Below are 56416 nucleotides of genomic sequence, written 5' to 3'. Positions count from 1 at the left end.
CACGCGGAGATTACATTTCGAAGATCACATGTGCGCGGCGAGTGGGCGATCCGGTGTGGATCGCCCGGTTCGCTCACGCCATCACAGCGACTGGGTCGCGCTGACCAGCCAGCGGCCGTCGGACTGCTCCTGCAGCGTCACCAGGGTGGGTGCGGTGAAGACGTGCGGGTCGGGGACGTCGACGACGGTCGTCGACTGCTTCACGACCACCAGGACTTTCGCGGTCTGCGCCTCCATGGACTGCAGCGCGCAGTTCGTTTCCAGCGGGTTGCTGCGAGACTGGGCGAAGGTCATGGCCTCGCGCATGGGGCCGCTGTTGTTGGCGAAGTCCTGATTCCAGGTCCCGGTGGAACCGTTCAGGACGGCGCTGACGTACGCGTCCAGGTTGCCGGGATCGTAGGTCGTCAGGGTCGTGATGAAATCACAGGCGGCGCGCATAGCGGTGGCTTCGCGGGTCTCGGTCTTCTTGGCGTCCGAGAGCTGCTGGCGCAGTTGGGTGATGGTGGTCTGCTGATCCGCCACCGTGTCCTGTTCGCCGGAATACTTGCTGTAGTAGACGAGCGAACCGGCAATGCCCGCGACCGCCAGCACGGCGGCGGCGGTGGTGGTGAGCGCGGAGGGCCGCGCGGACCCGGTGGGCCGCCGCGACGGTTCCGGGAACGGGACCGAATAGGGCTGGAGCGGTGGAATGGGCGCCCGCGAAGGCTCTTGCAACGACTGTGATTCGCCGCCTGGCGTGGACATGTGACTCCTGTCGGAATTGTTGCGCCCCGGAATGTTAGCCGTTGTTTCGCGACATTCCGACCGTGCGAGGTGAGCGAGAATGGGTGGGACCGATCCGGGAGTGAGGACGCCATGCCGTTCGCCGCCGTACCGCCGACCGCCGCCTGGTCGCATCTGGGCGCACGCACGGGATTCGAGGTCGCCTATTTCCGGCGGACCGAGCACGGGTATCACATCCACGGTTGCACGACCGCCGTCGACGACGATCGCACCTGGTTCGTGGAATACGAGCTGACTTTGGACGCGCACTGGGTCACGCGGGCGGCGATGGTGCGCGGGCGCTCCGGATTCGGGCGGCGCACCGCACTGCTGGAAGCCGACGGCGAGGGGCATTGGCTGGTCAATGGTGAGAAGACGCCCCGGCTCGACGGATGCCTCGATGTGGACCTCGAATCCTCGGCCCTCACCCATGCTTTCCCGGTGCACCGGCTGGAGCTGGCGGTCGGCGCCGACTCCGAGGCGCCCGCCGCCTACATCCGCGCCGCGGATCTCTCGGTCGGACGCCTCGAACAGCGGTACACCCGCGTCGAGGACCACCACGGCCAGCAGCAGTACGACTACGTCTCCCCCGTCTTCGATTTCCGGGCGCGGCTGGTCTACGACCGCTCCGGACTCGTCGTCAGCTACCCCGAGATCGCGGTCCGCACGGCCTGACCTCACGCCGCGATCAGCAGCACCCCGCCGACGAGAACATCGACCACACCGCAGAATTCGGCGAACGACCGCGCCACCGTGCGATCGGCCCGATGGTGCGCGAAATCCCAGACGCCGTGCGCAATCCAGCCCCCGGCCACTAGATAGTGCGCAATGTTCAATTCGACGTACTGGGCAGCGATCGCGATCGCTCCGAACACCACCATCCCGGCCACGGGAACAAGGAACGCCCGATCGAATCGCCCCGTGGCAACGGCCCATCCGCACACCAGGACCGCCAGCATCACTGGAATCACGAACCCGGGCGCGGCGTCCTGGAGGCCGCTGAGCACGAAAACCACTCCCAATGCACCGAATACAGGCCACGTGGCAGCTTGCCGTCCAGTAGCAGCCGTGAGCAGGTAGATCAGCGGCATGATCAGCAGAATCCCGGCCAGCACCCGCACGGTCGACTCCGCACCGGTCGGCCAGATGAGCAGCGCCAACCCCAGAGCCAGCACGCTCGGCCAGTGACGCAGCACAACCGAAAACAGCTCTCGCCCAGCCCGTGACGTGGTCCCCGGCCGCAGCTTCCGCTCCATCTCGCGATCCCTCATGTCAATGCCGTCGACCCGCATGAGCCCAGCGTGCAGCATCCGCGCGAGCAGCTCACCCCTCGCGCCTATCGATGTCCGTTTTCTTGGGAGATCCTTCCGAACAGACATCGCGCACCGATCGCCGTACAGTGACCACATGCAGGAACGCACCGTCGCCGTCATCGGCTACGACGGCACCGAACTACTCGACATCGCCTGCATCACTTCGACTCTCAACGGCGCGAATCGCCTCGGCGGTAACCCGCCCTATCGCGTCCACCTGGTCACCCCCGGAGGCCGCCCGATCACCTGCGACTCGGGCCTGCACCTCAACGGCGAACTCCCCCTCGAACGCCTCACCGGCCCTCTCGACACCCTCGTCGTCGCGGGCGGCCTGGGACACCGAGCGGCAGCGGACAATCCGCGCCTCATCGCCCATATCCGCCGCCTGGCCGCCGTCACCCGCCGCATCTCCTCGGTCTGTACGGGAGCCAGTCTGCTCGCCGCCGCGGGCCTATTGGACGGCAAACGGGCCACCACACATTGGATCGCCGCCGACGACCTGGCGGCGCGCCACCCGGACATCACGGTCGACCCCGATCCGATCTACATTCGCGACGGCGATATCGCCACCGCCGCGGGCATGACCAGCGCCCTGGATCTCATGCTCGATTTCATCGACGAAGACCACGGCCCGGAGTTGCCCCGTGCCGTCGCGCGCGGGCTCGTCACCTACCTCCAACGCCCGGGAAATCAGGCCCAGATGAGCATCTACACCGCCGCCCCGCACCCCGATCACGCCGTGGTCCGCAATATCACCACCCACATCACGGCCCACCTGTCCGGCGATCTGTCGACCGCCGCGCTGGCTCGCCGCGAAGGCGTCAGCGAACGCCATCTGACCCGACTCTTCGTGCGGCACATGAACTCCACTCCCGGCCGCTATGTCCGCCGCGCCCGCGTCGAAGCCGCCGCCCACCTCCTCGCCACCACTGAAACGCCAATAGCGTTGGTAGCCACCAGATCCGGCTTCCACTCCGCCGAAGCCCTCCGCCAAGCCTTCCTCCGCCACTACGACGTCTCCCCCACTCCCTACCGCGCGACGGCGGCCGCCCGGCCGCGCGGTAGGGTCTGAGCGCATGAGGTTGCGTTCCCAACTCCTCGGTAGCCTGGCGATAGTTCTCGTTGTGGCCGTGGCGATTCCGTTGCTCGCGACCCTGGCCTTCGCGTCCACACGCCACCCCGAATGCGCGATCATCCCGGGGGATGTCGGCCCGTGCGGCTATTGGGCCCGCGTAGCGGAATACGGGCCGTTCATCATGCTCCGGGGAACGGTCGTCACCGCGGGCTGCGGCGCGGCGTTGTGGCTGTTCTTCGCCGCCGTACTCGTTGTCAGCGTGCGGGGGTGGCGAGCCACCCCGCGACCAGGACCAGTCCGGTGGGGCGGTGCACCGCGAGGAAGCCGAAGGGGCGGTCCAGGGTGACCTCGAGGCGGCGGGAGGTCGAGGCGGGTGGGCGCATGAAGGCGGCGCGCGCCATGGCGAAGGCGGTGACGGCGGCGGCTTCGAAACCCTCGGCGGAGAATTCGGCAATGACGTCCTGCGCGCCCGAGCTGACGTACAGGCTCTTGTCGAGGGCCGGGAATTGACCGGCGCTCGGATCGGATGCGGCGTTCAGGCCGAACAGGCTCGACGTGGCCAAGAGATCGTGGGCGGCGCGAATCTTGAAGGGCGGCAAGGTGAGCCGCAGCGTATCGGTAGCGCCGTCGATGGCGCTGACCAGGAAACCATGGCCCGACGCCCCCACGGGGAGATCGGCGGCGGTGCTGCGCGCGACGTCTCCGACGAGGGCCGCCGTTCCGTGTGCGAGGACCGCGCCGGGTGGAGATTCCGGCGCGCCCAGCAGTAGGTGCACGTCGATATCGTCGCGGCCGGTGACGATCACACGGGTGACGGCTTGCGCCCCGTCGCCGAGGACGGACACCGCTCCGAGGTCGGTGGTGACGCGGGTCAGCCAATCGCGATGGCCCGCCCAGCGGCCGGTGACGGCATGACGGGCCGGTTCGAAGAACGTGGTCCAACGCGTCTTCACCGCAAGCGCGGTGGCCAGCACCAGCATGTCCGCAGGACTCAGCTGTAAGGGCAGGCGCTCGATGAGGCCTCGCGTGTGCTCGGCCGCCCAGGCGTCGACCCGGGCTTGTCCGGTCAGGGTTTCCACGGTGCCAGCGGGCAGACCCGCAGCCCAGGTGGGGTCGGCAAGGGTCAGGCCCGGCCGCAGCCAGAGGGCCAGGGCGGCCGAGGCGGCGTCGGCCTTGTCGATGATGTCCAGGAGTTCGACGGCCTCGGCCTGAGCGCTTTCAGCGGGTCGGCCGATCGCGGCGGTCAATTCGGATTTCGCGGCATCGTCGGCGGCCGAGGCCAGGAGCGCGAGCAGAGGCCATAGACCCGCACCGGACAGCACCGCGTTGCCGTCCGCCCGCAGGGTTTCGCACCAGCGGGCCGTCAGCTCGTTCGATGCGCGGACCGCCGCGCTGATCGTCGTCGCGTCCATGCCAATCAACGATAGACCGGCAATCTCCGATGGACCGGCGCGCCGCGGCGCTGCGGGTCGGCCACCGGACATGGGTGATCGGCCCTGCTTGCACAGGGCCGATCACCGAATAACTTTGGGAGACAAGGCGTGCGGCTGCTACCTCGCGGACTTCTTATTGTGCCTGCCTGCCATACCGGACCCGGCCGCGACCAGTTGCTCGTCGCGTTCCATGGGCTGCTGGCCTTGCATCGACTGTTGGCCCTGCATGGATTGACCGGCCTGGTCGCGTCGGCCCGCGGCGTGTTTGCCGCCCTTCGCCTTCGCCTTGCTGCGCTGTGACATCGAAACCTCCGTACGATTCGATTCGGCCCGGCCTGAGCGGGCACATGAACCACCAACGGAACTCTCGCAGCAACCGTTCAGACAACGGTGCACAGAAGATCGTGGTCCGGTACCACGAACCTGTCAACACTTTGCGTACAAACGCCAGGTCAGGATGGTCGGAACGGTCAGGACCGCGCGGGCCGGGCGGGCAGTTCGCAGCAGCCGACCACACAAGGGGCGCCGTTCACGGTGCAGCCCAGGCTCGTGGTCGCGCTCAGGCGCAGCCGTGTTGCGCCCTTGCGGTATTCGTCGACGAGATCGGCGACCATGCGGGCGAAACGCGGGTCCGGGCCGGGGGTGGCGGCGCGGGCGAAGGCCATACCCAGCTCAGCGGCCCGGGCCTTCGCCTCGTTGTCCAGGTCCCAGATGACCTCGAGGTGGTCCGAGACGAATCCGACCGGGCAGACCACGACCGCGTCGACACCCTGCTCATGGAGAGCATCGAGGTGGTCGACGATATCGGGGGCCAGCCACGGGATCTGCGGCGGGCCGGAGCGCGACTGCCAGACCACGTCGTAGTCATCGAAACCGGTTGCGGTGGCGCACAATCGGGCAGCCTCCGCGACCTGGGCGCTGTAGAGACCGGTGACTTCCGGTGGGCCGGAGGCATTGTCGGCCGAGATCGGGATGGAGTGGGCGGTGAAAACCAGCCGCACCCGGTCCCGGCGGTCCGCGGGAATCTCGGCGACCGCCGCGCGAATGGCGTCGGCGAAGGCGTCGATGAACAGCGGGTGATCGAAATACTGGCGCAGCTTCACCAGATCCGGGGCGTCGGCGACCGCGGCGCGGGCGCGGACGATGTCCTCGTGGTACTGCTTGCAGCCCGAGTAGCCGCCCCACGCGGAGGTGGGAAAGACCAGGGCGGAACGGATTCCGTCGGCGCGCATGCGCTCGACGGTGGCCTCGACCATGGGATGCCAGTTGCGATTGCCGAAATAGACCGGCACATCGATACCGCGCGCGGCGAATTCGGCCTCGATCGCCTTGATGATGTCGAGGTTCAACGCATTGATGGGCGAGACCCCGCCGAAGTGCAGATAGTGTTCGGCGACTTCGGCGAGGCGCTCCGGAGGTATGCCCCGGCCGCGAGTGACGTTCTCCAGGAACGGCATCACGTCCTCGGGGCGTTCGGGGCCGCCGAAAGACAGCAGTAGCAGCGCTTCCACCTGCTCAGCGGCGGCCACGACAGAACTCCTTCGAAATCAGTGGGCGGCGGATCCGTTGGCGGCGAAGCCGTCCGCGGGGAACCAGGTGTTGTGGCTGGCGCCGCCGTCCACGTAGATGATCGAGCCGGTGGTGCCGGGCAGCCAGTCCGACAGCAGCGCGCACACGGACTTGGCGACCACGGTCGGGTCGTCGACATCCCAGCCGATGGGAGATGCGCCGTCCCAGTAGGTGTTCAGCATGTTCAGCTGCTTGGCGTCATCGGTGGCGGTGCCCGCGATGGCCTTGGCGGCGAGGGTCTTGATGGGACCGGCGGCGATCAGGTTGGAGCGAATCTTCTTGGCCTCGCCCACTTCCCGCGCCACATAGCGGTTCACGGCCTCGAGGGCGGCCTTGGCCACGCCCATCCAGTTGTAGTACGGCATGGCGGTGCGCGGATCGAAGTCCATGCCCACGATGGAGCCGCCCTCGTTCATGACGGGCAGCACGGCGCGGGCGAGGGAGGCGTAGCTCCAGGCCGAGATCTCGAAAGCCTTGGCGGCGTCGGGACCCGGGCCGTCCAGGAACGGCTTGGCCTCCGGTCCCATGAGGGTGCGCGGGGCGAAGGCGATGGAGTGCAGGACGCCGTCCACGCCCTCGGGGGCGAGCTCACGCAGCTTCTCCGGCAGGGCCGCCAGATCCTCTTCGCTGGTGACGTCGAGGCCGATGGCGGGGGGCACTTCCTGCGGCAGGCGCTTGGCGATCCGGTCGATCAGCCGCAGCCGCTCCGGAATCCCGGTGATCAGGACCTTGGCGCCCTGCTCCTGCGCCTTGGCGGCGGCATGGAAGGCGATGGACGAGTCGGTGATGATGCCGGTGATGAGTACGGTCTTGCCTTCGAGCAATCCACCCATGGGTTGGTCGCTTCTCCTCGTTCGAAGTAGTGGCGGGGGCCCAACTCTCGGGGCTCTCAGGGGCTTCGCCCCCGAACCCCCGAGGGCCGGATCTGTCTCTCGGGACTCTCACGGGCTCCACCCCGAACCCCCGAGAGCGGGCCGGATCTGTGTCGCGGAACCTCTCCAGGGGCTTCGCGCCCGAGGACCCCGGAGATGGGTCGAATTCGGTAAAGCCTAGTGGCCCATGCCCATTCCGCCGTCGACCGGGATGATCGCGCCGGAGATGTAGGAGGCGTCGTCGGAGGCGAGGAAGCTGATCGCGGCGGCGACCTCGTCGGCCTGGCCCATGCGACCGGCCGGGATGACCTTGAGCGCGAATTCGCGCATCTCGTCGGTCATCTCGTCGCGGGTCATATCCGTATCGATCAGGCCGGGCGCCACCACGTTAGCGGTGATGTTGCGCGAACCGATCTCGCGGGTGATGGCGCGGGCCATGCCCACCAGGCCCGCCTTGGAGGCCGCGTAGTTGACCTGGCCGGGAGCGCCGCCCTGGCCCACGACCGAGCCGAGGAAGATGATGCGGCCCCACTTCGCGCGCAGCATGGCGCGATTGGCGCGCTTGGCGACTCGCCAGGCGCCGGTCAGGTTGGCGTCGATGACATCGGTGAACTGGTCCTCGCTCATGCGCATGAGCAGCGTGTTGGCCACGATGCCCGCATTCGCGACGACGACCTCGACCGGGCCCTGCTTCGCCTCGACCTCGGAGAATGCCTGCTCGACCGATTCGGTATCGGTCACATCGCATTTAACCGCGAGCAGGCCCTCGGGCGCACCCGAACCGCGGTGCGTGACGGCAACCTTGTGGCCGTCGGCGAGCAGGCGCTGGGCAACCGCGAGGCCGATGCCGCGGTTTCCGCCGGTCACCAGTACCGACCGGGGTGTGATGTTCGACATAGAAGCAAACCTATCTGTTCGTGTTCGGGACTCGGCGCGCGGTACCGATTTACGGGCAGTTACGGCGTTTACGGCAAACGCTGACGATAGAGCAGGGCGGTCACCGCGCCGGAGGCGGTCAGCAGCAGACCGAGCAGCAGCCACGGCCGGCTCGCATCACCCATCGTCATCTCATAGCCGATTTGTTGCTCGAGTGTGTCGTAGACCGCGGTGAGCTCTTCCAGGCTGGAGGCAGTGTAGAAGTCTCCACCGGAGAGTCGCGCGATCTCGCGCAGCGCGTCGTCGTCGACGGGTACGCGCACCCGCTGCGAGCCCTTGCCGTCCTGGTCCGGGATCTCGACGGTGCCCCAGGTGGTGCCGAACGAAATCGTCGAGACCGGAATGCCTTTCTCCTTCGCCAGACGCGCGGCGGTGAAGCCGTGGCGGGGATTGTCGACATCCTTGTCGTCCGGAACGGTCTGCTTACCGTCGGACATGAGCACGATGCGCGCGGGCGGCGGGGTCTCCGCACCGCCCAGCACCGAGGCGAGCGTATCGATGGACTGCAATCCGGCGAGGATGCCCTCACCGGTGGCGGTGCGCTCGGACAGCTTGATGTTGTCGATAGCCGCCTTGACGGCTTCCCGGTTGGTCGTCGGCGACATCTGCACCGAGGCGGTGCCCGCGAAGGTCACCAGGCCCAGATTGATTCCGGGCGTGAGCCCGTCGGCGAATTCCTTGGCCGCCTTCTGCGCGACCTGGAGGCGGCTGGGCGGCACATCCGTGGCTTCCATGGACAGTGATACGTCCATGACCAGCACCACGGTTGCACGGTTGCGTGGAACCTTCTTGGCCGCGGTCGGACCCGCCGCCGCCACGGTCAGGAAAACCAGGCCGACCAGCATGAGCGCGATCGGCACATGCCGGAATCGGCCGGGCTGGCTGGGCGCGACCTTCTCCAGCATCTCCATATTGGAGAAGCGCAGCACATGCTTGCGCCGCCGCTGCTGGACCAGCACGTAGATCAGCGCGATGAGCGCGACCACGATCAGGAAGGCCAGCCAATACTGCGAGGTGAAATGCGAAATGCTCACTGGCGCGGCACCCTCCCGGCATTCGGGGCGCCGAAGGTATGGCGCCGGGTGGACACGAACCGGACCACATCGGCGATCCAGTCCCGATCGGTTTGCAGTTCCATGACCGGCGCACCGCAGCTGCGCAGCGCCAGTTCGACCTGATCGCGGTGCTTCTGCGCGGCCTTGGCGTAATCGGCGCGCAGCGCGGGGGTCGTGCTGAACTCGCGGGTGCGCCCGGTTTCCGGATCGTGCAGCACCACATCGCCGATATCGGGCAGCGAGATATCGCGGGGGTCGAGCACCTCGACCGCGAGCAGATCGTGGCGCCCGGAAATGGCGCGCAGACTGCGCTGCCAGTCGATGGCGCCCAGGAAATCGGAGATGACCACGGCCAGACCGCGTTTGCGCTGCGGGCGGCGCAGGGCCTCGATGGCGCCCTGCAGATCGCCGCGCACGCCGTCACGGGCGTGCGGGGTGGTGGCGATCTTCTTCAGCATGGTCTGCGCGTGCACGCGGCCGCTGCGGGCCGGAATGCGAATCAGCTGTTCGCCATTGGCGACGACCGCGCCGATCCGGTTACCGCCGCCGCTGGTCAGATGCGTGACCGCCGCGGCGGCCGCCACGACGAGATCACGCTTCTGGCAGGCGGCGGTGCCGAAGTCGAGGCTGGCGGACAGGTCCACCACCAGCCAGGTCTCCAGTTCACGGTCGGCGATAATCTGCCGCACGTGCGGATGGGTGGTACGGGCGGTGACCGACCAATCCATCTGCCGCACATCGTCACCCGGCTGATACATGCGGGCATCGCCGGGTTCGGAACCCGGGCCCGGAATCAGGCCGAGGTGATCGCCGTACAGCACGCCGTCGAGGCGGCGGCGCACGGTGAGTTCGAGGGTCTTCAACGCAGCCGACAACCGCGGGTCGGTCAGCTCCCCCGCCCGGAAGGAGGGCGGGGCGTGTGAGGAACCGCTGGGGGATGACATCGTCACGGGCGCAACCTATTCCGAGGCTCGCGCCTCACTTGGGCTGCGGCTGGCCGGGCACCCCGGGCATCTGTCCGTTGGGCGGCTGCGGGACGGCCGGGGCGCTCTGCGGCGGCTGCGGAATGCCGCCGTGCGGGCCCATGGCCGGGGCGGCGGGCGCGGCAGCCGGAGCGGGCATGGGGGCGGGCGCGGCGGAACCGCCGGGCGCGACGGCCTGCGCGGCCACCTGCGGCAGGCCCACGGTCTGCAGCACGCGGCGGATCACATCATCGGGGCTGACCTCGTCGGCGAGGGCGTCGTAGGACAGCACCAGGCGATGCCGGAGCACATCCGGAATCACCTCGACGACGTCCTGCGGGACCACATAGTCACGGCCGCGGATCAGCGCCACCGCGCGGGCGGCGGCGATGATGCCGAGGCTGGCGCGCGGGGACGCGCCGTAGGCGATCCACCCGGCCACATCGTTCATGCCGAATTCGGCGGGCTTGCGGGTGGCGGCGATGACGCGCACGACGTAGTCGACCAGCGCGTGGTGCACGAAGGTGCTGGCGGCCAGCTGCTGCAGCCGCACCAGCTCCTCCGGATCGAGAATGCGCTTGGGCTCCGGCGGTGTGACGCCCATCCGGTAGATGATCTCGCGCTCCTCCTCGACGGAGGGGTAGTCCACGACCACCTTGAACAGGAAGCGGTCGCGCTGCGCCTCGGGCAGCGGGTACACGCCTTCGCTCTCGATGGGGTTCTGGGTCGCCATGACCAGGAACGGATTCGGCATCGGATAGGTCTTGCCGCCGATGGACACGTGCCGCTCGGCCATCACCTCGAGCAGCGCCGACTGCACCTTGGCGGGCGCGCGGTTGATCTCGTCGGCGAGGACGAAGTTCGCGACGACCGGGCCGAGTTCGGTATCGAACTCCTCGCGCCCCTGGCGGTAGATGCGCGTACCCACGAGGTCGGTGGGCACCAGGTCCGGGGTGAACTGGACGCGGGAGAAGCTGCCGCCCACCACCTTTGCGAAGGTCTCCACAGCGAGGGTCTTGGCAATGCCCGGAACACCTTCGAGCAGTACGTGACCCCGCGCGAGCACGCCGACCAGCAACCGTTCGACCAGCCGATCCTGACCGACGATCACCCGTTTGACTTCGTAGATCGCCTTCTCCAGGGTCTGGACATCGCGCTCGAGGGTGCTGGGTGCCGGCTCCTTCGCCGTGCTGACCGTGCTCACACCATCTGTCGAAGCCACCAATTTCCCCGCTTTCGCCTCAGTCTCTGTGCGTTCCGCCCCAACTATTCCAGGTATCCGCGACTATTGCCGCACCCGGTTGGGATCAAACGCCCGTGTGCGCCTGTCGGGAGGTCCCGCGGGCGGGGTCGCGGACTGCTGCGGCGTGTCTCAGGTCGAGGGCCGGGGCTCCGAATTCGCTCGGTCTCCTTCTTTGACCAGGTCTCTGATCAGTGGTAATCGCGACATGACGAAGTCGACGGCGGGATTCACCACGCCGCGCAGCAGGGACAGCGCTTCCCATTGCCGGGGTGCGACAACCTGGGCGGCGCGCTGCTCGATACCGCGCACCAGCGCCTCGGCGCCTTGTTCCGGGGTCAGGCGCTGATTCAGCGGCCACGGCACCAGGCTGGTGCCGCGCACGCCCAGCGGATCGGTGGACTCGTCGAAGCGGACCATATCGGTGTCGACGAAGCCGAAATACACGACCGAGGCGCTCGCCCCGTGCGGCGCCAATTCCACCCGCAGCGCCCGCCCGAACTGTTCGACTCCGGCCTTGCTGGCGGCATAGGGCGCGACGAACGCGCCCTGGGTGAAGGCGTAGATCGAGGCGACCAGCGAAATATGCCCGCGCCCTTCGAGAATGTGCGGCAGCGCGGCATGGGCGGTGTTGTAGGCGCCGAGCAGATTCACCCGCACGACATTCTCGAACTCCTCGGGGCGTATACCGCGCACCGTCGCCAATTTGGCGGTGACGCCCGCATTCGCGACCGCCACATCCAATCGCCCGAATTTCGCGACGGTCTCCTCGACCGCCTGCCGCATTGCCTCCCGATTCGCGACATCCGCACCGAGGCCGAGCACACCGTCGCCCACATTCGCGGCGACCGCCGCCGCATTGTCCGGATCGCGGCCGACAATGGTCACGTCCGCGCCGCGCGCCCGCAGCGCCCGCGCCGTCGCCAATCCGATCCCGCGCGTTCCGCCGGTCACCAGCGCGACCCGGCCGTCCAGATCGAAGCTGCCCACGAGCACTGCTCCCTCCCGGTCCACGACCGGTATCGATGGGTGGGCGAACAGCTCCGGGCGCCCGGACTATGGCTCTCTCGGGGGCGAATTATAGAGCGCCACAATTACTTTCGCAGGGCTTCGGGAATCGCCGGGCGCTCCCCCCGCCGCGATTCGGCTCAGGCCTTGCCCAGCGCCTTCGCCAGCTGGGCCTTCGTCATTTTCGAGCGCCCTTCGATGTTCTTCTTCCTGGCCTCGTTGTAGAGCTGATCGCGCGTCGGCCCCTTCGGGCCCTGACGCCCCGAGCGCTGCCCGCCGCGCTGTTGCGGGGATTTGTCCTCGATCGAGGTGCGGCTGGCCGTCGTGGTCTGCCCGGCCTGGGCGCGGTTCTTGTTCACCGTGCGCGCCGCGATCTCCTTGGCGCGCTTCTTGCTCGCGCCGCGGTCCTCGGCCGAATCCTTGATGTGCTCGTACTGGCGTTCTTGCTTATCGGTCCATTCCTCGGGCATTTCGCACCTCCCGGGTCGTATTCGCCGCCCGCCCAGCCGGAATCAGGCGGCGCTCTCCTCGATCGAGATCACCATGCCCGTCATGGCATCGACCTCGACTTCGTATTCGGTCCCGGTGCGGGTCCGCACGTCGATCTCCCACGCCGGGCTGCCGTCGAGGATTGCACCGCATGCGAGTCGGCGCAGGCCGTCGGTACCGCGATGATTGCTTACCGTCATGATGTCCTCCTCGTTCCCTGATCCTTTCGACGGAACTACCACCATTTCGGGATTTCATGCGGTGCTGGCCTCGACGAAGTCTCGAGGCGGGCCTACCCGATGCGCTCCGCGAGCCCGACGAGGATGCCCTCGGGGCCGCGCAGATAGCACATCAGCCAGCTGTCCTCGATGCGGGTGAGCTCGCCGACCAATGCCGCGCCCCGGGCCTGCAACCGGGCCAGTACATCGTCGATCCCTTCGACAGCGAACATGAGGCGGCGGATACCGAGTGTGTTCACCGGCGCGTCGGGCTGACCGGCGACCGCCGCCGGTTTCAGATAGCTCGCCAACTCGAGCTTGTTGTGTCCATCCGGAGTCCGCAGCATCGCGATCTCGACCCGTTGGCCGTCGAGCCCGACAATGCGATCGGCCCAATCGGCCTCGAGCACCATCCGCGCCTCCACTTCCAATCCGAGTTCGACGAAGAACGCGATGGTCGCGTCCATGTCTTCGATGACAATGCTCACGTTGTCCATGCGCAGCAGCGTCATTGCGGGTTCCCTTCCGTCCGTGCGACCCCGTCGGCCGCCATCCACCACAGGGACGGAGCTAGCGAGCCGTTCTCGACATACCCTGCCCGGCGGTGGCCACGGCCGCCACGAAATCGCGTGGGCTACTCGGGTGGCGGTTTCGCGGCGCCCCGTTGTTGGCCGGCCGTTTCCAGGTAGGCGCCCAGTTCGCGCTGCAAGGTCTTGTCCAGGGCTTGGGCGAGGCTGTGCTGGACGGCGGTGACGCTGAGTTCACGGAGGTGGTTGAGCATCTTGGTGGTGGCGGCTACCTTGACGTCGGAGTCGGGCAGCCAGCCGGGGCCGTGGTCGGCGACGATCTGATTCTTGGCCGCGGTCACCATGGCGCGGGCGATGTCCTCCACACGGGCGGCCACCGCGGCGTAGACGTCGATGAGGCCGTTGAGGCCGTAGCCGTACTCGTGCAGGGTGGCGAAGGTTTCCAGCATTTCGGGCTGAGTGAATTCGACGGTCTCGTCGTGCAGCCGGGCCAGACCGAGTTCGGCGAGGCGCTCGAGTTCGCTGCCGGTGACCGGCGCTCCGTCCGGGCCGCCCAGGAAGGTGTCGACCAGTTCGCGGGGAACCTCCAGGGGCTCTTCGGTTTTGCCCCAGGTGGCGGTGACGGCCTGTTGCAGGCCGAGGACTTCGCTGAGATCCTTGCCGGTCTCCCAGCTGGTGATGAAGTCGGCGATATGGGAGGTGGTGAAGCCGCGTTGCAGCAGGGAGTCGATGATGCGCAGGCGGGCTAGGTGGGAATCGTCGTAGATGAGGGCGCGGCCGCTGCGGCGGGTGGGCGTGGGTAGTAGGCCGCGTTCCTGATAGGCCCGCACATTGCGGGTGGTGGTGCCGGCGGCACGGGCGAGATCGTCGATGCGGTACTCCGCCATCCTGGTCTCGCCCTCCCTGCCTCGCGGTTGCCGGTCGATGATGCGCAGCGCCCACGCCCCGGTGCGGGTGAGCACCGAGGGCATGGGCGGCACACCTCGTGTCGACATTAGCCGAGAGCGGGGATTGTTCCGTGCGTGGCGCTCGGGGCGGCGGCCGAGTCCCGGGGTGTGAGGACGTAGTCCTCGAGCCGGACCCGAGCCAGCTGCCGCACGAACTGGGTGCCGAAGCCCGGGTACATGGTGGCGTTGAAGCCGTCCTCGGTGAGATACCAGCTGCGGCAGCCGGAATTCCAGGTGGTGGCGTGCAGCCGCTGCTGGATGCGCGCGTTGTAGCGGTCCTGCCGGTCGCGGCGCACCTCCAGCATGCGCAGATCCCGCGCCAGCAGTACGCCGATGGCGTCGGTGAGGTATTCGATCTGCGCCTCCATGTAGACCAGCGCCGAATTGTGCCCCGGTCCGGAGTTCGGCCCGAAGGTGAGGAACAGATTCGGATAGCCTGCCACCGCGACGCTCTTGAAGGCGTAAGCGCCCCTGCGCCATTCGTCGCCGAGTACGCGCCCGTCGCGCCCGGTGATCGGAATCGGCGCACCGGTCTTGGAGATGTCGAAGCCGGTGGCGAACACGATGCAGTCGAAGCGGTGCTCGATGCCCTCGGCCGTGCGAATGCCCCGCGGGCACAGCCGCGCGATGGGCCAGGTGACCAGCTTGCAGTTCTCGCGTTGCAGCGCCGGATAGTAGTCGTTGCTGATCAGCAGGCGCTTGCATCCGGCCCGGAAATCCGGTGTCAGCTGGCGGCGCAACCACGGATCACCGACCTGGGATCGCAAGTGCAGCAGGGCAACCGATTCGACCACCCGGGTCAGCGGGGTATTCCACACCACGCCCAGCGCCACCGACTCGTGCCCCCAGAACCAGGCGTCGCGCGCCAGCTTCTGCGTGACCGGCGCCTGCCGGTACAGCTGTTTGGTCAGCGGAGTGGTGCGCCGGTTCACCCGCGGCAGCACCCAGCCGGGGGTGCGCTGGAAGACCTTCACCGACGCCGCCCGCTCGACCAGTTCCGGAATGATCTGCACCGCACTGGCTCCGGTGCCGACCACGGCCACCTTCTTGCCGGTGAAGTCGTAGTCGTGATCCCAGCGCGCGCTGTGAATCTTGTGACCCTCATAGGTCTCGATGCCCGGAATATCGGGCAGGCTCGCATTCGACAGCGGCCCGGAGGCGACGACGACACTGCGCGCCTTCACCTTTCGCCGCGCCTCCGCGAAGCGGATCTCCCACAGCCCGCTCGCCTCGTCGAATTCCAGCCCCGACACGGTGTGGCCGAATCGAATGCTGGGCCCGATGCCGAACTCCGCCACCATGGCCTCGATATAGCCGAGGATCTCCCCGCTGCCGGAGTAGGTGTGCGACCACTCCGGATTGGGCGCGAACGCATACGAGTACAGCCGCGACGGAATATCGCACGCCGCACCGGGATAGGTGTTGTCGCTCCAGGTGCCGCCCACCCGGCTGTCCCGCTCGAAGATCGCGAATTCGGTAATGCCCTTCTGCCGCAGCCGGATCGCGGCGCCGATGCCCGCGAATCCGGCGCCGATGATCGCCACGTCCAGTGGCTTCGCCGCGGGGCTCATGCGACCGGCTCGTAGGTGAGTTCCTTCGACCACGTGGGCTGTGCTTTCAGGAAGCGCTCCGGAATGCGGGCGGTCAGCCCGACCATGGCGTCGGCGAACAGATGATAGGGATGGTCGCGGTCGATCACCCAGCTGGCGTGCATCTTCACGATCCGGTACATGGGCACCCGATTGGCGATCGGCGTGCGCTCCCCCACCGCCCGGAACCGGCGCATGGCGGCGTACAGCTTCTCCTCGTCGACGCCCATCTCGACAATGTTGTCGCGCATCTTGTTCAGCAGCGGCACATAGCTGAGCACGCCAACGATGAACGACGGTTTGGCCCAGCCGCCGACCAGGTCGATGGCGAGCTTGCGCACGGTGGCGTGCCCGAGCAGCTCCATGACCGCGTAATCGGTGGCCAGATGCCGGGATTCGTCGGCATTGATCTTCTTGAACACCTCCTGCGCGACCGGATCGGAGATCTCGTCGGTGATGAACTTGATGAGCGCGCCGTCCAGGGCCACCTCGAGCATGGGAATCACGGTGCCCAGGAACGACAGCGACATATCGTCGGCGTGCTTGTCCAGGAAGTCGATGACGAGCTTCACATTGATATTCGGCTCCGGGATCTCGTCGCCGTCGAGCATGCCCCACCGCCGCATGAGGGCCAGTTCGGCATTGGCGTGCCGCTGTTCCTCGGCATGGAAGTACTTGTAGATCTGCTTGAGCGTCTCCGTGGGCGCTTTCTGCGCCATGGCCGCGAAGCCGCGCGCGCCGACATTCTCGATCCACATGAGATCGGCCATGAACGGCTTCAGCTTGGCGTGCAATTCGGGCTCGATGAGCTCGGCGCCCGGTGCGTCCCAGTCGATATCGGCCAGCGCCCACTGCCGGGACGCGATCTTGGCCAGCATAGTGTCGAAGTCGAAGGACATCTCAGGCTCCTGTCTTCTCGAAACGTGCCCCTGTTTCGGCCGAGTCCTGTTGCGGTAATGGGCGATTCAGTACGCCGAGGGCTTGGGTGTAGAGGGCCGGGAACTGCCGCTTGAGCAGCCAGACGGCGTGGGCGTCCAGCTGCGGCAGCACATAGAGGCGGCCGTGATCGTGGGCGTCGAGGGTGGTGCGGGCGACCCGCTCGGGCGTAAACCCGGTCCGGCGCATGAGCTCGTCCGCCAGGCGCGAGGAGGCCGCGCCGATCCGACCGTCGCGCACCACATTGGTCTTGACGAAGGTCGGGCACAGCACGGTGACCGCGACGCCGGTGCCGGACAGTTCGGCCGCCAGGGTCTCCGACAGCGACATCACCCCGGCCTTGGACACGTTGTAGACGGCCATCCCGGGCGCGGCGGCGAATCCGGCGGCGGAGGCGACATTGATGATGCCGCCGCCACCGGCCGCGCGCAGTTGCGGCGCGAAGATCTCACAGCCGTGCACCACGCCCCACAGGTTGATGCCGAGAGCCCACTGCCAATCGTCGAACCCGATGTCGCCCAACGGTTTTCCGCTGATGCCGACACCGGCGTTATTGACGACCAGCGTCGGCGGGCCGTCGAAGGCCAGTTCGGCATGCGCGGCCATGCTCTCCACATCCTCGCGGCGCGCCACATCGCAGAACACCGCGTAGGCGCGGCGGCCGTGGGTGCGTTCGATGAGCCGCACCGTGTCGTCGGCGCGGTCCTTGTCGATATCGGCGCACAGAACTTCACCGCCGCGCGCGGCGATTTCGAGGGCGAAGGCGCGGCCGATTCCGCTGCCCGCACCGGTCACGACCGCTTTGGCGCCCACCGATCGCCGGTCGACGAAGACCGGCAGGACACTGTCGAGAATTCCCATATCAACCCACCTCCGCCCGGATCGGCGCATCCGCTTCGGCCAGCGCGGCCGCGACGAAGTCCCGGGTGCGCCGAAGCGCCTGTGCCGCTTCGGGAACCAGCAGCGGCAGGGCCTGGAAGACGTGAATGCGCCCCGGCCACAGCTCCAGATCGCAGCGCACACCGGCGGCGACCGCCATCTCGTGCAACTGCCGGGCGTCATCGGCGAGCATCTCCCCCGCGCTCGCCTGCACCAGCAGCGGCGGCAGCGCCGCCTCCGGCGGTATGCGCAGCCGCAAGCGCGGCGAATCCACCGGTTGCCCTTCGGTATAGAGCTCGATGAGCCGCCGTCCCACCGGCGCCGGAGCCATGGGGTCGGGTAGCTCGCGGTCGCGGCGCTCGGCCAAGCCGAGGGTGAGATCCATGACCGGCGAATACATGAAAACGCCCGCGGGTTGCGACGTTTCGTCGCGCGAGTTCTGCAACAGCAGATCCAGCGCCAGATGCCCGCCCGCCGAATCCCCGCCGATCACCAGGTTCTCCGCCCGGAACCCCTGTGCGAGCAGCCACCGATACCCGGCCTCGACATCATCGGCCGCGGCCGGAAACCGGTGTTCGGGCGCGAGCCGGTAATCGATCAGAAAGACCGGCAGCCCGGTCACTTTCGACAGTCGCGAGGCCAGCCCCCGATGCGTACGCGCCGAGCAGACGACATATCCGCTGCCGTGGATGTAATAGATGGCCCGTTCACCGTGCGCCACACCGGCCGCCCGGACCCATTCGCCCCGCACCGCACCCGTTCGCACCCGCGTGACCCGGGTGCCCGGCAGCGGCGGCCCGAAGGCGGCCATGACACCGGCGATCAGCCCGCGCCCAGCCTGGGTTCCCACCCGATTGGGCGGTAGTACGCCATTGATCCGTCGCAGGCCGACCACCGACGCGGCCGCCGCCACCCTCGCTTGCCGCCACCCTCGCTTGCCGCGAAGCTGTTGCGGGGACCTTCGCCGAGCCGAAGGTCGCCGTTGACCCTGTTCTCGTCATGTCTAGAGAATCAGTTACCAATGTGCCACTTATCAATGGCACATTGGTAAGTGTTTACGCGGTGCCGGGTGGGAGGCGGAATCCGACTTCCGCGCCGCCGCCGGGGTGATCGGTGGCGAAAACGGTTCCGTCGTGGGCGGCGATGATGTCGTGCACGATAGCCAGACCCAGGCCCGAACCGGGTGTGGAGCGAGTGCGATCGGCGCGGTAGAAGCGGTCGAAAATCGCCTGGCGGTCGGCCGGATCGATACCCGGACCGTGGTCGCGCACGGCTAGGCGGGTGCCGTCGATGTGAATGGCGACCGCGGTGTCGGGCGGGCTGTATTTGGTGGCGTTGTCCAGGAGGTTGTCCACGACGCGGGCCAGGGCTTGCGGGCGGGCGGTCACCGTCGCCGGGGAGTCGGCGGTGAGGGTGATGGTGCGGCCGGTGCGGCGGCGGAAGCGCTGCGCGCAATCCTCGGCGAGGTCGGCCAGGGCTACGGCGGCGGGTTCTTCGGCCGTGTGCTGATCGGTGGCCAGGTCGACGAGTTCGCCAACGAGGGCGTCGAGGGCTTTCGCTTCTTGGACAAGGGTTGTCAGGACCTGGGTTTCGTCGGCGGGGCTGAGTTTGCCGCGCGCGCGTTGCAGTAGTTCGGCGCTGCCGCGCACCGAGGTCAGCGGGGTGCGCAGTTCGTGGCCCGCGTCCTGGACGAGGCGTTGCTGCTGGGCGCGCGACATGCGCAGGGCGGCGAGCATGGTGTTGAAGCTGCGGGTGAGGTCGCCGACCTCGCCGCTGCCCGGATCGGGTAGCAGGGTGGACAGGTCCTGGGTCGTGGCAATGCGGCGGGTCGCGGTGGCGAGCCGATGGATGGGGAGCAGGATGCGGCCGATCAGCAGCCAGCTCAGCACACCCACCGCCAGGACCGCGAGTGCGGTGATTCCCGCTGTGCGCCACAGGAATTCATTGTCGATGCGTTCGACCTCGGTGTAGTTCTGGCTGACCATGACCGCGCCCCCGCCGCCCGGGCGGGCCTTGGTGAGCACGCCGTAGGCAATGCCGTCGATGACGATCTCGGTATCGGCCGAGCCGTGTCCGGAGGCGGCGATGGCGCGGTCGGCGTCGGTGACCGGCAGTGGTGCGCGGCCCGGTGTCAGGGGCCGCACGGTGCCGTCCGGAAGCAGCAGTTGCTCGGTCATGTCCGGGCGGACGGGCAGTGCCGCGCCCGCGTCCAGAATGGCCAGCACCGTATCGGCGCGGTCGGACAGGCCGCGATCGATTTCGGCGGCGACCACCGGGGAGACACTACGGTAGGCGGTGATCACCGAGACCAGGATGGCGGTGATCACCGCGGCGACCGCGACGGCGGTCAGACGTGCCCGCAACATCACGGCACCCGCACGGTGTAGCCGACATTGCGGACCGTGTGGATGAGCCTGGGCGCGCCGTGCTGTTCAGTCTTGCGGCGCAGGTAGCCGATGTACACATCCAGCGAGCGGGATTCGGTGTCGAAGTCGAAACCCCAGATGTGTTCGTAGATGCGGCTTCTCGACAGCACGACGCGTTCGTTGAGCATGAGCAGTTCGAGCACGTCGAATTCGGTGCGGGTCAGTTCCAGGAGTTCACCGCCGCGACGGGCCTCCCTGGCCGCCGGATCGAGCACCAGATCGGCGACGACGAGCAGCCCGTCATCGGGGTCCTGGCCCGGATCTGGTGCGCTGCGGCGCAAGAGCGCCCGCAGCCGCGCCAGCAGTTCCTCGGTGTCGAAGGGTTTGGGCAGGTAGTCGTCGGCCCCGGCATCGAGCCCGGCGACCCGGTCGCCGACCTGGTGCCGGGCGGTGAGCACCAGGATCGGCAGCCGGTCGCCGCGGCGGCGCAGCATCCGGCACAGCGACAGTCCGTCCAGGCGCGGCATGGCCACATCCACCACCGCCAGGTCCGGGCGCTGCCGTTCGAGGACTTCGAGGGCCTGCTGGCCGTCGGCGGCGAGCACCACCTGGTAGCCCTCGAAGCGCAGCAGCTGATCCAGGGTGGAGCGCACGTTCGGATCGTCCTCGACGATGAGCACCAGCGGCGCGGGTCTCGGGGAGTTTGCGGCAATCACCGGGCTATTGTCGTCGGTGGTGGCTGCGGTCATCGAGATCGGCCCGCTCAGTTGGTGACCGGAGCCACCGCGATGGGCGGAATCGCGGCCACGCAGTCGGTGGCGGTGGTTGCGCCGGTGCGAATGAATTCGCTGATGATGCCGACGACGCAGCCGCTGGGTTCCATGTCCGGCACGTGACCGGTATTGGGGACCGAAATGAAGGTCGAGCGCGGGAATTTGGCGGCGGCGAGCTTGCCGTTCGCATCCGGGGTGATGGCGTCGAGGTCACCGGAGATCACGAGAACCGGCACATCGGGCATGGGGTCGGTCACCTGATCGGGGCGCAGGTGGTCCTGCACGCCGGGCCAGCGGATGCACGAATCGCCGCCGTCGCGCTGTGCTTCACCCCAGCCTTCGGCACTGAACGCGCCGATGCCCGCCGGGGCCTGGGCCAGGGCCTCGCGGTACTGCTGTTCGCGCTGCGGGATGCTCGCCCGCGGCGACCACAGCGGAGCGTAGTCGTTGCAGGTCACCGTGACATAGGCGCTGATGTTCTCGTAGGCGGGATCGGCCGTCGTGGCCTTCACGAATTCGGCCAGCTTGCCGTCGTCACCGCGCGCCGCGGCATGCAGGGCCGCGGGCAGGCTGCCCAGCGGTGTCATGGCCTGGGGGTTCGCACCGACATTCGAGGTGGCGGCCTCGAAGATCAGGTTGCCGAGCTTGCCCTCGGTCAGCAGCACCGGGCGGGTCGATTCCACGGTGATGGGCTGCGTGCGCAACCGCTGGAGCACCGTCGTCAGGTCCGCCACCGCGGTATTGCCGTCGCAGGCCCCGCTGCGTTCGCAAATCCGTTGCAGCGCAATCGAAACCGCCTCGCCGTTCGGGCGCTGCAAGCGATCGAAATCGTGGGGGTAGGCGCCGGAGAGCACCATCGACTGCACGGTCTCGGGGTGCCGCTGGGCGTAGACCGGGGTCAGGTAGGTGCCGTAGGAGATGCCGTAGAGCACCACCTTCGGAATGCCGAGATGCGCTCGCACGGCATTGAAGTCGTCGGCCGTGGCCGCCGAGGTGTACCCGGCAGCGCGCTCCCCCAGCTGTTCACCGCAGCGCCCCACCGCCGTTCGCTGCTCCTCGCGGGTGCCGAACTGGAAATCCGTTTCGCCCACACCGCAATCCAGCGGGCTCGACAGCCCGGTCCCGCGCGGATCGATCAGCAACAGCGAGTGATCGTCGAGCACTCCTTGCGAGAGCGCCACGGCCTCGGCCGCGTGCGAGATGAGCGGCACGCCGGGCCCGCCGGGATTCGGCACGATGGTTCCCTGGTTCGGGGCGTCGCCATTGCCCTGCCGGATCAGCGCATAGTGCACGTCGACCTGGCCCAGGCCCGGCTTTCCCTCGACCAGCGGCCGTTGCACCACACCGCAATCCACCTGATGCCCCGCGACCGTCGGGCACCATTCCGGCGCGGCGACCGCGGTCTCCCCGCTGGAGCATCCCGTGATCACCCCGCCCGCCAGGACGGCGGCCAAGGCCAGGCCCACCGCTGAACGCACAACCCCGCGCATACAGATCACCTTCTCGATCCCGCTTCCGGCACCTGACCGGAATGTCGAGAGCGATCTTGCGCACCGCACGTCAGAGCCACCGCAAGCCAATGGCAAAAGCGTGTAAGAATCCGCGGGGCGTGCGATTCCCGGCTTTACGTGAGGTTGCCGTCGATACAGAGGCTCGCCGAACGCCAGGTCGGTCCGGGCTGGGCCTGGCCGTCGAAGGACCAGGTCGATACGGCGGCGGGCATCCATTGCAGACTGCCGTTCGCGTGCCGGACGACCTGGTAGACGCCGTAGGCGCCGGGGACGAGCTGGGCGCCGACGCAGTAGTCGGTGTAGCTGGTGCCGGGCTGCCGTGCGCCCGCGCTGAATCGACCTGCGGGCGCCGTGGCGGCGCCCGGGTTGGACACCGTGGCGGGTCGGTCCGTGGCAGCGCCGCGGAACCAGTACGGGTCGCTGTCCCTTGTGCCGCATCGGTATTCGTCACCGCCCGCGACGATGCCGGTTCCTGGCGCGTAAGCCGTTCCGGCCCAGAGACATCCGCTGACCGGAACCGTCGCTCGTCCCTCGGCCTCGGCGGGCGCGGCGAAGGGAATCAGCACGCCTCCGAGCGCCGCGAACGCCACCGTGGCCACCGGGCCGCCGGTCAGCACCACGCCGCCTGCGGTCGGCACACGGCCCAGCCGCCGCCGTCGGGCGACTGCGTCCTGGTCAACGTCGCACTCGTGCCGCCGCCGGTGGACTCGTTCCGCTCGGGTTGCGGTGCGGTCCGGGCCAAGTAGTCGCGCAGCGCGTTCGCGTGGTCCATCTGATCCAGCGGATTCGCATCGCGGTGGTGGTTGCCGAGTGGGTCGATCGCGTGTGCCCCGGTCGTATCCCGTTGCGAGGCACCGGGACCCGGCCGCGAGTCCGCGACAGCGGCTCGGCCATGGCCGGACCCGCCAGCACGGCCGCCGCGGCGGCCGCACCCGCGACCTGTCCGACAATGATCGCGGATCTCCTGAGCACCGAATTCGATCGACTTCTCCGCATGGGCGCCATTGCCTCTCTGCTCACTCGCACCGAAACTATCTACGTACTTCCATAGTAGAAAATCTACTGAGTAAGTACGTAGATGGCGCTGAGAACGTCCTGAGAGCCGAGGTGGCGCGGGTCACGCCCTACGGAATGAGAGCGAGCTGGCGGGATTGGGCCACCAGAGCGCCGGTGGAATCCCAGATTTCGAAGTCCTCCTCGTGGAAGCCGTCGATGAGGTAGTTGGTGACGATGCGGCAGCGCAGCCAGCCCGGGGCGGGGCGGCGGCGAATGTGGACGGTGACCTCGATGGTGGACGAGCCGGGGACACCGAGATCGAAGACGACCGGCGCGGCGGCGTCGACCAGCAGGGCCAGAGCAATGGGGTCGGCGGGGCGGCCGTCGGTGAAGCGGGTCCAGCATTCGACGCTCGTGGTGCCGCCCGGCACGCCGCGCCAGAAGCCGGGGAGTTCGGGCAGGCGGAACTCGACGCGGTCGGCGATGGTCGCGCCGCCGGGGGCGGGGCCCATGCCAGCCATCGGGTCGACGCACTCTTCCGGGGCGGGCAGATTCGGCGGGTCGTTGCGGACCAGGGTGCGGCCGTCAGCGGCGGCGAGATCGGTGAAAGTGGCCAGGACGCGGATGATCTCGCGGTCGTCGCGGGTGAGGACGGCGAGACCGGTGCCGGTGCGGCGCCCGATGCGGGCCACATCGGTGCGGATGCGGGCCGGGCCGGTACTGCCGGGGCGCAGGTAGTGGGCGGAGGCCGACAGCAGGTCCGGTTGCGGGATCTCGTGGCGGAGCGCCTGCAGGCAGGCGGCGATGAGGTAGCCGCCATTGGCATTGCCGCCGAAAGTCTTCCAGCGCTCGGATACCTCGAGGGCGTAGTCGTGGTCGCCGAGGCGGGTGCTCGCGGTATCGGCGTCGAAGGCATGGGACGCGGTCGCGGTCATGGAAAATCCTTTCGTCCGCAACATGATCGGACGGGCCCGGGACCTGCGTCGATTACGTGGGAGGTAATGCCGACACCGGCTCGTTCGAGACATTTTCGAGGAAACGGCAACGAAATGATCACGGCTGGGTACAGTTTTTTGAAACGTCGACCCTCCAAAGAATCGAACGTTGGCCGGAGTTCCGCAGGACTCCGCTGATCCACCTAGGACGTGCTGTGCCGCTTCATCGAGATACCCCCGGTTCCCTGTCCGTCCAGGACCTCCTCGGCGCGATCGACACCGGTTCCGCGACAAGCCATCGCGCGGAGACCGGTCCGTCGTGGCGAGCGCGTTCCGTGTCCGGCGCCGCGGTCGCCGCGGGCGCCCTGCTCGCCACCAGCGTGCAGTTGACACCGGCCGCCGCCGCGCCGCCCGTGGAGGAAGTCGCTCCCGAAATACCGGATGCCGCACAGGAAGTCGCGCCCGCCGCGGCGCCGGTCGAGGCGCCGTTCGGATTGGCGAACCTCCCCGCGGAGATCCGCGGCCCGCTCGCGCAAGCCGAGCAGGCCATCAAGGGATTCCAGGAGCAACTGGCCCCCCTCGCGCCCGCCCTGCCGCAGATCTCGGCCCCGCCCGCCGTCCTGCCGGTGGGCGGCGCCATCGCTCCGGCTTCGGAAACCGCTGGGGCTCATTCCATTACGGCGTCGATATCGCCGACGCCCTGGGCACCCCGATTCACTCCGCCATGGGCGGCACGGTGGTCGAAGCCGGTCCGGCCTCCGGCTTCGGCCTGTGGGTGCGGGTCCTCCAGGACGACGGCACCACCGCGGTCTACGGCCACGTCAACGACATCTACGCCCAGGTCGGCCAGCGCGTGAACGCCGGTGATGTGATCGCCTCCGTCGGCAACCGCGGCCAATCCACCGGCCCGCACCTGCACCTCGAGATCTGGGACCAGAACGGCAGCAAGATCGACCCGGTAGCCTGGCTGGCCGCCAACGGCGTTCTCATGGAACAGCATTGGGGCGCCGACTGACCGGAGCCCATCCGTGCGGACCGGCATCTTCCTGAACTACGCCGACGACTTCCTCGAGGCCGTCGACACGGTCGTCGAACTCGAACGCCTCGGCGCCGACATCGTCATGGTCGCCGAAGCCTACGCCTTCGACGCCATCAGCCAACTGGGCTTCCTGGCGGCGAAAACCTCCCGCATCGAACTCGGTTCGGGCGTAGTCCCCATCTACACCCGAACCCCCACCCTCCTCGCCATGTCCGCCGCCGGTCTCGACTACATCTCCGACGGCCGATTCCGCTTGGGCATAGGCACTTCCGGCCCCCAGGTCATGGAGGGCTTCCACGGCGTCCCCTTCGACGCCCCCCCTGGACCGCACCCGCGAGATCGTCGACATCTGCCGCCAGGTATGGCGGCGAAAGCGAGTCGTCCACGACGGCAAGCACTATCAACTCCCCCTGCCACCCGACCGCGGCACCGGCCTCGGCAAACCCCTGTACCTGATCAACCACCCTGTCCGAGACCGCATCCCCATCCACATCGCGGCCCTCGGCCCACAGAACGTCGAACTCACCGCCGAGATCGCCGAAGGCTGGCAGCCAGTGTTCTTCGATCCCGAAAAGTTCGACCAACTCTGGGGCGACTCACTCCGCGCAGGCTACGCCAAACGTGATCCGTCCCTAGGCCCGCTCGACATCATGGCTAGCGCACCCCTGGCCATCGGCGACCACGTAAACGACCGATTGGCCTCGGTAAAACCACAACTGGCCCTCTACGTAGGCGGCATGGGCGCCCCCACCCGCAACTTCTACCGCAACGTGGCCGCCCGTTACGGCTTCGGCGACATCGCCGACCGCATCCAAGAGCTCTACCTCGCAGGCAAGAAATCCGAGGCCACCGCGCTCGTCCCCGACGACCTCGTCCGCGCGATCTCGCTGGTCGGCCCGCGCCCCTTGATACGGGACCGTCTCGCCGCCTACGCCGAGGCCGGAGTCACAACCTTTCTCCTGCAACCACTTTCCGGTGACCGCCGCGAACCCCTCCGCTTCGTCGAGGAACACCGCAACCTGCTCCCTTGAGCCGCATCGCCGAAACTGGGTGCTCAGCTCTGGTGGGTTGGTTCGTCGGGGTGCTGGTAGCGGGGGCCTACGACGGCGATGGCGTTGTCGACGGCGATGTCGATGATGTTGCGGATGTCTTCGCCTGCTTCGACGGTGGAGGCTATGAGTTCGCGGAAGCCGCCGTAGAGGAAGGCTGCGGTTCGGCGGTCTACGCGGTGGACGCCGGGGGCTTCGAAACCGGAAGTGGCGGTGAGTCTTTGGATGAGGTCTATGAAGGCTTCACCGGCGCCGTGGTGGAGTTTGGCGGCGGCTTCGCCGAGGGCGGGGGTGTCGCGGATCCAGGCGAGGGTGATGGTGGGGTCCTGACCGGAGGAGTCTATCCAGGCGTGTATGGCTTGGCGGACCTGGGTGCGCCAGGGGGCGGACGGGTCGACGGCTTCGGCTATCTGCTGGACGGTTTCGGTATTGCGTTCGGTGAGCAGGGCGATGAAACAGTCCTGCTTGCTGTCGAAGTGCTCGTAGAAGGTGCGACGTGAGGTGCGGGCATTGCGGACCACGTCGGCCACGGTCGTCTCGCGGTAGCCGCGCTCGCGCACGGCCTCGGCCATGACTTCCAGGAGCCGACGCCGGAAGGCCGATTCCGGCGCGGGCTCGGTAGCGGTGCTGGTGGCAGGCTCGGCGCGGGTCACGAGCATTAGATTAGTTCGCCCATCGCCGGGCCCCTCACGGCGTGGCGGGCACCGGCGCATGGTCGGCATGCGCGAAGCGGATGGTGCCGTCCTCGATGCGGCCGTGGCGCAAGGACAACACATCGTGGGCGTAGTTCATGCCCAGTCGCCACGGGCGGCGCGAACCGGCGGACGGGAAATGGTGGATGGAGCGCTGGACATAACCGGATTGGAAGTCCAGCAGGGGCGCAGGGGCGATATCGGGATCCGGCCAGGGGGTGCACTGGTCGTAGCCGTTGGCGTCCATATGGCGCAGCAGGCGGCACACGAATTCGGCTGCCAGGTCGGCTTTCAGGGTCCAGGAGGCATTCGTATAGCCGATGGTGAAGGCGAAGTTGGGGACTCCGCTGAGCATCATGCCCTTGTAGGCCATGGTGCCGGGCACGTCGACGGCGCGGCCGTCCACGGCGAACTCGACGCCGCCGAAGGCGAGCAGTTGCAACCCGGTCGCTGTCACCACGATGTCGGCGGCCAGCTCGGCCCCGGAGGCCAGGCGCATCCCGTCGGCGGTGAAGCGGTCGATGCGGTCGGTCACCACCTGAGCACGGCCGGAGCGGATGGCCCGGAACAGGTCGCCGTCGGGCACCAGGCACAGCCGTTGATCCCACGGGTTGTAGGTCGGTTTGAAGTGGACGTCCACCTCGTATCCGGTGGGCAGTTGCGCGGCCACCTGCTTGCGAATGAGCTCGCGGATCATGGCCGGACGCCGTCGGCTGAGCTGATAGATCAGCGTACTGATCAGGACGTTCTTCCACCGGGTGATGGTGTAGGCGCGCCGCGGGCCCAGCCAGGCGCGCAGCCGCGTCGCCACGGCATCCTCGGTGGGGATGGACATGATGTAGGTCGGCGAGCGTTGCAGCATGGTCACCTGGGCCGCGGTGTCGGCCAGTGCGGGGACCAGGGTCACCGCCGTGGCGCCGCTGCCGATCACCACGATGCGCTTGCCGGTGTGATCCAGGTCGGCCGGCCACTGCTGCGGATGCACCAATTGCCCTCGAAAATCGTCGATTCCGGCGAAGTCGGGGGTGTAGCCACGATCGTAGGTGTAGTAACCGGTGCACATGTACAGGAATCCGCAGGTGAGCGTGGACGCGACGCCGTCGCGTTCGACCGTCACCGTCCAGCGCCGCTCGGGCGTCGACCAGGCGGCCCCGATCACCTTGTGCCCGAATCGGATTCGCCGATCGATCCCGGCATCGGCCGCGGTACCCCGAATGTAGTCCAGGATGGCGGGCCCGTCGGCGATGGCCGCGGCCTGCGTCCACGGCCGGAAACGGTAACCGAGAGTGTGCATATCGGAATCCGAGCGCACGCCCGGATAGCGGAACAGATCCCAGGTCTCGCCGATCGCCTCGCGCGCCTCCAGGATTGCGTAACTACGCCCCGAGAACGCGGCCTGCAGATGATGCGCCGCACCGATCCCCGACAGGCCCGCACCGACGATCAGCACATCGAAATGCTCGGTCATACCGTCGCTCCCGACTTGGCACGCGCTTCCAGCCGCCGCTGTAGCACCGCGATCACATCGAAGTAATGGGTCGGCGCGACCCGGGTGAGGACATCGAACAAGTACGCATCGGGACCGACCAGGATGCGCGCCTTCACGCGTTCCACACCCAGGCAGATGATTTCGGCCGCCTTCTCCGGCGAGGTCATGGTGATCGCCTCGAACTGCGCGGCCATCTGCTCGTGGGTGCGCCCGAGACCCTCCGGGTCCTTGCGGATCCGGGCATTGCGCGCGATATTGGTCGTGATCCCGCCCGGATGCACGGTCACCGCCGAGACGCCGGTGCCCCGCAGTTCCTGGCGCAGCGAGTCGGTGAACCCGCGCACCGCGAATTTCGCCGCACAGTAGGCGCTTTGATACGGCATGCCCGCCAGCCCGTACACACTCGAGGTGTTCACGATGACACCGCTATCCTGTTCGACCAGGATGGGCAGGAACGCCCGGGTACCATTGACGACGCCGTCGAAGTTGATCCGCCGCAACCATTCATCGTCCTCGGGCACGGCGTCGAGCACCGAGGACGACACCGCGACACCGGCATTGTTGAACACCGCGGCCAACGGAGCGGTCAGCCACTCCCGGACCTCGGCGGCGAAAGCCAGTTGATCGTCGGCATCGCGCACATCCAGCACCCGGGTGAACACCCGGCCGGACAGCCCGGCCGCCGTCTGCTTCAGCCCGCTCTCGTCGATATCGGCGATCGCCACCGGAGAGCCACGGCGCGAAAGCAATTGGGCCAGACCACGACCGATGCCGGAGGCGGCGCCGGTGATCATGACGGGATGGCCGGACAGCGGCCTACGGGTGCGGGGCATCGGAGCTCCTGGCGGTGCGGATATGGGTATCGAGCAGATCGGTGAGCGCGGGCCACACACCGGCGGGCAGGTCGTGCCCCCACCCCGGCAGCGTGCGCAACCGCGCGCCCTGGATGGCCCGCGCGGTGACGGTCGCGCCGGTCGGATTCACCATCAGGTCCCGGTCACCGTGCAGGACCAGGGTGGGGGCCACGACGGCGGCGAGTTCGGTTGTGCGGTCACCGGATTTGAGAATGCCCGCCAGTTGACGGCCCACGCCCGCGGCCGGTCGCGGATCGCGATCCCAGGTTATCGCCGCCGCGGCGCGCACCACATTCTCGTCGAACGGATAACCTCGCGAAGAGATGTAACGATACATGCGGACCGCGGCCGCGATATGTTCCTCGCGGGTGCGCGCCGGGCGGGCGAACATGAGCCGCCACGTCGACAGCGCGGGCCTGCCCACCCGGGCCGCTCCGGTGGTGGACATGATCGAGGTCAGCGAGGCGACCCGGTCCCGGTAACGGGCCGCGACGGTCTGCGCGATCATGCCGCCCATGGACATGCCGACCAGATGGGCGGACCGCACACCGAGCACGTCGAGCAGTCCCACGGTGTCGGCGGCCAGATCGCCGAGATCGTATTGCTCTGTGTGCCAACGCTTTCGCAGCATATCGAGCGGGCCAGGCGGCTGATGCGCCATATGGGTGGACCTGCCCACATCGCGATTGTCGAAACGGATGACGTCGTAGCCGCGCGCGGTGAGCAGCTCGCACAGGCCGTCCGGCCACTCGTGCATCTGCTGCCCGAGCCCGGCGATCAGGACCACCGGAATGTCACCCCCGCCCGGACTCCGATAACAGAGCGAGACACCACGGCCGACATCGGTGAACTGCTCCGTCATGCGGTCACCTGCGCGGATTCCGCCGCGGTGGTGGCATCCGCGCGCGGCGGTCGGCGGCGCACGATGGCGCGGCCCTTCTTGGCGGGCGCCAGCGCGACCCCGCGGAAATGGGTGCGCTCATCGGCGGCGGAGGTCGGTTCGAGCGTGAAATCCCGTAGCAGCGTGCGCAATACGATGTTCATCTCCATGGTGGCGAAGGCCGCGCCGATGCAGCGCCGCGCCCCGCCGCCGAAGGGAATCCAGTTCCAGGTGCCCGGCCGGACGCCGAGGAAGCGGTCCGGGTCGACCTCGGCGACCAAGCGCCGCAGCACATCCGGATGCCTGCGCAGTCGTTCGACGGTCCATGCCAATGAGGTCGCGGTGGTCTCGTGCCCGGCGGTGAGCAGGGTCAGCAGTTCGTCGGAGATCTCGCCGCGGGTCATGGCGGCGCCGTCGTCGTAGCGGGACTGCAGCATCATGGCCAGCACATCGTTGCGGTCGGCGAGCCGCTCGTCGGCGGCCGCGCGGCCGATGAGTCTGCCGACGATCTCGTCGTAGTGGCGGCGGTGGGCGCGGAAGCGGGCCTAGGGACCGTAGCGCCCCAGCAGATTCTGCGGCATCGGCACCGCGGCCAGCGCGGAGCCGAGCAGCACGAGCCTGGGCAGTAGTGCCCGCAGCTCGTCGAATTCCTTGCCCTCGGCGACGAATACGGCGCGCAGGATCACATTGAGGGTGATCCGCATCATCGAGTCCATGGTCGCGAACTCGCGGCCCTCCGGCCAGGTCGCGAACTCGCGGACCGCCTCCTCCTCGATCAGGGATTCGTACACGGCCAGGCGGCGGCCGTGGAACGGCGGTGCGAGCAGCTTGCGCTGTTTGCGATGCTCGTCGGCCCGGCTCGCTCCACACGTCCGGGACCACCAGTGCGATCGAGCGGCCCTGCGCATCGAGGAGGTGGCCGAGGAGTTTGTCGTGCCGCAGTGTCACAACACGTTCGGCGATCTCGAGTTCGGGATGCGCTGCGGTGAGCTCGGATTCGAAGCGCAGCACATCGGCGACCGAATGCAGGCTGGCCTGCAGAACGAGGTTGTGCGGGCCGCTCACCGCCGCGCAATTGCGGGTCTGCGGCAGGGCGACCAGGGCGTGCCCGATGCGCTCGACGGCGGCGGCGGGCGCGGTGGCCCGGAAGGTGACCGCGACCGGCCAGCCGCCGAGCGGGCGGGCGGGCGAAATCGCAGCGGAAGCGGAGCAGGCCGAGTCGTGTCAACTCCTCCATACGGCGTTTCACCGCAGCGGCGCCCGCGCCGAGGGCTGCGGCCAGGTCCGCGTAGGAGGTGCGGCCGTCGGGAGCCAGGGCCGTGAGCAGATCGCGATCCAGGTCGGTGACACGGGCGCGGTCGCGCGCCGCGGGTGGTCGCGCAGGCGGGGTGCGCAGCAGGGTGCGCTGGTCGGGGGCGAGGGCGTCGATGCGCCAGTCGCCGCCCTCGGTGAACATATGGGTGATCAGGTGGGCGCGAACATCGGTGACGTGCGCGACGGCGGGCAGGATGTCGAGGGTGTAGCGGGACATGGCCGCCAGATCGGCGGCGCCCACGGTGGCCCAGATGTGATGCTCCCCCGCGACGCGTTCGAGGGTGAGCATGTGCGGGTGGCGCGCGAGTTCCGCGGCGACCGCGGCGGCTTGCCATGCCTCGCAGGCGATGTCGAGGTAGGCGCCGCAGATCAGGTCGAGCAGCCGCGGGCCCGGCGAGGTGCCGACCCAGGCCGCGCCGCGGCCGTTGAGCCGCTGCCAGCGCCGCGCCGCGGTGACCGGGTCGACGCCGAGCGCGGCGCCGAGTTCGGTCCACGACGCTCGCGGCCGCAGTTGCAGGGCATGAATGAGGGCGAGATCGTCCTCGCTCAGCAGCTCATCGATTTCCTGCACACACCTCACCTCCTTCATGTGTTTCCTGCACTTGAACCGCATCGACACGTTAATCCTGCACCGTTGGGTGCGTACCGTCGAGGAAGGAAGGTCCCGGCAAATGGCGTTCGGCGACTATCAGTACGAGATCTATTTCAACGGCCTGCGCGGCGTGGTCCCCGACCTGCCGGTGCGGTTCGAGGAGCTGCGCGAGCGCGCCCCGGCCGCGATGCCGCCGTCGGTCTGGTCGTATGTGGCCGGTGGCGCGGGTGACGAGCGCACCCAGGACGCCAATGTCACCGCCTTCGATCGGTGGGGCTTGATCCCGCGCATGTTCGTCGGTGCCAAGGAACGCGACCTCTCCGTGAACCTGTTCGGAATGACTTGGCCCGCACCGGTTTTCATGGCTCCGGTGGGCGTCATCGGGCTGTGCGCCCAGGACGGCCACGGCGATCTGGCCACCGCCCGTGCGGCGGCGCGCACCGGCGTCCCGATGGTCGCGTCGACCCTGACCGTCGACCCCATGGAGGAGGTCGCCGCCGAATTCGGCGACACCCCCGGCCTTTTCCAGCTCTACACGCCCACCGACCGCGACCTCGCCGCGAGCCTCGTGCAACGCGCCGAGAAGGCGGGCTTCAAAGGCATTGTCGTCACCCTCGACACCTGGATTCTCGGCTGGCGTCCGCACGACCTGGCCACCGCCAACTTCCCCCAGCTGCGCGGGCACTGCCTGGCCAACTACTTCAGCGATCCGGTCTTCCGCGCCTCCCTCGACCGCACGCCCGAGGAAGACCCCCAGGCCGCCGTCCTGCGCATGATTCAGATCTTCGGCAACCCGCTCACCTGGGACGACCTCCCGTGGCTGCGTTCGCTGACCGACCTTCCCCTGATCGTGAAGGGCATCTGCCATCCCGACGACGCCCGTCGCGCCGTCGACGGCGGCGCGGACGGAATCTACTGCTCCAATCACGGTGGCCGCCAGGCCAATGGCGGCCTGCCCGCGCTCGACGTCCTCCCCGACGTCGTGGCCGCCGCCAATGGCGTCCCCGTCCTGTTCGACTCCGGTATTCGCTCCGGCGCCGATATCGTCAAGGCCCTCGCCCTCGGCGCCACCGCCGTCGGCATCGGCCGCCCCTACGCCTACGGCCTCGCCCTCGGCGGCACGGACGGCATCGTCCACGTCCTGCGTTCCCTGCTCGCCGAGGCCGACCTCCTCATGGCCGTCGATGGCTATCCGGCGCTGAAAGACCTGACGCGCGAGTCACTTCGGCCCGTACACGCCTGAGTTCTCGGGACCGCATCCGCCGGTCGGCCGCCTTCATATCGCGCCGTGAAGGCGGCCTGCGGCTGGCGCGATCAGTCTTGGGCATTGATGGTGGTCGTCGTGAAGGTGGGTGCGGGGTCGGGATAGCACGAGACCGGGATGTCCAAGGGGCCGAAAGGTGTTCGGACATTGGCGGTGAGGGTCAGGCCCGGTTCGGCGTAGCTGGTGCCCGCGAGCGTGGTCGTGATGGCCCCCGAGGCGCCCGCCGTGACATTGGCGATGATCGAGGGCAGGGTGAAGCTGGAACCACCCCGGATTGAGTCGGAGACATGGACCGCGATCCTGCCGTCCGAGTCGTCGAGCGTGGCGGCGACGGTGCCGCCCGACAGCTCCGCGGAGACGTAGGTCGAGTTGGTCGGGTACGGGGCCATCAACCGCATATCGTGCACATTGTTGATGGTGTAGCCGCCCGCGGTGGCGGGGACCGATCCGGCGGCCGGAGTCAGCGTGATCGCCACCAGAGCACCGGGATTCGCGGATGCCGGTGCATCACCCGTCACCGTGAAGGTCATCGTCATGTTCTGGGGATTGCCGATCGGCGGGGTGCCCTGACATTGGAAATTGACCGTGATCGTGTCCATCGGAACAGCACTCGCGGATAGCGCGAGCGCACCCGCGCCCGCGAGCGCCACCGGCGTGATCGCGGCGATTTGAATGAGCAGGGACGCAAGCGATTTCATGATTATCTCCGTCCTCGAATAGAGGGGCAAAGACTATCGCCCCGAACTGGACAAGCGTTCATGTCAGCCGACTGGGGAGCAGCGATATCCCGCGCGCGGCGCAATTCCCCACTCGAATTCCCCAGACCGCCGCGGAAACTCCCGTGAAATGCTTGGCGCCTCTTCACTGGACAGAGGTGTGTCTTGCGAAATCTAATCTCCCCCCTGATATTCGGCGCCGCACTTGTGCTGGCGGTGGTCGGCCAGCCCGGTCTGGCCGATTCCGCCACCGCGGAAACCCCGCCGCCGACCGAACGCGGCGTGACCGATATCGTCCCCATTCCCGTACAGGCCGAGCCGGATGCGTCCGCGAATTTCACGCTGACCGCCGACAGCGTCATCCGCGCGGAGTATCAGGCCCTCGACGTCGCCGAATACCTGGGCGGCCTGCTGCGTCCCGCCACCGGATTCCCACTGCCGGTGGTGGATCCGAGCAACCGGGACGAGCCGGGCATCACCTTCGAACTCGGCGACGCCGGTCCACAGGTCGGCGACGAGGGCTATCGGCTGGCGGTGGCCGAGGACGGAATCACACTGAGCGCCAAAACTACCGACGGACTGTTCCAGGGCGTGCAATCGCTGCGCCAGTTGTTCCCGTCCGCGATCAACGAATCATCGGTGCAGCAACGGGATTGGACGGTCTCGGGCGGCACGGTGCTCGACTACACGCGCTTCGCGAAACGCGCGGCGATGCTCGACGTGGCCCGGCACTTCTTCAATCCCGATCAGGTCAAACGCTATATCGACCAGATCGCCCAATACAAGATCAATACTCTGCATTTGCATCTGACCGACGACCAGGGCTGGCGCATCGAGATCAAGAGCTGGCCGAAACTGGCCGAGATCGGCGGCCAGACCGCCGTGAACGGCGACCCGGGCGGTTACTACACCCAGGAGCAGTACACCGATATCGTCAATTACGCTGCCTCCCGCCATATCACCGTGGTGCCCGAGGTCGACATGCCCGGACACGTCAACGCCGCGCAAGCCTCCTACGGCGAATTGAACTGCAATGGCAAACCGGTGCCCCCGCGCACCGATATCGAGGTCGGATACAGCTCACTGTGCATTTCCAGCCCGACCACCTACCGATTCGTCGACGACGTCATCCGCGAACTGTCGGCGCTCACACCGGGCCACTATATCCACATCGGCGGCGACGAGGCCCACGCCACGTCGGCCGAGGATTACAACACCTTCTTCCAGAAGGTCTCGCCCTTGGCCGCCCAGTACGACAAACAGATTCAGGCCTGGCACAACATCGTCGTCACGAACCCGCCCACGTCGGCCGTCCCGCAGTACTGGGATCCCGCCAACACCAATGCCGCCGTCGCGGCCGCGGCGGCCCGCGGCAACAAGATCCTCATGTCGCCCGCCAACAAGGTGTACCTGGACATGAAGTACAACGAGAATTCCCCCCTGGGCCTGCACTGGGCGGGCTACGTCGAGGTGAGAGACGCCTACGACTGGGATCCCGCCACCTTCCTCCAGGGCGTCTCGGAAAGCCAGATCGCCGGAATCGAAGCCCCACTCTGGTCGGAAACCATCCGAACTAGTGACGATATCGAATACCTGGCCTTCCCACGCCTCCCCGACGCCGCCGAAATCGCCTGGTCCCCACGCTCCACCCACAACTGGGAGAACTACCGCCAACGACTGGCCGCCCAAGCCCCGATCTGGACCGCCCAGGGCATCAACTTCTATCCCTCCCCGCAGGTGGACTGGAAGCCGGACGCGTCCCGGTGATCAGTTCACGCACGATCCGGCGCGCACGGTAGAGCTGATGCCGCACCGTGGCTTCGGAGTCGTAACCCAGTAGTCGCGTAATCTCGGCGATGGAAAACCCACTGGCAGAACGAGATACGATCTCGCGCTGCCGAGACGAGAGCCGTCCCATCGCCGAGACCAGCAATTCCTGCGCCAGCACCTCGTCCTCGCCACTGGCGGCCGGGGATCCGGCGTGATCGGCAAAGGTCTCCGGCGACACCGGAGCCGTCCGCCACGAACGCCGGATCGTATCAACCGTTTTGTTCCGTGCGACGGCGCGCAGCCACTGGTCGGAGGCCACGAGCGCCACATCGGCCGCGCCCTGCCGGGTCGCCTTGTCCAGAACCGCCAGCATGACCTCGTGCGCGATATCGTCCACCTCGGCGGTGCCGTGCCTCCCGAGATCGCGCACGATCCACGTCTTCACCTCCGGTAGTCGAGCCCGGAAGAACCGCTCGAACCCGTCAGGGAAGAGGTACGGGGTCATTGGCCTCATCCCCCTTCGGCTGACCGTCGTCCTCGCCGGGAAGTGCCCGGTTCCGTTTCTCGAACAGCCGATACAGGCGGTCCCCGCCACGTAGCAGCGCCGAGCATGCGGGCTGACACATCAGGCGCGCGCCGACGGCTATCGCCAGCGGCCCCTGCGCATCGCCGATCAGGTCATCGAATGCCGGAAATCTGACATAGGTCTCCCACAGCACTGTGACAACGAGGACGCCCATCGGGCCATACAAGGTCAACGCCTTGAGCCCGGAGCCAATGGTCAATTGACCACTATTTCCCGGCCGCGGCGAATCGGCATGAGTTTTCACGCTATTCTCCGGGGTTCGCTGGTTGCCTCGCCCCACTTCTTCGGCAGGAATTCGGGCTCGGCTGATTTATCAGTCCGTGACTTTTGCGGTAGATAATGACGGATTCCCATACGGAAATCAATCCGATACGTTGCGGCGCGTCGAGTTGCTTTATTACCGTTGACCTGGCAAAAGATCCCAGATGAATTCACACAAAATAACCATAGAAGACAAAGTCGACCTTCGACAAAACGCGAAAGCAGACAAATCACGCCACCATCAATCCGGCTACAGCAAAACAGATCTCAGGGCACTATGATGTGCATCACCTTCTTGTAGTAGAATTCCATCCACCCACGACAGGCCTCCGAATCCGCGAGACCTATGCCTCCGGGTTCGCTGGGTCCGCCGCGCTCACTTCTTGGCAGGAATTCGGCGTGGCGGACCACCCCGGCTTCAAGAGGGCGGGTACCTCAGGAGGGGCGGGAGCCCCCGAGGTAGGCGACGATGGCGTTGGTGAGGCCGCGGCGGGCCGCGTCCAGGTCGGAGTAGGTGCCGAGTTGTTTTTCGGAGGTGATGCCGCGCATGGAGCCGGGGAGGAAGACGGCGACTTCGCGGACGCGGGCGGGGTCCACGTCGAGGTCGGCGAAGGCGCGTTCACAGGCTCGGGACCAGGTGTCTTTCCAGGAGGAGAGTTCAGCGGCGGTGCGGGGGTAGTGGGATTCGAGGGCGGCGCGGTCGTGCGGGAGGGCGGCGCGGAGGGTTTCGATGGCGCGGGAATCGCTGGAAGTCAGGCCGTGATAGAGGATTTCGATGGTGGCGGCCACGCGGTCGCGGAGGGGGGCGGCGGGGTTCAGCGCTGAGACGGGGAGGTCGCCGCGGCGTTCGGCGGTGCGGTGCAGGACGGCCGCCCAGAGGCCGTCGATATCGCCGAACTGGTATTTCACCGCGCCCCACGTGGCGCCGATCTCCTTGGCTATGCGGTTGGCCGACACCGCGGTGCGGTCGCCGGTGGCGAGTGCTTTCAGGGCGGCGTCGAGCATGCTCTCGCGGGTGGCGTTGCCGCGGCGGTTGGGGCGCCTGCCATTGCCGTCTGCCTCGCTCATCCACCGCATCCTAGTGGGCGGGAACGGTGCGAGATGGCAATGGCTACAGCCCTTCCCAGGTTTCATAGAACCCTCTACCATTCTGGGATGGCGAAACCACCGCTGTCCATGGTCCCGACCGGATGGTTCCAGGTGGCCTGGGCGGCGGAGGTTCCCGTCGGCGCGGTGCATCGGATGAAGTACTTCGGGCACGAGATGATCGCCTGGCGGTCGGCGGCGGGGGCGGTGAGCGTCATGGACGCCTATTGCGAGCATCTCGGCGCGCACCTGGGGTTCGGCGGGCATGTCGAAGGTGAGCGCATCGTGTGCCCGTTCCACGGGTGGGAGTGGGATCGCGACGACCGCAACAGGCGAATTCCCTACGAGGATCGACCGAATCCGGTGCGGCGCATACGCAGTCATCCGGTGGTCGAGCGGAACGAATCGGTCTATATCTGGCACGATGCCGCGGGGCGCGAACCCTACTTCGATGTGCCCGACGCCTTCACCGGATTCGGTGACGGGCGGACCGCCGCCGACTACTACCCCGCCGCAACGCTTTTCCGGGAACGCCTGGAGTTGCATCCGCAGTACGTCCTGGAGAACGGCGTCGACTTCGCCCACTTCAAGTTCGTGCACAAGGTGCCGTTCGTGCCGACGTTCACCCGGCAGGAGTTCGACGGGCCGGTGTCCCATGTGGATTTCACGGTCACCTTCGACGCCGAGGCGGGCGTGTCCGCCGAGGACGTGCACAGTGGCGTCGAAGCCGTCAATGCCGGACTCGGCGTGGCCGTGACCAAGAGCTGGGGCATGATCGACAATCGCACCGTCGCCGCGGTCACGCCGGTCGACGACGGCACCTGCGATGTGCGCTTCAGCGTCTGGATCGGCTGCCCGCCCGGGCGCGATCGCACCCGGACCTCCCGCAGCGCACAGCAATTCGCCCAGGCGGTCATCGACCAGTTCCAGGCCGACATCCATATCTGGTCCCACCAGCGCTATTCCGATCCGCCAGCCCTGGCCCGCGCCGAATACGCGGGCTTCAAGGCCCTGCGTGCCTGGGCGACCCAGTTCTATCCAGACTCCGGAAAGACCACGCCATGAGCACGACTCGCACTCCTCTCCGCGTATTCCAGGTCGCCACAGGCAATGTCGGCACCGAGATGATCAAACGCATCGGCAGCCACCCCGATCTGGATCTCATCGGATTGCACTGCTACACACCGGAGAAGATCGGCCGAGACGCCGGGGAGATAGCGGGCCTGTCCCCCATCGGTGTCACGGCCACCGGCTCCATCGACGACATCCTCGCCGCCGCTCCGGATGTCGTGACCTTCCACGGCGTATTCCCGGACGAGGATCTCTACGTCCGCGTCCTCGAGGCCGGTATCGACATCGTGACCACGGCCGATTGGATCACCGGCCACCACCGCGACCAGAACCACCCCCACCCCTCCGGCCGACTCACCACCGAGATCCTCGAAGAGGCGTGCCGCCGAGGCGGATCCACCTTCTACGGCACCGGAATGAACCCCGGCCTCATGCAGATCCTCGGCATCGTCCAATCCTGCGACGTCGCCGACCTGGAGAACGTCACCGTCCTCGAATCCGTCGACGTCTCCTGTCACCACTCGGTCGGCTCCTGGGAGATGGTCGGCTACGGCCGCCTCGTCGACGACCCGGCCCTTCCGGCCATGCTGGAGAAGGGAACCCGAATCTTCGCCGACGGCGTCCACCTGATGGCCGACTGCTTCGACCTGCGACTCGACGACGTCGCCTTCTCCTACGAACTCGGCGCGTGCACCAAGGACATCGACCTCGGCTGGTACAAGCTGCCCACGGGCTCACTGGGCGCGAACTACCTGAAATACCAAGGCATCGTCGATGGCGTCCCCAAGGTCGAAGTCCACGTCGAATGGCAGATGACCCCCGACACCGACCCACACTGGGACGTCCAAGGCTGCTACATCACCACAATCCAAGGCGATCCCTGCATCTCCAGCAAACACCGCATCCTGCCCAGACCCGGCACCGACTTCTCCGACCCCGCGTCCTTCGCCTCGATCGGCATGACGGTGACCGGCCTGCCCGCCCTCAATGCCATACCCGCGGTGTCAGCCGCGCCACCCGGCGTAATCACCAGCGCAGACCTACCGCTGCGCGCTTGCGCGGGACGCTTCAAACGGTAGGCACCGCCACGCGTATCACTGGCCGGACAAACCGGACACGGCATTCAGGGGGCTTCACAGGTCCGGATGCACCACGGCCACAAGGTAACCGAGGCGGTGACCTGCACGGAGTCGATCCTGATTGCATAATTCGTAAATTGCGTACCTTATGGATTTTTCAGCGATTTCAGAACGCGGCATCCGCTTGCTGCGTAGCGTCTCGCCGCGCCACCGCTCCGCACCGGACGCGAGCGAGAGAGGAATCGAAAAACCATGGCGGACATGGAAGTCACCCTGAAGGACATGATGTTGCTGGACGGCGCGATCGGTGCGGCCGTCGTCGACTACGGCAGCGGGATGCCGCTGGGAGTACTCGGCGGCTCGAAGAACCTGGATGTCGAAGTCGCCGCGGCGGGCAATACCGAACTCATTCGCGCCAAACTGCGCACCATCGAACAACTCGGGCTCAACGAGGACATCGAGGACGTGCTCGTCACCCTCGGCGGGCAATACCATCTGATCCGGCCGACACGCGGGCGCCGAGCCAGAGGGTTGTTCCTCTACCTCGCCCTCGATCGCGCCCGCGGCAATCTGGCCCTGGCCCGGCACCGCCTCAAGGACATCGAGGAAGAGCTCGAGGTCTGAACGGGTCCCGCATCACGCCTTGACGACCTGCGTCCCGCCCGCGATGTTGTCGTGCCAGCCCTGCTTGGTCGAACTCGCGCTCACCGTCACCGCAATGCCGATGGCCGCGAAGAACCAGAGGATTCCGCCGATCCACGGAATCAGGTTGAGCAACATGTAGGCATTCCGCAGGGCCGACTCCTTCACATTCGGCTTGGCCGCGCCCCCGGCGCCATTGACATGGAGGCCCAGCATCTTCTTGCCCGGTGTCGAACCGGTCGCCACCTCGAACAGCACGAAGTAGAGGAATCCGAATCCGGCGCCGGGCAGGATCGAGATCCAGCCCGGTAGGTCCGTCACCCGATCCAGCACCCAGAACAGGATCCAGCCGATGATCCCGGCAATGATCCAGTCGATGAACCGGGCCACCGCCCGGCCCCCGATCCCCGCCGGGATCACTCCCACACCCCGCCCCACACTCTGCTCGTACCCACCCGCGGTCATCGTTCCTCCTCGCACCGATCACACGCCGATTCCTGGTCCGCGTATCACGCAGCGCAGCTGGCAGATCGAGGATCCCACACCTGACGATCCGCGGTAAGTTCCTGCCGCGCAGAACTTCCTGCGTTCACCCCATCCGATCCCCTTCGGATACGGCGGTTTCCGTCGCGTTCGCGGATTGTTCACCGACACGGCGCGGCAGAATCACCGCCGCCAGCACCGCGCCCACCGCCAGCAGGACCGCGCCCCAGCTCAGTGCGACACCGTAGCCGCGGGCGAGCGCCGCGGCGTCGGTGGCGGCGCCGATCTCCTTCGTGGCCACCGTGACCAGCACCGCGAGCCCGAGACTGCCGCCCAATTGCCGTGCGCTGTTGAGGATTCCGGAAGCCAGGCCGGATTGTTCGGGCGCCACCCCGGCCACCGCGGCCATACCCATGGCGACCATGGCCGCGCCGATGCCGACGCTGGCCACGATGGACGGGCCGAGGATGCCGTTCAGGAAGGTGGTGGCCGGATCGGACTGCCCGAACCACAGCAGGCCCGCGGCTCCGGCCAGGCCACCCGCCAGCAGTACCGGCCGGGTCCCGAATCGCGGGGTGAGCGCCATGGCGATGCGCAGCCCGGCCACCACGCCCACGCAGAAGGGCAGGAAGGCCAGGCCTGTACCGGTGGGGCTGTAGCCCAGTACGCGCTGCAGGAACTGCGCCACGAAGTAGAAGCTCGCCAATTGTCCGCTCACCAGCAGGAATCCGAAGACCGTCGCGCCGATCAGGGAGCGGCGGCGCAGCATGTCCAGCGGCACCAGCGGTTCGGGCACCCGCGCCTCCACCACGACGAACAGCGCCAGCGCCACCGCACCGGCGGCGAACCAGCTCAGCACCGCCGCCGAACCCCACGGGTGCGTATCGGTGGCGATGACGCCCAGCACCAGCGCGCTCACTCCGAAGGTCACCAGCGCGGCGCCCGCCATATCGATGCGGGCGGGCCGCGCCGGGCCCGCACCGTCCACCCCGCGCAGCACCGCGACCACGGCGGCGGCCACGAACACCAGGTTCACCCCCATGACCCAGCGCCAGCCGAGATGGTCGGTGAGCAGACCGCTGAGCACCACGCCGACCGCGCCCCCGGCCGCGCCCGCGCCGCCCCAGACCGCCATGGCCTTGGCGCGGCTCGGGCCCTCCGGGAATTCGGCGGTGGCCAGCGCCAGCGACATCGGCGCGAGCACCGCCGCCACGCCCTGACCGGCGCGACCCGCCAGCAGTTCCCAGCCCTCCCGGGCCGCGCCGCCCGCGGCGCTGGACAGAGCGAAGACGGTGAGCCCCGCCAGCAGCAGGGTGCGGCGGCCGACGAGATCGGCGAGGCGGCCGCCCAGCAGCATGAGCCCGGCGAAGGGCAGCATGAAGGCATTGATCACCCAGCTCAGCCCCGCGGACCCGAAGTGCAGCGCCGCGTCGATCTCGGGCAGGGCCACATTGACTATCGAAAGATCCAGGGAAACAACGAACATCACCAGGAACACGACGGCGAGCGTCGCCTTCCGGTGCGGGTGGAATCGGTCGTTCACGGCGTGCTCCTATAATTAAATAACGCGTCTTTTTATTAAGGTAAGCACAACCTAACCCCGCTGTCGAGAGGGTCGATCCGGACAATGGGTGCAATGTCAGCCACTCCCGCCCGCAAACGCGGCCGACCCGTCCGCCTCACCAGGGAGGCGGTGGTCGACACCGCGCTGCGCCTGCTCGCCGATACCGGCCAGGACGGCTTCAGCATGCGCGGGCTGGCCGATGAGCTGGGCGTCAGCACCGCCGCCGTCTACCACCACTTCCCCACCAAGGCAGCGCTTTTCATTGCCGTACTGAGCGCCCGCGCCGAGGAACTGCGACGCCCCGACCTCCCGGCCGACCCACGCGAGCGCCTCATCGCGATCATCGTGCACCTGATCGAGACCCTGCACCGCCTGCCCTGGGTCATCGACCTGCTGGTGGCCGGCGAGTCCTACGGCCGGGCCGCCATGTGGATCCTCGACGAATTCATCCGCGCCGCCAATGAACTCGGCGCGACCGACGAATACGCCGGATACATGTACAACGTCACCTGGCGCTACACCCTCGGCGAACTCATGGTGCGCCGTGCCGAAGACGAACGCGCCGCCGCGGCCGCCGCGGGCAACCCCCGCCCGCGCTGGACCGACGGCGCGCCCGGCATGCTCACCGAGTTCCCGGCCGTCACCCGCACTCTCGACCGGTGGCCCGCCATTCGCGCCGACTACCGCACCGAGCGCGCGGTGACCGATCTCATCGACGGTCTGACACAGAAGATTCCGCCCGATGCGCGGCATGGCATTGTGTCGGAGTAACCATTGACCGCTGTTCCGACCGCGAACAGTCCGAACCACCCGGCAAGGAACCACCTTTCATGAAGACCCGCCTCAACTGCCCCTGCGGCGAACAGATCACCGGCACCGACGAGGACGACCTCGTGACCAAGACGAAAGCCCATCTCGCCGAGAACCATCCCGGCCACGACTACACCCGCGACGAGATCCTCTTCATCGCCTACTGATCCGGCGTTCGCCCCAAGGCACAGCCCCCTTCGGTTGCGCCCGCTCCGCCCCGCCCGATACATCCGATGAGTCTCGCGTCGAATCGTCGATGCGGCGGAATATCAGGGGGTCCGGAATGTCGGTGCTGTTCTTCATCGTGCCGAGCGCCATCATGGCCGGTGTGTTGCTCATCCCGTACTCGGTGATCGCCCAGGCGATCCGGTCGCGACGGGATGAGGCAGGGCGGCGGTTGGTTTGGACGACCGGACGCACGGCGGCGGGGCGATGCGTCCGAGTCTTCACCAAAACTCATGGCGGCTCGGGCAATTCGCGCGTGTGGACAACCCTCCACCATGTCTACGAGTACACCCCCGGCACCGGCCGCGCCGTCCGCTTCGAGGAATCGGGCGGATCGTCGACCATCGTGGAAGGCGACGCCGTCGCGGTGCGCTACCTCGATATCGACGACACCTTGATCGCCACCACCCGCGAGCCCGGTCCGGCGCGCCCGGCGGCGACCGCGGCGGCGGTGGCGTTCAGCCTGATCTTCGCCGCCCTCGCATGGGCAATCTGCCTGGGCGGCATGCTCTCCTACGCGCAGTGGCACTGACCCTCGAAGCCATCAGCGCACAACCGCCGCCAATTCCTCGGTGATCTCCCATTGCTGCCCCCGATCGACAATCGGAGCCTCCACACCCGGTTCACTGTCCAGCGCACCAGCCGCAGTGATGGTCCCGACCACCGTTCCGCCCAGAATGACATACACCTCACGCAGATTCGCGTACTCGAAAACCACCACCGAGTCGCCCCCGGCCACCTGTTCGAGCAGGCAGTCCGCACCGGATTCGGGCCGGTCCCACGGCACGTGGCACGGATCGGCCCCCGCCGGAATGCTCCCGGCGTACTCGTAGATGTTCACGTGGATCCACCCGATCTCCGCCCCCGCCAAAATGCCGACCTCGGTCATCCGCAGCGCCGCATTCAACTGCGTGTAGTCGAACCCCGGCAGCGTCCACATGCGTCCGTCCTGCACGCCCGAACCGATGTTCTGTGGCTGCACACTGAGGTCGGGCACCTCCCCGACCACGTCGAACCCCCGCTGTTCGAGCCCGCCGCGCAGCGCGCCCGGGACATCCGCCGCCGCGGGCGGGACAGGCGCCGGGCTGCCCTCACGCGTGGCGTCGCACCCGCCCGCGACGAGGGCCAGGAGGGTGAGCAGGGCTATCGGCCAACGCATTACCGCCATTGTCGCGCGTCAAGGCCCGATCAGGACATCTTCGGGTCGCCAGTTTCGGCCGTCGATACTATCGGCATGTCACTCCCCCACGGCCGCGGCCGCCTGGACTGGGCCGACCTGTCGGCCTTGGCGATGCGGTATCGCGATCCGGGCGTCGAACTGCCCGTGGGGATGTGCGGGCGGATTCATCTCGACGACAAGCGGACGACGATCCGGGTCGAGCGTCGAAAGTATCTGGCGGGGCGGGTGTGTCGTCTCGACGGATGCACGACCCGGGGAACCGAGGTCTTCCGGAAGAACCGCGCGCACACCCTGACCTTGCCGGGGGAACTCCCCCGGCCGACGCGTGAGATCGTCCGGGCGCGTGCGCGTCTGACGCGATTCGGTCGCACCTTGGACGGGCTCATCGGCGATTCGGCTCGGCATGCCCTCCGCACCGCCGGACCCGCCCGTTCCGCAGCGGCTGCGGTCGATCACCACCCCGGCTGCCGGTGCGCGCATGTCGTCGACCTGATGGAGTCCGGCAGCACTCGGGAGCTGCTGTCCCTCGGCGACAGCGCGATCCGCGCGGCGCTCGACCACCGGCACGGCGGTCAGGCGGTGGGCAACAACCTGCTGTTCCTGCACTATCACGTGCTGCACACCTATCTGCGCACCAACATGATCGTTGCTTTCGGTCTCGCGGACAGACCGCAGGACTGGGGATCCATGTCGCCCGGCAGCTCGTTCCGGCGGCGGGCGCTGACCGACTGCGACGGACAGACCTTCCTACCGGCGGCTCGGCGACTCCTGCACGACGATGTGTACCTGGTCGACATGATGGCCACCGAGCAGCTCGTCACAGCCTGCTTCGGTTACCTGGTCCAGTACCGAATGCTGTGCGAGAACGTCGATTACGCCAGCGCGTGGACCGCGCAGATCCACCCCGAACTGGGCCTGCCCTGGTAGCGGACGGCTTTCCGCGCGGGCTGGGAACAGCTGGAATAGGCTGACCCACATGGTGGGTGCCACTGATCACACATGCGCCGGACCTGGTCGACGTTCGGTCGTCCTGGGCGGAGGCGGAGCCCCGGGCGCCGCGTGGATGACCGGCTTGGCCGCCGAATTGCGTCGCCGCGGAATCGATTTGGGTTCCGCCGACTCGATTGTCGGCACCTCGGCCGGAGCCATGGTCGCCGCGGCACAGTCGATCGGCCGCGACCTCGACGCGTTCGCCGACCGTCACGGCGGCCCTGATGCGGATCCCCGTCCTGCGATGAAACCCGAGTTGCTCGCGGCGGTCTTCTCCCTGCTGTTCGACCCGAGCCCGAACAGGGACGCCACCCGGCGCAAGGTGAGCCACCTGGCAATGGCGGAGGAACCGGCGCGAGCGAGCCACTTCGAACCCATGGAGGCACTGGTAGCCGGAAGCGACTGGCCCGAGCGGCTGCGGATCGTCGCCGTCGATGCCGAGACCGCCGAGCGTCGCGTGTGGGGCAGCGACAGCGGCATCCCACTGGCCACCGCGTTGACCGCCAGCCGCGCTCTCCCCGGCGCGTTTCCTCCGGTTCTCCTCGCCGACCGCTATTACATCGATGGCGGAGTGTGGTCGGCGACCAACGCGGACGTCGCCGTGGAATCCGACATTCTCGTAGTCATCGAGCCACTGGCGCACCAGGTTCCGCCCGTGCATCTCAAAGCCGAACTCGCCCGCACTTCCGTCGGCACCGTCGTCCGGTTCGGTCCCGACTCCGCCATGATCGATGTCTTCAGGGCCTACGCCGGCAATCCGCTCGCGAGCTGGCCGGAAGCCTTCCGCCAGGGAGTCCGTCAAGCGGACTCCCTGGCGGAGCAGTTGGCGAACACGGCCTGGCTGCCGGCGAAGCTGTGATTCGGTGTAGTCGATACTGGGTGACCAGCTTCGCAGGGTACGCCGTTCAGGCACCCATCATGTCGTCCATATCGACGAGTGGCCTTGCCGCCCTGCGTAATTCGTCGATGGCCTCGGCGAGGCCGTATGTCTCGCCCGCCGCCAATCCACGCACCGCCCGCAATGGAACCAGCTGGTCGCCCGCACCGTCTTCGTGGCTGAGCCACACGGCTTCGAAATTCAGTGCGGGCACGCGCAGCAACCGCACCTCACAGTCTCGTTCGTCGCCCTCGGCCAACGGCACCGCGATATTCGATGCCCGTGACACCGATTCGAGATACGCTGCGGCAGAGGACATCTGACGCACCGTGGGGTCCTCGCCTTCCTCGACGTCGAAGTAGGCCGTGAGCGTACCCGCCTGGGACTCGTACACCCGCAGCCCGGCCTGCGTCGGCTCTGTCTTTCCGGACAGGAGACCGTCCAGGCCCAGGGTGTAGAGGCGTTGCGCGAAACCGATGTCGACCGGGCGGGGATCCGGATGCCCGTCGTACTGCGGCCCGGGCGCCTGCTTCACGTCCAGGATCTCGCGCAGTTCCCAGATCCGCCGCAGGATCGGCTCCTCGACGCGTATCGGAATCCATGGCATTTCGTAGTACTCCTTCGTGAAGAAGGTGCTGGTCCATCGCCCATCGCCTCGATAGTTGTTCGTGAAAGCGTCGAGGCTCACGTGCTGCTTGCCGTAGATCGGATCGTCGATATCAACGTAATATCTCGGCCGCGAATGCACTCGGCGATGGAAGTACCCGTAGCCGTAGATGACCATGAAGTGCCCGCCACCGGTGCCCCATTCGATACGCGCGCCGATCGGCCGGCCAGCGTCGATCTCCTGCTTGATCCGGTCGAAAGTGATCGCCCCCGTGAAACTGTCGAGGTTGTCGGTTCGAGTCAGCGCCCGATCCAGATACCACGGGACATTGCATTCGCTCGGCACCGGCGAACCACAGCAATCGGTGCGCGACAACTCATTGCAGGCCACCTTGCACTGCGTCCAATGACTGAATAACCAGTAGTAGTGCGACACGCTCGTCGCCGTCGCCGCCCAGCACCAATTGCTCTGGGTCTGCGCCTCCATCGTGAACGCGAGCTGCTTGGTCGTGAAAAGCTCCCCGAAGATCGACGACTCCCACCGCAGCGTCGTATACGGCCTGCTCGCTGTCTTGACCACCTCTAAGAGGTCCATATCCATTCCCTCCCTGCTGAACTGCCTGAAAATCCACCCCCGGCACAACAAATCCTGGCATTGGGAGTCCTGCGGGGAACGAGTGCTCCGCTACTCGACTCGGATTGGTTCGTGCGAGTTCAGGCGGGCGATTCAAGCCTGGCCACGCCCCAAGACGGGGTGACCGAATCAGGAGGCGATGCGGACGGCGTAGGGCATGATGCCGTCTTCGCGGACCGGGGAGACGCGGACCACGTCGCCGGATTGGGGGGCTTCCACCATTTTGCCGTTGCCGAGGTAGAGGGCTACGTGTTGGCTGCCGCCGGGGCCCCAGAAGATCATGTCGCCGCGTTCGCGGTCGGAGACGGGGACTCGGGAGCCCATGGTGTATTGGTAGCCGCTGTAGTGCGGGAGGGAGACGCCTATTCCGGCGAAGGCGTAGATCATGAGGCCGGAGCAGTCGAAGCCTACTTTGCCGAAGTCGCCGTGGCTGTCGGCTACGCCGCCGTCGCGGATGCCTTGGGTGGGGCCGTCTTCGTCGCCGCCGCCCCAGGCGTATTGGACGTCGAGTTGGGACATGGCGCGGTCGACGACTATTTCGACCAGATCGGAGCGGGCGCCGGTGGGGCGGGAGGGTTGCTGGTTGTAGCGGGAGGGTGGGGGTGCCTCGTCGAGCGCGGTGTGGGGGCGGTGGCCCTAGGCGGCTTCGGCGGCGCGGTCGTTGGAGGCGCGGTCGGCGGCTACGCGGGCTGCCGCTTCGGCGGCGGCGCGGCGGGCGGCGGCCTCTTCGGCGCGGCGTTGCTGGTCCCAGGCGAGGTAGGCGTCGCGCTGGCTTTGCAGACCGGCGACCTGGGAGCGGGCCAGGTCGAGGCGCTGCTGGGCCGAATCGCGTTGGGAGAGCAGGTCGTTGCGGCGGGTGGTCTGCTGGTCCAGTTCGGCCTGGGCGGCGGCGACGGCGTTCTGGGCTTCGGTTTTCTTGACTTCGGCGTCGGCCGCGGCGGCGTCGGCGGCCTGCTGGGCCTGTTTGGCGGTCGCGGTCTTGTTGGCCTGATCGACCTGGGCGCGGCGCAGGTCGTTGACCACGTCCTGCTGATTCATGGAGGCGATGGTCAGGACCTGGGCGCGGGCCATGGCGATCTCGGGGCTGGGGGCGGCCAGATAGTTGATCAGTGAAGTCGAGCCGGGGCGCATGTAGACCTGGGCGACGTATTTGTCGAAATCGTCGTGCGCGCGATCGACATTGGTTCCGGCATCGGCGAGTTCGGTCTGGCACTGCGTGACCGCGCGGGCCGCGGCGTCGGCGGCGTCCCGGGCGATCTGGAGATCCACCAGGGCCTTGTTGACGGCTTCGCGGCGGGCGGCGACGGCATCGTCGAGTTGCCGCAACTGCTGTTCGACACCGGCCACCTGATTGATGAGCGCGCCGACCTCACCGAGATTCGCATCGACCTGGGCGCCCGCATCGGCGATCTCGCCATCGCTGGGATTGGGCGGTGGCGGCGGTACGGCCTGCCCGGTGGTCATCCCGATCACCAGGACGATCAGCACCACCAGCAACTCGGTAGCGATCCGGATGGTACGCAGACGTCGACGCCTCGGCTGTCGCATCGAACCTCCCGGTCGCCCCTTACGACACTCTGTCCCCATCAGTGCCATCGCGAAACCGTACGACACTTATGGGTTACGGAGGGTCAGGCGCGCCCGGGAGACCCGAAGGAATTTTGTTCGTTGCCAGTAATTAGCCTACTGGCGGCAAAGGAGTGCGATCAGGCGACGGGCGCGCGATCGTCGGCGGCCGTCTCCCCCGCCGAACGCTTGCGCTTCACCACGTACAGCCCGCCGATGACCGCGAGCAGACCCGCCAGCACCACCAGCGTGATCACCGTCCAGGACACCGCCTCCGGCTGCTCGAGCCGATCCACGAAGATCTGCGCCGCCTCCACCGTGTGATTCGGCCCGCGGTACTTCGCCTTGTCCTCGGCCCATTCCAGCCGCGCGCGGGTGAATTGCTCACTGTAGGTGCCGATCCAGTCGTCGCCGAAGACGACCACGGTGCCGTGCTCCTCCTTGCCGACCTCGGTCGCGAGATCGCGCAGATTGGCCTCGATACCGGGGTTGCCCTGCACCACAATGATGTTGAGATCGATCCCGTGCTCACGCGCGTCCGCGGCGATCACCGCGAGCTTGTCCTGATCCCGGCCCTTGGGCGCGGCGACGTGATTGTCGGCCAGATCCAGCAGGATTGCCTTCAGATCGGTGTTCGGCGGTAGTTCCGCCTTCAAAGGCGCGAAAACCGAGGTACGCGAGACGGTCACGAAGGCACAGTACGCGACGACTCATCGTATCATCTCACCACGGCACGCCGTAAGCTGCACTGGCCGGTCGGAACCCTCCCCCGCGCGTTCACAGGACAAGCGTACTGTTAGGCTCGAACACGGACGAGGCCTGCGCCTCGACGAGCCATCGGCACAGCCCCGCCGGTGGCCAACCATTCACAGACGAGTGGAGCTGAACGTGACGAGTATCGATACCTTTGGCGCCAAGGGCACCCTGCAGGTCGGAGAGAACTCCTACGAGATCTTCCGCCTGTCGGCCGTGCCCGGCACCGAGAAGCTGCCCTACGCCCTCAAGGTCCTCGCGGAGAACCTGCTTCGCACCGAGGACGGCGCGAACATCACCGCCGACCACATTCGCGCCATCGCGAACTGGGATCCCAATGCCCAGCCCGACACCGAAATCCAGTTCACGCCCGCCCGCGTGATCATGCAGGACTTCACCGGTGTCCCCTGTGTGGTCGACCTCGCCACCATGCGTGAGGCCGTCACCGCCCTCGGCGGCGACCCCAACAAGGTCAACCCGCTCTCCCCCGCCGATATGGTCATCGACCACTCGGTCATCCTCGACGTCTTCGGCCGCGCCGACGCCCTCGAGCGCAATGTCGACCTGGAATACCAGCGCAACGGCGAGCGCTACCAGTTCCTGCGCTGGGGCCAGGGCGCCTTCGACGACTTCAAGGTCGTCCCCCCGGGCATGGGCATCGTGCACCAGGTCAATATCGAATACCTGGCCCCCACCGTCATGGTCCGCAACGGCCAGGCCTACCCGGACACCTGCGTCGGCACCGACTCGCACACCACCATGGTCAACGGCCTGGGCGTGCTGGGCTGGGGCGTCGGCGGCATCGAGGCCGAGGCCGCCATGCTGGGCCAGCCGGTCTCCATGCTCATCCCGCGCGTCGTCGGCTTCAAGCTGACCGGTGAGATCAAGCCGGGCGTCACCGCCACCGACGTGGTGCTCACCGTCACCGACATGCTGCGCAAGCACGGTGTGGTCGGCAAGTTCGTCGAGTTCTACGGCAAGGGCGTCGCCGAGGTGCCCCTGGCCAACCGCGCCACCCTGGGCAATATGAGCCCCGAGTTCGGCTCCACCGCGGCGATCTTCCCGATCGACGAGGAGACCATCAACTACCTGCGCCTGACCGGCCGCACCGATGAGCAGCTCGCGCTCGTCGAGGCGTATGCCAAGGAACAGGGCATGTGGCACAACGCCGACAACGAGCCCGCGTACTCGGAGTACCTGGAGCTGGACCTGAGCACCGTGGTGCCGTCCATCGCCGGACCCAAGCGCCCGCAGGACCGGATCCTGTTGTCGGAGAGCAAGACCGCCTTCCGCAAGGACATCCACAACTACACCAACGATGCGGAGACCGGCCCCGCCGCCGTCACCCCGTACTCGCACCTGGACGAGGCCATCGAGGAGTCCTTCCCGGCCTCCGACGCCGCCGCGCTGTCCTTCGCCGACGACGACGCCATCCTGCCGTCCGCCGCGAACGGCAACACCGGCCGTCCGTCCAAGCCGATCAAGGTCACCGATCCGGAGCGCGGCGAGTTCGTCCTCGATCACGGCGCCGTCGTGGTCGCGGGCATCACCTCCTGCACCAACACCTCCAACCCGTCGGTCATGATCGGCGCGGCCCTGCTGGCCCGCAATGCCGTCGAGAAGGGCCTCGCGTCCAAGCCGTGGGTCAAGACCAATATGGCCCCGGGCTCGCAGGTCGTCGCCGACTACTACGAGAAGGCCGGTCTCTGGCCGTACCTGGAGAAGCTGGGCTTCTACGTGGGCGGCTTCGGCTGCACCACCTGCATCGGCAACACCGGTCCGCTGCCGGAGGAGATCTCCAAGGCGATCAACGACAACGACCTCTCGGTCACCGCGGTCCTCTCCGGTAACCGCAACTTCGAGGGTCGCATCTCCCCCGACGTGAAGATGAACTACCTGGCCTCCCCGCCGCTGGTCATCGCCTACGCGCTCGCGGGCACCATGGACTTCGACTTCGAGACCGACGCGCTGGGTCAGGACAAGGACGGCAATGACGTCTTCCTGAAGGACATCTGGCCGTCGCCGCAGGAGATCGACGACACCATCAAGTCCGCCATCAGCCGGGACATGTTCACCAAGTCCTACGCCACCGTCTTCGCGGGCGATGCGCGCTGGCAGGGCCTGAACACCCCCGAGGGCGACACCTTCGCGTGGGACGAGAACTCGACCTACGTCCGCAAGGCGCCGTACTTCGATGGCATGACCATGGACCCGGCCCCGGTCGAGGACATCAAGGGCGCGCGCGTGCTGGCGCTGCTGGGCGATTCGGTCACCACCGACCACATCTCCCCGGCCGGTCCGATCAAGCCGGGCACCCCGGCGGCGCAGTACCTCGACTCGCACGGCGTGGAGCGCAAGGACTACAACTCCCTGGGCTCGCGTCGCGGCAACCACGAGGTCATGATCCGCGGCACCTTCGCCAATATCCGTCTGCGCAACCAGCTCCTGGACGACGTCTCGGGCGGTTACACCCGCGACTTCACCCAGGACGGTGGCCCGCAGGCGTTCATCTACGACGCCTCGCAGAACTACCAGGCCGCGGGCATTCCGCTGGTCGTGCTGGGCGGCAAGGAGTACGGCTCGGGTTCCTCGCGTGACTGGGCCGCCAAGGGCACCCGCCTACTGGGCGTCAAGGCCGTCATCACCGAGTCGTTCGAGCGCATCCACCGCTCCAACCTCATCGGCATGGGCGTTGTGCCGCTGCAGTTCCCGGCGGGCGAGTCGGCCAAGTCGCTGAACCTGGACGGCACCGAGGTCTTCGATATCGAGGGCATCACCAAGCTGAACGAGGGTGTGACTCCGAAGACCATGAAGGTGACCGCCACCAAGGAGAACGGCGAGAAGGTCGTCTTCGACGCGGTGGTCCGCATCGATACCCCCGGTGAAGCGGATTACTACCGCAACGGTGGCATCCTGCAGTTCGTGCTGCGCAACATGATTCGCGGCTAGGAACCAAGCACCACCACGCGACTCGGCGAAGAAGGGCTGTTTCGACGCCGAGTCGTGGTGGCGGGGACCGGATTCCGGTCTCCGCCGCGCGATCCGCCCGGATCGCTTCGCTCGTCGCTCGTGCGGGATCTCCGCGCCGGATCACCGGTGTGGAGATCCCGCACACCCCGTTTCGGAGGAGTCCATGCCCAAGGTCAGTGACGACCACCTCGCCGCCCGCCGCAGCCAGATCCTCGACGGAGCACGCAGCTGCTTCGCCGAATTCGGCTACGAGGGCGCCACCGTCCGCCGCCTCGAAGAGGCAACGGGCCTGTCCCGGGGCGCCATCTTCCACCACTTCCGCGATAAGGACGCACTCTTCCTGGCCCTCGCCCAGGAGGACGCGGGCCGCATGGCCGAAGTCGCCGCCACCCAGGGTCTGGTCCAGGTCATGCGCGATATGCTCGCGCACCCCGAGGATTTCGACTGGCTCGGCACCCGCCTGGAGATCGCCCGCCGCCTGCGCAACGACCCGGACTTCCGCAAGAACTGGGAACAGCGCTCCGAAGAACTCACCGCTGCAACGGTCGCCCGCCTCGAAAAGCGTAAAGCCGAAGGCGCCCTCCGCGACGACGTCCCCACCGAGGTCCTGCTCGGCTACCTCGACCTCGTCCTCGACGGCCTCATCGCCCGCATCGCCTCCGGCCACGCCAACGACAACCTCTCGGCCGTACTGGATTTGGTGGAAGCCTCGATCCGCCGGAAGTAGTGGCCATCACGCGATCCGTCATCGGCCGGGGGCGGCCCGCAGTTCGTCGTGCAGCAGCCGGGCCACGCGCGCCATGCTCGCTTCCGCGCCCGGCTGAACGGCGGCCGGGACCCGCGACTCGGTCAGGGCCGCGACAGCGAGCGCCTGACCGTCGGTATGCTCGACCACGCCGACCTCGTGGCGCAGGTTCAGCAGGGTCCCGGTCTTCGACGACCAGCGCGACGCGTCGGAGCTGAAGTCGGGGGTCAGTCGCTGGCGAATAATGTTGTACGACATAAGCTCCCGGACTTCGGCCGCGGCGGCGGGTTGAATCCGGCTGGGCCGCCACAGGCCGTGCAGCAGGTCGACGAAGGCGCGTGCGGAACCGGTATTGGCGGCGCCGATATCGAGCTGCGGCACCTGGTGCCCGCGTCCGGTCGTCGCGCCCGCGATGGCGAGCGTGTGTGCGAGATGGGCCTGTGTGGGCCCGAACGATTCTGCTGGCGTGCGCATGAGCTCGGCCATCGTGTGGCGCACGGTCAGGCCCTCGTAGCCCAGCCGCCGCAGTTCGGCCGTCACGGCGGCGGGCGGGGTGATGCCGAACAGGGCGTCCGCGGCGGCATTGTCGCTGATGGCCAGGGTCAGATACAGCAGGTCGTGGATGGCGACCGTGGCCGGGTACCGGAACTTGGCGATACCCGTCGGCCCCGGCGTGGTGATGCGTCCCGGCTCGACCACGATCGGTGTCGCCGGATCGAGCTCGCCGCGATCGGCGCGCTCCAGCGTGGCCACCGCGAGCGGGATCTTGACCAGCGAGGCGATCGGCAGCTCCAGATCGGCCTCGAGGCCGAATTCGTCGCCGGAGTCCAGATCGCGCACCAGGAACGCGCCGGACAGTCCCGCATCGTGCAGCTCGCGGCGGGCCTCGCGCAAGGCTCGCGTCGCTCCCATCACCGAATCCCTTCGCCGGGCGAACGTTCGCCCTCGACTGCCGTGTCCGCCGCGCCGAGGCAGCGGCCGATCACTTCCGGCGGGAGCGCGCGGAGGCGTTCGAGATCCTCCCGCTGTCCCGCCGCGAGGGCATAGCCGCGGCGCACCGCCAATTCACCGATGGGCCGCCAGTGCAGTCCGAGCTCGCGCGCCTGACTGGGCGAGCACAGCAGCAGATCCTCCGAACCGAGCGCCTCGGCCGCCGCGGCGATATGCGAATCGGCCACGACCACCTGGGCCGGTCGCAACCCGAGTGCGTCACGCGCCCGGATGACCCGGTCGCGAATATGCGGTACATCGTCTTCCGGCTGCATCCAGACGCGACGGTCGATGCCACCGCCACGGCGAGCACGCAGGGTTTCCAGAAAGACCGGCGCGACATGCGGACCCGAGGTATCGGCGAGCCCGAGCGGCACGCACCAGACACCCTGATCAGCCGGGACCGCGACGACGGCCGCGCGAACCTCCTGCGTGCGGACCAGTTCCGCGCGCTCACCGGGTGCGGCGGGGCGCGGTTCGAGATTCAGCTCCGCCCGGCGACCGTCGGCGACGAGCCGGGCGAGCGACAGCGGCGGGCATAGCGCGGGCACGGCCAGCCGGAAAGGGCGCAGTTTGGCGCGCTCGGCCTCGGACTCCATCGCCTCGGCCAGTTCGACCAGGCGACGCGCCGATGGCAGCATGTCCCGGCCGAACGGCGTCAAGGTCGCTGTGCGTGAGGTGCGTTCGAGCAGCCTTGCCCCGAAGTGCTTCTCCAGCGCCGCAATCCGGCGGCTGGCCACCGACTGCGGGATCCGCACCGCCGCCGCCCCATTGGTGAAACTGCCGTGCCTGCTCACCGCGACGAACGCCTTACACGCGGCCAGCACATCCACGGCACCAGACCCTATGCCATTTCGACATGGATGAGCCACTTTCCGTCTTGGACGGCATCCATCGCGGGATGCGAGCCTCGACTCGTCCATGAGCATCCGACGCGAAACAGAGAGACGAAGTTGACGACATCACGATCGGGCACCGTGACCCGCCGCGGCTTTCTCGGTGCGGCCGCCCTGCTGACACTGGCCGGATGCTGACTGCGCACGACTCCGCAAACGGTGCCACCGCCCACCCCGACCGTCCCGCCGACTCCGCACGACGCCCGCTTCACCGAACTGGAGCGGAAGTACGACGCCCGCCTGGGCGTCTACGCCCTCGCCACGGGATCCGGTGCGACGGTCGCCCACCGAGCCGATGAACGCTTCGCCTTCTGCTCCACCTTCAAGGGCCTGGCCGCCGCAGCCCTCCTGC

57 protein-coding genes and 4 pseudogenes are annotated in these 56416 nt (G+C 67.6%); 17 read left to right on the top strand and 44 right to left on the bottom strand.

The genetic code is table 11. The features are described from left to right. Positions 1–81: 81 nt before the first annotated feature. The gene (locus tag NC4_RS12785; protein ID WP_067536937.1) at positions 82–744 is read right to left on the bottom strand and encodes a VirB8/TrbF family protein; all 663 of its coding nucleotides are present in this window, start codon (positions 742–744) and stop codon (positions 82–84) included. A 69-nt stretch (positions 745–813) separates the two neighbouring features. Here NC4_RS12785 and NC4_RS12780 point away from each other — a divergent pair, with 69 nt between their 5' ends. Next, entirely contained in the window at positions 814–1437 is a 624-nt protein-coding gene (locus tag NC4_RS12780; protein ID WP_245721654.1) for a putative glycolipid-binding domain-containing protein, read from the top strand. 2 nt (positions 1438–1439) lie between these two features. Here the strand turns inward: NC4_RS12780 and NC4_RS12775 are convergent, their stop codons facing one another. Further along, positions 1440–2054, bottom strand: coding sequence for a hypothetical protein (locus NC4_RS12775; protein ID WP_157554630.1), 615 nt, complete (start codon positions 2052–2054; stop codon positions 1440–1442). A gap of 115 nt (positions 2055–2169) precedes the next feature. On the opposite strand from NC4_RS12775, the gene NC4_RS12770 reads away from it, so the two are divergent. Beyond that, complete coding sequence (locus NC4_RS12770) at positions 2170–3147, top strand: GlxA family transcriptional regulator (protein ID WP_067536931.1); 978 nt, start codon at positions 2170–2172, stop codon at positions 3145–3147. Between the two features lie 257 nt (positions 3148–3404). Here the strand turns inward: NC4_RS12770 and NC4_RS12765 are convergent, their stop codons facing one another. The 23 genes from NC4_RS12765 to NC4_RS12660 all read right to left on the bottom strand — a co-directional run bounded on the left by NC4_RS12765 (position 3405) and on the right by NC4_RS12660 (position 24391). Further along, entirely contained in the window at positions 3405–4562 is a 1158-nt protein-coding gene (locus NC4_RS12765) for a serpin family protein (RefSeq protein WP_067536929.1), read from the bottom strand. Positions 4563–4700: 138 nt separating this feature from the next. Continuing rightward, a complete protein-coding gene (locus NC4_RS12760) occupies positions 4701–4886 on the bottom strand; it encodes a hypothetical protein (protein ID WP_067536926.1) in 186 nt (61 codons plus the stop codon). 167 nt (positions 4887–5053) lie between these two features. Beyond that, positions 5054–6112: a ferrochelatase gene (locus NC4_RS12755; protein WP_067536923.1), complete on the bottom strand. Its 1059-nt coding sequence runs from the start codon at positions 6110–6112 to the stop codon at positions 5054–5056. 18 nt (positions 6113–6130) lie between these two features. Continuing rightward, positions 6131–6985, bottom strand: a complete 855-nt coding sequence (gene inhA, locus NC4_RS12750; RefSeq protein ID WP_067536921.1) for an NADH-dependent enoyl-ACP reductase InhA — start codon at positions 6983–6985, stop codon at positions 6131–6133. A 216-nt stretch (positions 6986–7201) separates the two neighbouring features. Continuing rightward, positions 7202–7921 carry a 3-oxoacyl-ACP reductase FabG1 gene (gene fabG1 / locus NC4_RS12745; protein WP_067536918.1) on the bottom strand — a complete coding sequence of 240 codons (720 nt, stop codon included), beginning with the start codon at positions 7919–7921 and terminating at the stop codon, positions 7202–7204. Positions 7922–7989: 68 nt separating this feature from the next. Then, on the bottom strand, positions 7990–8994 hold the full coding sequence (locus NC4_RS12740; RefSeq protein ID WP_067536915.1) for a VWA domain-containing protein: 1005 nt from the start codon (positions 8992–8994) through the stop codon (positions 7990–7992). Further along, a complete protein-coding gene (locus NC4_RS12735) occupies positions 8991–9959 on the bottom strand; it encodes a DUF58 domain-containing protein (protein WP_067536913.1) in 969 nt (322 codons plus the stop codon). The genes NC4_RS12740 and NC4_RS12735 overlap by 4 nt, the downstream gene beginning before the upstream one ends. Before the next feature lie 34 nt (positions 9960–9993). After that, a complete protein-coding gene (locus NC4_RS12730; RefSeq protein WP_084528978.1) occupies positions 9994–11181 on the bottom strand; it encodes an AAA family ATPase in 1188 nt (395 codons plus the stop codon). A 168-nt stretch (positions 11182–11349) separates the two neighbouring features. Further along, entirely contained in the window at positions 11350–12207 is an 858-nt protein-coding gene (locus NC4_RS12725) for a short-chain dehydrogenase/reductase (RefSeq protein WP_067537960.1), read from the bottom strand. A gap of 158 nt (positions 12208–12365) precedes the next feature. Beyond that, positions 12366–12695, bottom strand: a complete 330-nt coding sequence (locus NC4_RS12720; RefSeq protein ID WP_067536908.1) for a plasmid stabilization protein — start codon at positions 12693–12695, stop codon at positions 12366–12368. 42 nt (positions 12696–12737) lie between these two features. Beyond that, entirely contained in the window at positions 12738–12914 is a 177-nt protein-coding gene (locus NC4_RS38905) for a PepSY domain-containing protein (RefSeq protein WP_169814783.1), read from the bottom strand. Positions 12915–13006: 92 nt separating this feature from the next. Continuing rightward, positions 13007–13444 carry a VOC family protein gene (locus NC4_RS12715; protein WP_067536906.1) on the bottom strand — a complete coding sequence of 146 codons (438 nt, stop codon included), beginning with the start codon at positions 13442–13444 and terminating at the stop codon, positions 13007–13009. 122 nt (positions 13445–13566) lie between these two features. Beyond that, on the bottom strand, positions 13567–14430 hold the full coding sequence (locus NC4_RS12710) for a MerR family transcriptional regulator (protein ID WP_439957501.1): 864 nt from the start codon (positions 14428–14430) through the stop codon (positions 13567–13569). A gap of 23 nt (positions 14431–14453) precedes the next feature. Beyond that, on the bottom strand, positions 14454–15977 hold the full coding sequence (locus NC4_RS12705) for a flavin-containing monooxygenase (protein WP_067536904.1): 1524 nt from the start codon (positions 15975–15977) through the stop codon (positions 14454–14456). After that, positions 15974–16894 (bottom strand): ferritin family protein, encoded by a 921-nt coding sequence (locus tag NC4_RS12700; RefSeq protein ID WP_067536902.1) that lies wholly within the window; start codon positions 16892–16894, stop codon positions 15974–15976. Before NC4_RS12700 ends, NC4_RS12705 begins: the two co-directional genes overlap by 4 nt. Before the next feature lies 1 nt (position 16895). Continuing rightward, complete coding sequence (locus NC4_RS12695; protein ID WP_067536900.1) at positions 16896–17792, bottom strand: SDR family NAD(P)-dependent oxidoreductase; 897 nt, start codon at positions 17790–17792, stop codon at positions 16896–16898. Between the two features lies 1 nt (position 17793). Beyond that, complete coding sequence (locus NC4_RS12690; RefSeq protein ID WP_067536898.1) at positions 17794–18723, bottom strand: alpha/beta hydrolase; 930 nt, start codon at positions 18721–18723, stop codon at positions 17794–17796. Between the two features lie 142 nt (positions 18724–18865). Further along, the gene (locus NC4_RS12685) at positions 18866–20176 is read right to left on the bottom strand and encodes a HAMP domain-containing sensor histidine kinase (RefSeq protein ID WP_084528972.1); all 1311 of its coding nucleotides are present in this window, start codon (positions 20174–20176) and stop codon (positions 18866–18868) included. Next, on the bottom strand, positions 20176–20925 hold the full coding sequence (locus tag NC4_RS12680; RefSeq protein WP_084528970.1) for a response regulator transcription factor: 750 nt from the start codon (positions 20923–20925) through the stop codon (positions 20176–20178). The genes NC4_RS12685 and NC4_RS12680 overlap by 1 nt, the downstream gene beginning before the upstream one ends. Before the next feature lie 14 nt (positions 20926–20939). Continuing rightward, positions 20940–22439 carry an alpha/beta fold hydrolase gene (locus NC4_RS12675; protein ID WP_067536892.1) on the bottom strand — a complete coding sequence of 500 codons (1500 nt, stop codon included), beginning with the start codon at positions 22437–22439 and terminating at the stop codon, positions 20940–20942. A gap of 134 nt (positions 22440–22573) precedes the next feature. Further along, positions 22574–23098, bottom strand: coding sequence for a hypothetical protein (locus NC4_RS12670; RefSeq protein WP_157554628.1), 525 nt, complete (start codon positions 23096–23098; stop codon positions 22574–22576). Then, the gene (locus tag NC4_RS40140; protein ID WP_157554626.1) at positions 23071–23232 is read right to left on the bottom strand and encodes a hypothetical protein; all 162 of its coding nucleotides are present in this window, start codon (positions 23230–23232) and stop codon (positions 23071–23073) included. The genes NC4_RS12670 and NC4_RS40140 overlap by 28 nt, the downstream gene beginning before the upstream one ends. A 352-nt stretch (positions 23233–23584) precedes the next feature. Beyond that, complete coding sequence (locus NC4_RS12660) at positions 23585–24391, bottom strand: thioesterase family protein (RefSeq protein WP_067536886.1); 807 nt, start codon at positions 24389–24391, stop codon at positions 23585–23587. A gap of 724 nt (positions 24392–25115) precedes the next feature. On the opposite strand from NC4_RS12660, the gene NC4_RS45115 reads away from it, so the two are divergent. Then, positions 25116–25406 (top strand): M23 family metallopeptidase, encoded by a 291-nt coding sequence (locus NC4_RS45115; protein ID WP_439957500.1) that lies wholly within the window; start codon positions 25116–25118, stop codon positions 25404–25406. Between the two features lie 13 nt (positions 25407–25419). Continuing rightward, positions 25420–26461 (top strand): annotated as a pseudogene (locus NC4_RS12650) (LLM class F420-dependent oxidoreductase). A gap of 23 nt (positions 26462–26484) precedes the next feature. Here the strand turns inward: NC4_RS12650 and NC4_RS12645 are convergent. From NC4_RS12645 to NC4_RS41560, 7 genes and pseudogenes are all read right to left on the bottom strand, one after another. Continuing rightward, positions 26485–27132 carry a TetR/AcrR family transcriptional regulator gene (locus NC4_RS12645; RefSeq protein WP_245721653.1) on the bottom strand — a complete coding sequence of 216 codons (648 nt, stop codon included), beginning with the start codon at positions 27130–27132 and terminating at the stop codon, positions 26485–26487. 34 nt (positions 27133–27166) lie between these two features. Next, complete coding sequence (locus NC4_RS12640; protein WP_067536883.1) at positions 27167–28639, bottom strand: flavin-containing monooxygenase; 1473 nt, start codon at positions 28637–28639, stop codon at positions 27167–27169. Then, positions 28636–29493: an SDR family NAD(P)-dependent oxidoreductase gene (locus NC4_RS12635; protein ID WP_067536881.1), complete on the bottom strand. Its 858-nt coding sequence runs from the start codon at positions 29491–29493 to the stop codon at positions 28636–28638. The genes NC4_RS12640 and NC4_RS12635 overlap by 4 nt, the downstream gene beginning before the upstream one ends. Then, complete coding sequence (locus NC4_RS12630; RefSeq protein WP_067536879.1) at positions 29477–30376, bottom strand: alpha/beta fold hydrolase; 900 nt, start codon at positions 30374–30376, stop codon at positions 29477–29479. Before NC4_RS12630 ends, NC4_RS12635 begins: the two co-directional genes overlap by 17 nt. Beyond that, positions 30373–30936: pseudogene (locus NC4_RS45110) on the bottom strand (cytochrome P450); the annotation flags it as partial. The pseudogene NC4_RS45110 and the gene NC4_RS12630, both read right to left, overlap by 4 nt. Positions 30937–30939: 3 nt before the next feature. After that, positions 30940–31185 (bottom strand): cytochrome P450 family protein, encoded by a 246-nt coding sequence (locus NC4_RS45105; protein WP_067536873.1) that lies wholly within the window; start codon positions 31183–31185, stop codon positions 30940–30942. Further along, complete coding sequence (locus tag NC4_RS41560; protein WP_218021077.1) at positions 31170–32279, bottom strand: Lrp/AsnC family transcriptional regulator; 1110 nt, start codon at positions 32277–32279, stop codon at positions 31170–31172. The genes NC4_RS45105 and NC4_RS41560 overlap by 16 nt, the downstream gene beginning before the upstream one ends. 100 nt (positions 32280–32379) lie before the next feature. Here NC4_RS41560 and NC4_RS12610 point away from each other — a divergent pair, with 100 nt between their 5' ends. After that, a complete protein-coding gene (locus NC4_RS12610; protein WP_067536868.1) occupies positions 32380–33543 on the top strand; it encodes a lactate 2-monooxygenase in 1164 nt (387 codons plus the stop codon). A gap of 71 nt (positions 33544–33614) precedes the next feature. Here NC4_RS12610 and NC4_RS42480 read toward each other — a convergent pair whose 3' ends face one another. Continuing rightward, the gene (locus NC4_RS42480; protein WP_067536867.1) at positions 33615–34262 is read right to left on the bottom strand and encodes a hypothetical protein; all 648 of its coding nucleotides are present in this window, start codon (positions 34260–34262) and stop codon (positions 33615–33617) included. A gap of 183 nt (positions 34263–34445) precedes the next feature. Here NC4_RS42480 and NC4_RS12600 point away from each other — a divergent pair, with 183 nt between their 5' ends. Further along, on the top strand, positions 34446–36047 hold the full coding sequence (locus NC4_RS12600) for a beta-N-acetylhexosaminidase (protein ID WP_067536864.1): 1602 nt from the start codon (positions 34446–34448) through the stop codon (positions 36045–36047). On the opposite strand, the gene NC4_RS12595 is transcribed toward NC4_RS12600, so the two are convergent. The 3 genes from NC4_RS12595 to NC4_RS12585 form a co-directional block, all read right to left on the bottom strand. Then, entirely contained in the window at positions 35995–36555 is a 561-nt protein-coding gene (locus NC4_RS12595; protein WP_067536861.1) for an RNA polymerase sigma factor, read from the bottom strand. The genes NC4_RS12600 and NC4_RS12595 overlap by 53 nt on opposite strands. Continuing rightward, on the bottom strand, positions 36533–36880 hold the full coding sequence (locus NC4_RS12590) for a hypothetical protein (protein ID WP_157554620.1): 348 nt from the start codon (positions 36878–36880) through the stop codon (positions 36533–36535). The genes NC4_RS12595 and NC4_RS12590 overlap by 23 nt, the downstream gene beginning before the upstream one ends. Positions 36881–37332: 452 nt before the next feature. After that, positions 37333–37965, bottom strand: a complete 633-nt coding sequence (locus NC4_RS12585) for a TetR/AcrR family transcriptional regulator (RefSeq protein ID WP_067536857.1) — start codon at positions 37963–37965, stop codon at positions 37333–37335. Positions 37966–38052: 87 nt separating this feature from the next. On the opposite strand from NC4_RS12585, the gene NC4_RS12580 reads away from it, so the two are divergent. The 3 genes from NC4_RS12580 (at position 38053) to NC4_RS12570 (ending at position 40757) form a co-directional block, all read left to right on the top strand. After that, positions 38053–39048, top strand: coding sequence for a 3-ketosteroid-9-alpha-monooxygenase, oxygenase component (locus tag NC4_RS12580; RefSeq protein WP_067536855.1), 996 nt, complete (start codon positions 38053–38055; stop codon positions 39046–39048). After that, positions 39045–40133 (top strand): NAD(P)H-dependent amine dehydrogenase family protein, encoded by a 1089-nt coding sequence (locus NC4_RS12575; protein WP_067536853.1) that lies wholly within the window; start codon positions 39045–39047, stop codon positions 40131–40133. The genes NC4_RS12580 and NC4_RS12575 overlap by 4 nt, the downstream gene beginning before the upstream one ends. Positions 40134–40385: 252 nt before the next feature. Next, positions 40386–40757 (top strand): hypothetical protein, encoded by a 372-nt coding sequence (locus NC4_RS12570; protein ID WP_067536850.1) that lies wholly within the window; start codon positions 40386–40388, stop codon positions 40755–40757. Positions 40758–40769: 12 nt separating this feature from the next. Here NC4_RS12570 and NC4_RS12565 read toward each other — a convergent pair whose 3' ends face one another. Next, positions 40770–41240 carry an RDD family protein gene (locus NC4_RS12565; protein ID WP_067536847.1) on the bottom strand — a complete coding sequence of 157 codons (471 nt, stop codon included), beginning with the start codon at positions 41238–41240 and terminating at the stop codon, positions 40770–40772. Between the two features lie 124 nt (positions 41241–41364). Next, complete coding sequence (locus NC4_RS12560; protein ID WP_245721652.1) at positions 41365–42801, bottom strand: MFS transporter; 1437 nt, start codon at positions 42799–42801, stop codon at positions 41365–41367. A 93-nt stretch (positions 42802–42894) separates the two neighbouring features. Here NC4_RS12560 and NC4_RS12555 point away from each other — a divergent pair, with 93 nt between their 5' ends. The 3 genes from NC4_RS12555 to NC4_RS12545 all read left to right on the top strand — a co-directional run bounded on the left by NC4_RS12555 (position 42895) and on the right by NC4_RS12545 (position 44389). Beyond that, positions 42895–43593, top strand: coding sequence for a TetR/AcrR family transcriptional regulator (locus NC4_RS12555; protein ID WP_067536845.1), 699 nt, complete (start codon positions 42895–42897; stop codon positions 43591–43593). A 59-nt stretch (positions 43594–43652) separates the two neighbouring features. Further along, positions 43653–43799, top strand: coding sequence for a DUF1059 domain-containing protein (locus NC4_RS12550; protein ID WP_067536842.1), 147 nt, complete (start codon positions 43653–43655; stop codon positions 43797–43799). Between the two features lie 116 nt (positions 43800–43915). Then, positions 43916–44389: a hypothetical protein gene (locus NC4_RS12545; protein WP_067536841.1), complete on the top strand. Its 474-nt coding sequence runs from the start codon at positions 43916–43918 to the stop codon at positions 44387–44389. Positions 44390–44401: 12 nt separating this feature from the next. Here the strand turns inward: NC4_RS12545 and NC4_RS12540 are convergent, their stop codons facing one another. After that, positions 44402–45016, bottom strand: a complete 615-nt coding sequence (locus NC4_RS12540; RefSeq protein WP_067536838.1) for a hypothetical protein — start codon at positions 45014–45016, stop codon at positions 44402–44404. A 75-nt stretch (positions 45017–45091) separates the two neighbouring features. Between NC4_RS12540 and NC4_RS12535 the strand changes: the two genes are divergently transcribed. Further along, positions 45092–45964 (top strand): hypothetical protein, encoded by an 873-nt coding sequence (locus NC4_RS12535; protein ID WP_067536835.1) that lies wholly within the window; start codon positions 45092–45094, stop codon positions 45962–45964. A 49-nt stretch (positions 45965–46013) separates the two neighbouring features. Beyond that, on the top strand, positions 46014–46886 hold the full coding sequence (locus NC4_RS12530) for a patatin-like phospholipase family protein (protein ID WP_067536832.1): 873 nt from the start codon (positions 46014–46016) through the stop codon (positions 46884–46886). A gap of 46 nt (positions 46887–46932) precedes the next feature. On the opposite strand, the gene NC4_RS12525 is transcribed toward NC4_RS12530, so the two are convergent. From NC4_RS12525 to NC4_RS12515, 3 genes and pseudogenes are all read right to left on the bottom strand, one after another. Next, on the bottom strand, positions 46933–48105 hold the full coding sequence (locus NC4_RS12525; RefSeq protein WP_169814781.1) for a C39 family peptidase: 1173 nt from the start codon (positions 48103–48105) through the stop codon (positions 46933–46935). Positions 48106–48273: 168 nt separating this feature from the next. Then, positions 48274–49692 (bottom strand): annotated as a pseudogene (locus NC4_RS45100) (NlpC/P60 family protein). 158 nt (positions 49693–49850) lie between these two features. Beyond that, positions 49851–50399, bottom strand: a complete 549-nt coding sequence (locus tag NC4_RS12515; protein WP_067536825.1) for an Rv1476 family membrane protein — start codon at positions 50397–50399, stop codon at positions 49851–49853. A 199-nt stretch (positions 50400–50598) separates the two neighbouring features. Here NC4_RS12515 and NC4_RS12510 point away from each other — a divergent pair, with 199 nt between their 5' ends. Both NC4_RS12510 and NC4_RS12505 read left to right on the top strand, forming a co-directional pair. Next, positions 50599–53412 carry an aconitate hydratase gene (locus tag NC4_RS12510; RefSeq protein WP_067537946.1) on the top strand — a complete coding sequence of 938 codons (2814 nt, stop codon included), beginning with the start codon at positions 50599–50601 and terminating at the stop codon, positions 53410–53412. Positions 53413–53596: 184 nt separating this feature from the next. After that, a complete protein-coding gene (locus NC4_RS12505) occupies positions 53597–54160 on the top strand; it encodes a TetR/AcrR family transcriptional regulator (protein ID WP_067536823.1) in 564 nt (187 codons plus the stop codon). Between the two features lie 18 nt (positions 54161–54178). On the opposite strand, the gene NC4_RS12500 is transcribed toward NC4_RS12505, so the two are convergent. After that, positions 54179–55090 carry a serine hydrolase gene (locus NC4_RS12500; RefSeq protein ID WP_067536821.1) on the bottom strand — a complete coding sequence of 304 codons (912 nt, stop codon included), beginning with the start codon at positions 55088–55090 and terminating at the stop codon, positions 54179–54181. Further along, complete coding sequence (locus NC4_RS12495) at positions 55090–56001, bottom strand: LysR family transcriptional regulator (protein WP_067536818.1); 912 nt, start codon at positions 55999–56001, stop codon at positions 55090–55092. Before NC4_RS12495 ends, NC4_RS12500 begins: the two co-directional genes overlap by 1 nt. 231 nt (positions 56002–56232) lie before the next feature. Between NC4_RS12495 and NC4_RS41550 the strand changes: the two are divergent. Then, positions 56233–56416: pseudogene (locus tag NC4_RS41550) on the top strand (serine hydrolase); the annotation flags it as partial.

Origin of the sequence: Nocardia crassostreae (assembly GCF_001613405.1) — a bacterium.
In the GTDB taxonomy this organism is placed as follows: domain Bacteria; phylum Actinomycetota; class Actinomycetes; order Mycobacteriales; family Mycobacteriaceae; genus Nocardia; species Nocardia crassostreae.
The sequence above is the reverse complement of the archived record's forward strand: the minus strand, read 5'-3'. Positions and strand labels throughout refer to the sequence as shown.

Coding starts and splice junctions, on each gene's coding strand:
- NC4_RS12785 (WP_067536937.1), bottom strand. CDS start 744: ATGTCCACGCCAGGCGGCGAATCACAGTCGTTGCAAGAGCCTTCGCGG.
- NC4_RS12775 (WP_157554630.1), bottom strand. CDS start 2,054: ATGCGGGTCGACGGCATTGACATGAGGGATCGCGAGATGGAGCGGAAG.
- NC4_RS12770 (WP_067536931.1), top strand. CDS start 2,170: ATGCAGGAACGCACCGTCGCCGTCATCGGCTACGACGGCACCGAACTA.
- NC4_RS12765 (WP_067536929.1), bottom strand. CDS start 4,562: ATGGACGCGACGACGATCAGCGCGGCGGTCCGCGCATCGAACGAGCTG.
- NC4_RS12760 (WP_067536926.1), bottom strand. CDS start 4,886: ATGTCACAGCGCAGCAAGGCGAAGGCGAAGGGCGGCAAACACGCCGCG.
- inhA (WP_067536921.1), bottom strand. CDS start 6,985: ATGGGTGGATTGCTCGAAGGCAAGACCGTACTCATCACCGGCATCATC.
- fabG1 (WP_067536918.1), bottom strand. CDS start 7,921: ATGTCGAACATCACACCCCGGTCGGTACTGGTGACCGGCGGAAACCGC.
- NC4_RS12735 (WP_067536913.1), bottom strand. CDS start 9,959: ATGTCATCCCCCAGCGGTTCCTCACACGCCCCGCCCTCCTTCCGGGCG.
- NC4_RS12720 (WP_067536908.1), bottom strand. CDS start 12,695: ATGCCCGAGGAATGGACCGATAAGCAAGAACGCCAGTACGAGCACATC.
- NC4_RS38905 (WP_169814783.1), bottom strand. CDS start 12,914: ATGACGGTAAGCAATCATCGCGGTACCGACGGCCTGCGCCGACTCGCA.
- NC4_RS12715 (WP_067536906.1), bottom strand. CDS start 13,444: ATGACGCTGCTGCGCATGGACAACGTGAGCATTGTCATCGAAGACATG.
- NC4_RS12710 (WP_439957501.1), bottom strand. CDS start 14,430: ATGCCCTCGGTGCTCACCCGCACCGGGGCGTGGGCGCTGCGCATCATC.
- NC4_RS12705 (WP_067536904.1), bottom strand. CDS start 15,977: ATGAGCCCCGCGGCGAAGCCACTGGACGTGGCGATCATCGGCGCCGGA.
- NC4_RS12700 (WP_067536902.1), bottom strand. CDS start 16,894: ATGTCCTTCGACTTCGACACTATGCTGGCCAAGATCGCGTCCCGGCAG.
- NC4_RS12695 (WP_067536900.1), bottom strand. CDS start 17,792: ATGGGAATTCTCGACAGTGTCCTGCCGGTCTTCGTCGACCGGCGATCG.
- NC4_RS12685 (WP_084528972.1), bottom strand. CDS start 20,176: ATGTTGCGGGCACGTCTGACCGCCGTCGCGGTCGCCGCGGTGATCACC.
- NC4_RS12680 (WP_084528970.1), bottom strand. CDS start 20,925: ATGACCGCAGCCACCACCGACGACAATAGCCCGGTGATTGCCGCAAAC.
- NC4_RS12675 (WP_067536892.1), bottom strand. CDS start 22,439: ATGCGCGGGGTTGTGCGTTCAGCGGTGGGCCTGGCCTTGGCCGCCGTC.
- NC4_RS40140 (WP_157554626.1), bottom strand. CDS start 23,232: ATGGACCACGCGAACGCGCTGCGCGACTACTTGGCCCGGACCGCACCG.
- NC4_RS12660 (WP_067536886.1), bottom strand. CDS start 24,391: ATGACCGCGACCGCGTCCCATGCCTTCGACGCCGATACCGCGAGCACC.
- NC4_RS45115 (WP_439957500.1), top strand. CDS start 25,116: ATGGGCGGCACGGTGGTCGAAGCCGGTCCGGCCTCCGGCTTCGGCCTG.
- NC4_RS12640 (WP_067536883.1), bottom strand. CDS start 28,639: ATGACCGAGCATTTCGATGTGCTGATCGTCGGTGCGGGCCTGTCGGGG.
- NC4_RS12635 (WP_067536881.1), bottom strand. CDS start 29,493: ATGCCCCGCACCCGTAGGCCGCTGTCCGGCCATCCCGTCATGATCACC.
- NC4_RS12630 (WP_067536879.1), bottom strand. CDS start 30,376: ATGACGGAGCAGTTCACCGATGTCGGCCGTGGTGTCTCGCTCTGTTAT.
- NC4_RS12610 (WP_067536868.1), top strand. CDS start 32,380: ATGGCGTTCGGCGACTATCAGTACGAGATCTATTTCAACGGCCTGCGC.
- NC4_RS42480 (WP_067536867.1), bottom strand. CDS start 34,262: ATGAAATCGCTTGCGTCCCTGCTCATTCAAATCGCCGCGATCACGCCG.
- NC4_RS12595 (WP_067536861.1), bottom strand. CDS start 36,555: ATGACCCCGTACCTCTTCCCTGACGGGTTCGAGCGGTTCTTCCGGGCT.
- NC4_RS12585 (WP_067536857.1), bottom strand. CDS start 37,965: ATGAGCGAGGCAGACGGCAATGGCAGGCGCCCCAACCGCCGCGGCAAC.
- NC4_RS12580 (WP_067536855.1), top strand. CDS start 38,053: ATGGCGAAACCACCGCTGTCCATGGTCCCGACCGGATGGTTCCAGGTG.
- NC4_RS12575 (WP_067536853.1), top strand. CDS start 39,045: ATGAGCACGACTCGCACTCCTCTCCGCGTATTCCAGGTCGCCACAGGC.
- NC4_RS12570 (WP_067536850.1), top strand. CDS start 40,386: ATGGCGGACATGGAAGTCACCCTGAAGGACATGATGTTGCTGGACGGC.
- NC4_RS12565 (WP_067536847.1), bottom strand. CDS start 41,240: ATGACCGCGGGTGGGTACGAGCAGAGTGTGGGGCGGGGTGTGGGAGTG.
- NC4_RS12555 (WP_067536845.1), top strand. CDS start 42,895: ATGTCAGCCACTCCCGCCCGCAAACGCGGCCGACCCGTCCGCCTCACC.
- NC4_RS12550 (WP_067536842.1), top strand. CDS start 43,653: ATGAAGACCCGCCTCAACTGCCCCTGCGGCGAACAGATCACCGGCACC.
- NC4_RS12545 (WP_067536841.1), top strand. CDS start 43,916: ATGTCGGTGCTGTTCTTCATCGTGCCGAGCGCCATCATGGCCGGTGTG.
- NC4_RS12540 (WP_067536838.1), bottom strand. CDS start 45,016: ATGCGTTGGCCGATAGCCCTGCTCACCCTCCTGGCCCTCGTCGCGGGC.
- NC4_RS12535 (WP_067536835.1), top strand. CDS start 45,092: ATGTCACTCCCCCACGGCCGCGGCCGCCTGGACTGGGCCGACCTGTCG.
- NC4_RS12530 (WP_067536832.1), top strand. CDS start 46,014: ATGGTGGGTGCCACTGATCACACATGCGCCGGACCTGGTCGACGTTCG.
- NC4_RS12525 (WP_169814781.1), bottom strand. CDS start 48,105: ATGGACCTCTTAGAGGTGGTCAAGACAGCGAGCAGGCCGTATACGACG.
- NC4_RS12505 (WP_067536823.1), top strand. CDS start 53,597: ATGCCCAAGGTCAGTGACGACCACCTCGCCGCCCGCCGCAGCCAGATC.
- NC4_RS12500 (WP_067536821.1), bottom strand. CDS start 55,090: ATGGGAGCGACGCGAGCCTTGCGCGAGGCCCGCCGCGAGCTGCACGAT.